General features: G+C 60.4%; 49 protein-coding genes and 2 pseudogenes (1 of these 51 running past the window's edge). 25 read left to right on the top strand and 26 right to left on the bottom strand.

Going from position 1 to position 57,671, the window contains the following annotated elements; genetic code table 11:
- The 4 genes from GM668_RS31620 to serB all read left to right on the top strand — a co-directional run.
- Positions 1-1,625 carry the 3' portion of a methyl-accepting chemotaxis protein gene (locus tag GM668_RS31620; RefSeq protein WP_155441041.1) on the top strand. It extends 10 nt beyond the left edge of the window, so the window shows 1,625 of its 1,635 coding nt (coding positions 11-1,635); the start codon falls outside the window, past its left edge; its stop codon occupies positions 1,623-1,625.
- A gap of 106 nt (positions 1,626-1,731) precedes the next feature.
- Positions 1,732-2,448, top strand: coding sequence for a carbonic anhydrase (locus GM668_RS21670; protein ID WP_155441040.1), 717 nt, complete (start codon positions 1,732-1,734; stop codon positions 2,446-2,448).
- 150 nt (positions 2,449-2,598) lie between these two features.
- Positions 2,599-6,048 (top strand): transcription-repair coupling factor, encoded by a 3,450-nt coding sequence (gene mfd, locus GM668_RS21665; RefSeq protein WP_155441039.1) that lies wholly within the window; start codon positions 2,599-2,601, stop codon positions 6,046-6,048.
- A gap of 17 nt (positions 6,049-6,065) precedes the next feature.
- The gene (gene serB, locus GM668_RS21660; RefSeq protein ID WP_155441124.1) at positions 6,066-6,908 is read left to right on the top strand and encodes a phosphoserine phosphatase SerB; all 843 of its coding nucleotides are present in this window, start codon (positions 6,066-6,068) and stop codon (positions 6,906-6,908) included.
- Here the strand turns inward: serB and GM668_RS21655 are convergent, their stop codons facing one another.
- Positions 6,909-7,814 (bottom strand): lipase secretion chaperone, encoded by a 906-nt coding sequence (locus GM668_RS21655; RefSeq protein WP_155441038.1) that lies wholly within the window; start codon positions 7,812-7,814, stop codon positions 6,909-6,911.
- A gap of 3 nt (positions 7,815-7,817) precedes the next feature.
- Positions 7,818-8,726 carry a lipase family alpha/beta hydrolase gene (locus GM668_RS21650; RefSeq protein WP_155441037.1) on the bottom strand — a complete coding sequence of 303 codons (909 nt, stop codon included), beginning with the start codon at positions 8,724-8,726 and terminating at the stop codon, positions 7,818-7,820.
- A gap of 225 nt (positions 8,727-8,951) precedes the next feature.
- On the opposite strand from GM668_RS21650, the gene GM668_RS21645 reads away from it, so the two are divergent.
- The 3 genes from GM668_RS21645 to GM668_RS21635 all read left to right on the top strand — a co-directional run bounded on the left by GM668_RS21645 (position 8,952) and on the right by GM668_RS21635 (position 11,167).
- Positions 8,952-9,311 (top strand): DUF4870 family protein, encoded by a 360-nt coding sequence (locus GM668_RS21645; protein ID WP_155441036.1) that lies wholly within the window; start codon positions 8,952-8,954, stop codon positions 9,309-9,311.
- A 77-nt stretch (positions 9,312-9,388) separates the two neighbouring features.
- Positions 9,389-10,708, top strand: a complete 1,320-nt coding sequence (locus tag GM668_RS21640) for a DUF2252 domain-containing protein (protein WP_155441035.1) — start codon at positions 9,389-9,391, stop codon at positions 10,706-10,708.
- Between the two features lie 15 nt (positions 10,709-10,723).
- A complete protein-coding gene (locus tag GM668_RS21635) occupies positions 10,724-11,167 on the top strand; it encodes an STY0301 family protein (protein ID WP_155441034.1) in 444 nt (147 codons plus the stop codon).
- On the opposite strand, the gene GM668_RS21630 is transcribed toward GM668_RS21635, so the two are convergent.
- Positions 11,168-12,325, bottom strand: a complete 1,158-nt coding sequence (locus GM668_RS21630) for a cystathionine beta-lyase (protein WP_155441033.1) — start codon at positions 12,323-12,325, stop codon at positions 11,168-11,170.
- Positions 12,326-12,437: 112 nt separating this feature from the next.
- Positions 12,438-13,772: pseudogene (rimO, locus tag GM668_RS21625) on the bottom strand (30S ribosomal protein S12 methylthiotransferase RimO); the annotation flags it as partial.
- Between the two features lie 91 nt (positions 13,773-13,863).
- Here rimO and GM668_RS21620 point away from each other — a divergent pair.
- Together GM668_RS21620 and aqpZ are read left to right on the top strand one after the other, a co-directional pair.
- Positions 13,864-14,874 (top strand): LacI family DNA-binding transcriptional regulator, encoded by a 1,011-nt coding sequence (locus GM668_RS21620; RefSeq protein ID WP_170305751.1) that lies wholly within the window; start codon positions 13,864-13,866, stop codon positions 14,872-14,874.
- A gap of 123 nt (positions 14,875-14,997) precedes the next feature.
- A complete protein-coding gene (gene aqpZ, locus GM668_RS21615; RefSeq protein ID WP_170305765.1) occupies positions 14,998-15,696 on the top strand; it encodes an aquaporin Z in 699 nt (232 codons plus the stop codon).
- Positions 15,697-16,204: 508 nt separating this feature from the next.
- Here the strand turns inward: aqpZ and GM668_RS21610 are convergent.
- The 6 genes from GM668_RS21610 to GM668_RS21585 form a co-directional block, all read right to left on the bottom strand.
- Complete coding sequence (locus GM668_RS21610; RefSeq protein ID WP_155441029.1) at positions 16,205-18,667, bottom strand: TonB-dependent receptor; 2,463 nt, start codon at positions 18,665-18,667, stop codon at positions 16,205-16,207.
- Positions 18,668-18,842: 175 nt separating this feature from the next.
- On the bottom strand, positions 18,843-19,916 hold the full coding sequence (locus GM668_RS21605) for an ABC transporter ATP-binding protein (protein WP_155441028.1): 1,074 nt from the start codon (positions 19,914-19,916) through the stop codon (positions 18,843-18,845).
- Between the two features lie 4 nt (positions 19,917-19,920).
- The gene (locus GM668_RS21600) at positions 19,921-20,868 is read right to left on the bottom strand and encodes a carbohydrate ABC transporter permease (protein ID WP_155441123.1); all 948 of its coding nucleotides are present in this window, start codon (positions 20,866-20,868) and stop codon (positions 19,921-19,923) included.
- Positions 20,869-20,945: 77 nt separating this feature from the next.
- Positions 20,946-21,845, bottom strand: a complete 900-nt coding sequence (locus GM668_RS21595) for a carbohydrate ABC transporter permease (RefSeq protein WP_155441027.1) — start codon at positions 21,843-21,845, stop codon at positions 20,946-20,948.
- Between the two features lie 3 nt (positions 21,846-21,848).
- The gene (locus GM668_RS21590; protein WP_229499713.1) at positions 21,849-23,054 is read right to left on the bottom strand and encodes an ABC transporter substrate-binding protein; all 1,206 of its coding nucleotides are present in this window, start codon (positions 23,052-23,054) and stop codon (positions 21,849-21,851) included.
- 96 nt (positions 23,055-23,150) lie between these two features.
- Entirely contained in the window at positions 23,151-24,509 is a 1,359-nt protein-coding gene (locus GM668_RS21585) for a GH1 family beta-glucosidase (protein WP_371868752.1), read from the bottom strand.
- Between the two features lie 287 nt (positions 24,510-24,796).
- On the opposite strand from GM668_RS21585, the gene GM668_RS21580 reads away from it, so the two are divergent.
- A complete protein-coding gene (locus tag GM668_RS21580; RefSeq protein ID WP_229499711.1) occupies positions 24,797-25,693 on the top strand; it encodes a flagellin N-terminal helical domain-containing protein in 897 nt (298 codons plus the stop codon).
- Between the two features lie 34 nt (positions 25,694-25,727).
- Here the strand turns inward: GM668_RS21580 and phaR are convergent, their stop codons facing one another.
- Entirely contained in the window at positions 25,728-26,285 is a 558-nt protein-coding gene (phaR, locus tag GM668_RS21575) for a polyhydroxyalkanoate synthesis repressor PhaR (protein WP_155441024.1), read from the bottom strand.
- A 190-nt stretch (positions 26,286-26,475) separates the two neighbouring features.
- Complete coding sequence (gene phaC / locus GM668_RS21570; protein WP_155441023.1) at positions 26,476-28,212, bottom strand: class I poly(R)-hydroxyalkanoic acid synthase; 1,737 nt, start codon at positions 28,210-28,212, stop codon at positions 26,476-26,478.
- A gap of 39 nt (positions 28,213-28,251) precedes the next feature.
- On the opposite strand from phaC, the gene GM668_RS21565 reads away from it, so the two are divergent.
- The gene (locus GM668_RS21565) at positions 28,252-28,473 is read left to right on the top strand and encodes a hypothetical protein (protein WP_155441022.1); all 222 of its coding nucleotides are present in this window, start codon (positions 28,252-28,254) and stop codon (positions 28,471-28,473) included.
- 59 nt (positions 28,474-28,532) lie between these two features.
- On the opposite strand, the gene pgeF is transcribed toward GM668_RS21565, so the two are convergent.
- Both pgeF and GM668_RS21555 read right to left on the bottom strand, forming a co-directional pair.
- Entirely contained in the window at positions 28,533-29,264 is a 732-nt protein-coding gene (gene pgeF, locus GM668_RS21560; protein WP_229499709.1) for a peptidoglycan editing factor PgeF, read from the bottom strand.
- 67 nt (positions 29,265-29,331) lie between these two features.
- Positions 29,332-30,441 carry an RluA family pseudouridine synthase gene (locus GM668_RS21555; protein ID WP_371868751.1) on the bottom strand — a complete coding sequence of 370 codons (1,110 nt, stop codon included), beginning with the start codon at positions 30,439-30,441 and terminating at the stop codon, positions 29,332-29,334.
- A gap of 66 nt (positions 30,442-30,507) precedes the next feature.
- Here GM668_RS21555 and GM668_RS21550 point away from each other — a divergent pair, with 66 nt between their 5' ends.
- The gene (locus tag GM668_RS21550; RefSeq protein ID WP_155441020.1) at positions 30,508-31,308 is read left to right on the top strand and encodes an outer membrane protein assembly factor BamD; all 801 of its coding nucleotides are present in this window, start codon (positions 30,508-30,510) and stop codon (positions 31,306-31,308) included.
- A gap of 50 nt (positions 31,309-31,358) precedes the next feature.
- Here GM668_RS21550 and yaaA read toward each other — a convergent pair whose 3' ends face one another.
- Positions 31,359-32,132 carry a peroxide stress protein YaaA gene (gene yaaA / locus GM668_RS21545; RefSeq protein ID WP_155441019.1) on the bottom strand — a complete coding sequence of 258 codons (774 nt, stop codon included), beginning with the start codon at positions 32,130-32,132 and terminating at the stop codon, positions 31,359-31,361.
- Between the two features lie 33 nt (positions 32,133-32,165).
- Here yaaA and GM668_RS21540 point away from each other — a divergent pair, with 33 nt between their 5' ends.
- The 3 genes from GM668_RS21540 (at position 32,166) to GM668_RS21530 (ending at position 34,938) form a co-directional block, all read left to right on the top strand.
- Positions 32,166-32,621, top strand: a complete 456-nt coding sequence (locus tag GM668_RS21540; protein ID WP_155441018.1) for a putative toxin-antitoxin system toxin component, PIN family — start codon at positions 32,166-32,168, stop codon at positions 32,619-32,621.
- A gap of 86 nt (positions 32,622-32,707) precedes the next feature.
- The gene (locus GM668_RS21535) at positions 32,708-33,895 is read left to right on the top strand and encodes a pyridoxal phosphate-dependent aminotransferase (RefSeq protein WP_155441017.1); all 1,188 of its coding nucleotides are present in this window, start codon (positions 32,708-32,710) and stop codon (positions 33,893-33,895) included.
- A gap of 41 nt (positions 33,896-33,936) precedes the next feature.
- The gene (locus GM668_RS21530; RefSeq protein ID WP_229499656.1) at positions 33,937-34,938 is read left to right on the top strand and encodes an HD-GYP domain-containing protein; all 1,002 of its coding nucleotides are present in this window, start codon (positions 33,937-33,939) and stop codon (positions 34,936-34,938) included.
- Between the two features lie 56 nt (positions 34,939-34,994).
- Here GM668_RS21530 and GM668_RS21525 read toward each other — a convergent pair whose 3' ends face one another.
- Genes GM668_RS21525 through GM668_RS21495 form a run of 7 tightly spaced genes read right to left on the bottom strand, consistent with a single transcriptional unit; the run spans position 34,995 to position 41,675 of the window.
- Positions 34,995-36,212, bottom strand: coding sequence for a tetratricopeptide repeat protein (locus GM668_RS21525; RefSeq protein ID WP_155441016.1), 1,218 nt, complete (start codon positions 36,210-36,212; stop codon positions 34,995-34,997).
- A 10-nt stretch (positions 36,213-36,222) separates the two neighbouring features.
- Positions 36,223-37,128, bottom strand: coding sequence for an ExeA family protein (locus GM668_RS21520; RefSeq protein ID WP_155441015.1), 906 nt, complete (start codon positions 37,126-37,128; stop codon positions 36,223-36,225).
- 11 nt (positions 37,129-37,139) lie between these two features.
- The gene (gene mshL / locus GM668_RS21515; RefSeq protein ID WP_229499653.1) at positions 37,140-38,927 is read right to left on the bottom strand and encodes a pilus (MSHA type) biogenesis protein MshL; all 1,788 of its coding nucleotides are present in this window, start codon (positions 38,925-38,927) and stop codon (positions 37,140-37,142) included.
- A 21-nt stretch (positions 38,928-38,948) separates the two neighbouring features.
- Complete coding sequence (locus GM668_RS21510) at positions 38,949-39,323, bottom strand: MSHA biogenesis protein MshK (RefSeq protein WP_229499651.1); 375 nt, start codon at positions 39,321-39,323, stop codon at positions 38,949-38,951.
- Complete coding sequence (locus tag GM668_RS21505; protein ID WP_155441013.1) at positions 39,308-40,072, bottom strand: type II secretion system protein M; 765 nt, start codon at positions 40,070-40,072, stop codon at positions 39,308-39,310. The genes GM668_RS21510 and GM668_RS21505 overlap by 16 nt, the downstream gene beginning before the upstream one ends.
- Positions 40,069-40,734 (bottom strand): PilN family protein, encoded by a 666-nt coding sequence (locus tag GM668_RS21500; RefSeq protein WP_170305750.1) that lies wholly within the window; start codon positions 40,732-40,734, stop codon positions 40,069-40,071. The genes GM668_RS21505 and GM668_RS21500 overlap by 4 nt, the downstream gene beginning before the upstream one ends.
- Complete coding sequence (locus GM668_RS21495; protein WP_155441012.1) at positions 40,731-41,675, bottom strand: type IV pilus biogenesis protein PilM; 945 nt, start codon at positions 41,673-41,675, stop codon at positions 40,731-40,733. The genes GM668_RS21500 and GM668_RS21495 overlap by 4 nt, the downstream gene beginning before the upstream one ends.
- A gap of 254 nt (positions 41,676-41,929) precedes the next feature.
- Between GM668_RS21495 and GM668_RS21490 the strand changes: the two genes are divergently transcribed.
- From GM668_RS21490 to GM668_RS21470, 5 genes are read left to right on the top strand one after another with little or no spacing between them, the layout of a single operon-like run.
- Positions 41,930-44,899, top strand: coding sequence for a DUF6701 domain-containing protein (locus GM668_RS21490; RefSeq protein WP_155441011.1), 2,970 nt, complete (start codon positions 41,930-41,932; stop codon positions 44,897-44,899).
- Entirely contained in the window at positions 44,896-45,360 is a 465-nt protein-coding gene (locus tag GM668_RS21485; protein WP_155441010.1) for a pilus assembly FimT family protein, read from the top strand. Before GM668_RS21490 ends, GM668_RS21485 begins: the two co-directional genes overlap by 4 nt.
- Positions 45,350-45,823: a prepilin-type N-terminal cleavage/methylation domain-containing protein gene (locus tag GM668_RS21480; protein ID WP_170305748.1), complete on the top strand. Its 474-nt coding sequence runs from the start codon at positions 45,350-45,352 to the stop codon at positions 45,821-45,823. Before GM668_RS21485 ends, GM668_RS21480 begins: the two co-directional genes overlap by 11 nt.
- The gene (locus GM668_RS21475) at positions 45,820-46,704 is read left to right on the top strand and encodes a prepilin-type N-terminal cleavage/methylation domain-containing protein (RefSeq protein ID WP_211923433.1); all 885 of its coding nucleotides are present in this window, start codon (positions 45,820-45,822) and stop codon (positions 46,702-46,704) included. Before GM668_RS21480 ends, GM668_RS21475 begins: the two co-directional genes overlap by 4 nt.
- The gene (locus GM668_RS21470; protein ID WP_155441007.1) at positions 46,701-47,171 is read left to right on the top strand and encodes an MSHA biogenesis protein MshP; all 471 of its coding nucleotides are present in this window, start codon (positions 46,701-46,703) and stop codon (positions 47,169-47,171) included. Before GM668_RS21475 ends, GM668_RS21470 begins: the two co-directional genes overlap by 4 nt.
- 36 nt (positions 47,172-47,207) lie before the next feature.
- Here the strand turns inward: GM668_RS21470 and GM668_RS31615 are convergent, their stop codons facing one another.
- From GM668_RS31615 to GM668_RS21450, 4 genes are all read right to left on the bottom strand, one after another.
- Positions 47,208-47,687 (bottom strand): type II secretion system protein, encoded by a 480-nt coding sequence (locus GM668_RS31615; RefSeq protein WP_155441006.1) that lies wholly within the window; start codon positions 47,685-47,687, stop codon positions 47,208-47,210.
- 65 nt (positions 47,688-47,752) lie between these two features.
- Complete coding sequence (locus GM668_RS21460; protein ID WP_155441005.1) at positions 47,753-48,289, bottom strand: prepilin-type N-terminal cleavage/methylation domain-containing protein; 537 nt, start codon at positions 48,287-48,289, stop codon at positions 47,753-47,755.
- Positions 48,289-49,524 (bottom strand): type II secretion system F family protein, encoded by a 1,236-nt coding sequence (locus GM668_RS21455; RefSeq protein WP_170305761.1) that lies wholly within the window; start codon positions 49,522-49,524, stop codon positions 48,289-48,291. The genes GM668_RS21460 and GM668_RS21455 overlap by 1 nt, the downstream gene beginning before the upstream one ends.
- Before the next feature lie 4 nt (positions 49,525-49,528).
- Positions 49,529-51,232: a GspE/PulE family protein gene (locus GM668_RS21450; protein ID WP_155441003.1), complete on the bottom strand. Its 1,704-nt coding sequence runs from the start codon at positions 51,230-51,232 to the stop codon at positions 49,529-49,531.
- A 144-nt stretch (positions 51,233-51,376) separates the two neighbouring features.
- On the opposite strand from GM668_RS21450, the gene GM668_RS21445 reads away from it, so the two are divergent.
- From GM668_RS21445 to GM668_RS21425, 5 genes and pseudogenes are all read left to right on the top strand, one after another.
- On the top strand, positions 51,377-52,102 hold the full coding sequence (locus tag GM668_RS21445; protein ID WP_155441002.1) for an ABC transporter ATP-binding protein: 726 nt from the start codon (positions 51,377-51,379) through the stop codon (positions 52,100-52,102).
- Positions 52,103-52,104: 2 nt separating this feature from the next.
- Positions 52,105-53,868 (top strand): ExeA family protein, encoded by a 1,764-nt coding sequence (locus GM668_RS21440; RefSeq protein ID WP_170305747.1) that lies wholly within the window; start codon positions 52,105-52,107, stop codon positions 53,866-53,868.
- An 86-nt stretch (positions 53,869-53,954) separates the two neighbouring features.
- Positions 53,955-54,359 (top strand): hypothetical protein, encoded by a 405-nt coding sequence (locus GM668_RS21435; protein ID WP_155441000.1) that lies wholly within the window; start codon positions 53,955-53,957, stop codon positions 54,357-54,359.
- A gap of 164 nt (positions 54,360-54,523) precedes the next feature.
- Positions 54,524-56,386 (top strand): type II secretion system protein GspD, encoded by a 1,863-nt coding sequence (locus GM668_RS21430; protein ID WP_155440999.1) that lies wholly within the window; start codon positions 54,524-54,526, stop codon positions 56,384-56,386.
- Positions 56,383-57,671, top strand: a pseudogene (locus GM668_RS21425) (hypothetical protein); the annotation flags it as partial. The gene GM668_RS21430 and the pseudogene GM668_RS21425, both read left to right, overlap by 4 nt.

The raw sequence follows: 57,671 nt of genomic DNA, 5'->3' as shown, positions 1-57,671 counted from the left end.
ATCATTGGAAGATCGGCACACGGCTGGCAGCCGGCAATGCCATCTTGCTGGCCCTGATCGTCGCCGTCGCGATGGTCGGACTCAATGGCATGGCGCGCGGCAGCGCCGCGTTGTCGCACATCACGCACGTCAATGTCGCCAAACTGGCGCTGCTGGAAGACATGGCGTCATCCGTGCACATCGTCAGCCGGGTGATCCGCACAATGGCGCTGATTGACGATCCCGCCGAGGCGCAGCGCGAATACGTGAAAATCACGGCCGCGCGCGAAAAATACGATGCCGCGATGAGCAAACTTGAAACCATGCCGCTCGATGACGCGGGCAAGGCCACTGTCGCCAGGCTCAAAGAGCATCAGGCGGCCGCGCGGCCCCTGAACAACAAATTCCTCGAATTGATCCGTACCGACCGCGAAGCCGCCATCAAATTGCTGCGCACGGACGGCGCCGCCGCCAACAACCGCTGGCAAGATGAATTGCACGGCTTCTCGGAACTGCAGCGCCGCAAAAACGCGCAGGACGAAGCCGGCGCCTCACAAGCGTATACCGGTGCCCGCATGTGGATGTTCCTCGCCATGGGCCTGGCGCTGACAGCCGGCGCCGGCTTGGCGTGGGTGCAGAGCCGCTCCATCGTGCAGCCGCTGCAATCGGCGGTAAACGTGGCGCGCACGGTGGCGTCAGGCGACTTGTCCGCCCACATTGCCACGCAGGCGCGCGACGAAACGGGCGACCTGCTGCGCGCACTGGCTGACATGAATGGCAAGTTGCGCGACATGGTCACGCAAGTGCGCAGCGGCGCAGAGTCCGTCGCCACGGCCTCGGCGCAGATCGCGGGCGGCAACCACGATTTATCGGCGCGCACGGAACAGCAGGCCGGCACGCTGGAAGAAACCGCCGCATCCATGGAGGAAATCAGCAGCACTGTGGCGCAAAGCCTGGACCACGCGCTGTCGGCCCAGCAACTGGCGCAACAGGCGGCAGGCGAAGCGCAGCAAGGCGGCGCAGTGGTCGCGCAAGTGATTGCCACGATGAGTGAAATCGACGCATCGTCACGCAAGATTTCCGATATCACCAGCGTGATCGATGGCATCGCTTTCCAGACCAATATTCTCGCCCTGAATGCCGCCGTGGAAGCGGCGCGCGCCGGCGAGCAGGGCCGCGGCTTTGCCGTGGTGGCCGGTGAAGTGCGCAGCCTGGCGCAGCGCTGCGCCACGGCTGCCAGGGAAATCAAGACGCTGATCACGGATTCCAATACGCGGGTGGAAGAAGGCACGCGCCAGGTGCACCTGGCCGGCACGGCCATCGGCCAGGTGGTGGAACGCGTGCAGCAGGTGAGCCAGGTCGTCGATGACATCAGCCGCGCCAGCCGCGAACAAAATTCAGGCATCGTCCAGATCAATGAAGCGCTGACGCAAATGGATACCGTCACCCAGCAAAATGCCGCTCTGGTGGAGGAAGCGGCATCCGCTGCGGAAGCCTTGCAAGACCAGGCCACCGCGCTGGAGAAGCTGGTGCGGGCCTTTAATACCGGCCGCGGCGACGCCACTGTCCATCCATTGCCCCGCCGCCGCGACGCTACTGCCAGCGCCGAAGCCGGCTCCATAGCAGCATTGCATTATAGGCAATAGTGACAATTCGTGCATATTCGCGCACATTGCCTCCCTAAAATGGCATCATTCCCCGCACAGGGGCAACTCAAGGGAGGTAAGCGTGAAAAAACAACTGGTACTCGCAATGACCGGATTTTTGATGGCAGGCGCCGGCACGGCCATGGCTGGCGATGGCGCCGCATGGACGTATGCCGGGGACACGGGCCCGGAACAGTGGGCCAAACTGACACCGGACAACTTTGCCTGTGCCGGCAAGAACCAGTCCCCGGTCGACATCAAAGGCGCAGTCCATGCAGGATTAAAGCCGCTGAAAATGTCGTACCAGGCCGCCGGCAATGAAGTGGTGAACAATGGCCACACGCTGCAAGTGAATTTCGCACCAGGCAGCACGCTGCAACTCGATGGCGCCCAGTTCGAGCTGAAGCAATACCACTTCCACGCGCCCAGCGAAAACCACGTCAATGGCCAATCCTATCCGCTGGAAGTGCACCTGGTGCACGCCGATAAAGACGGCAACCTGGCCGTGGTTGGCGTGATGTTCAAAGAAGGTGCGGAAAACAAGGCGCTCAAAGCCCTGTGGCCGCAATTGCCGAAAGAAGCCAACACGAAAAATGCCCTGGCCGCGCCATTGTCGGCCGCCAGCCTGCTGCCGGCCAAACATGCGTATTTCCGCTTCTCCGGCTCGCTGACGACGCCGCCATGCTCGGAAGGCGTGCGCTGGCTGGTGATGAAAGACCCGGTCACGGTATCAAAAGAACAAGTTGCCGCATTTGAAAGCATCTTGCACCATGCGAACAACCGTCCGGTACAGGCATTGAATGGCCGTGTGATCGTCGACTAACGTGTTTGCGTTGCCTGCTCCGGCCTTTGCCGTGGCAGGCCCCTCCTGCCTCCGCCATCCCCTGCTCCGCGATCTGTTGCCGCATCGTCTATAATGCACGATGCACACGGCCCCTGCTGCCGCGCGCCCAACCGTTCACTGATGTCATCGATGTCCTTTGAATTAAACAAAGTCTTACCGAAACCCGGCAACCGCTTCGTGTTGCCTGCTTTGTATGGCTCCGCGGACGCCTTTGCGCTGGCGCGGGCTGCAACCGAACTCAAAGCCAACGGCAAAATGCTGGCCGTGATCGTGGCGCAAGCGTCCGATGGCCAGCGCTTGCTGGATGAAATCCCCTGGTTCGCCAACGGCAAGCTGCGCTGCCACTTGCTGCCGGACTGGGAAACCCTGCCGTATGACGCGTTTTCACCGCACCAGGACCTGGTGTCGGAACGCCTGGCGACCCTGCATGAAATCCAGACCGGCCAGTGCGACGTCATGATCGTGCCGGCAACGACGGCACTGGTGCGCATGGCGCCGCCGTCATTCCTGGCCGCTTACACGTTCTTTTTCAAAAAAGGCGAATCGCTGGACGAAGCCCGGCTGAAATCGCAATTGACGCTGGCCGGCTACACGCACGTCACGCAAGTGATGTCGCCCGGCGAATACTCGGTGCGCGGCGGCCTGATCGACTTGTTCCCCATGGGCTCAAGCCTGCCATACCGCCTGGACTTGTTCGGCGATACGATTGAAACCATCCGCACCTTTGACGCCGATACGCAGCGTTCGCTTTACCCCGTCAATGAAGTGCGCCTGCTGCCGGGCCGTGAATTCCCCATGGATGAGGCGGCGCGTACGACGTTCCGCTCGCGCTGGCGCGAACAGTTCGAAGGCGATCCATCGCGCGCCGTCGTCTATAAAGACGTGGGCAGCGGCATTGCATCGGCCGGTATCGAATATTACCTGCCACTGTTTTTCGAAGAAACGGCGACCCTGTTCGACTACCTGCCGGAAGGCAGCACGCTGGCCATGGTGGGCGACATCGATGGCGCCATCAAGCGCTTCTGGCTCGATACGGAATCGCGCTACCGCTTCCTGAAAGCGGACCGCGAACGGCCGCTGCTGCCGCCGGACATGCTGTTCCTGTCGGACGAACAATTCTTCACGCTGGCCAAGCCGCATCCGCGCCTGGGTATCGCAACGGTGGCCGACAAGGCAGGCGCCCCGTCGGAAATTTCCGGCCCGTTGCCGGATGTCGCCGTCAACCGCCACCTGGACGATCCGCTGACGAACTTGCGCGCGTGGCTGATGAAAACGCCGCGCCGCGTGATGATCTGCGCGGAATCGAACGGCCGCCGCGAAACACTGCAACAGTATTTCAATGAATTCGATTTGCATCCGGCGCTGATTGAAGGCGCCGATGGCTTCCTCGCGTCCGACGCAAAAGTCGTGCTGGGCGTGTCGCCGCTGCAGGCCGGTTTTGAATTGATGGCCGACGGCCTCAATGTCGCGTTTGTCACGGAAACGGAACTGTACGCGGGTTCCGGCCGCCGCGTGGGCAAAAAGAAACAGGAAGCCGTCAGCCAGGTTGAGTCGATGGTGCGCGACTTGTCGGAGCTGAAGATTGGCGACCCGGTCGTGCACATCAACCATGGCATCGGCCGCTACCTCGGCCTGGTCAGCATGGACATGGGCGAAGGCGAAACGGAATTCTTGCACCTGGAATATGCCAAGGAATCCAAGCTGTACGTGCCGGTGTCGCAATTGCACGTGATTTCCCGCTATTCCGGCGCGTCGCAGGACGACGCGCCGCTGCACACGCTGGGTTCCGGCCAGTGGGAAAAAGCCAAGCGCAAGGCAGCCGAACAGGTACGCGATACGGCTGCCGAACTGCTGAACCTGTATGCGCGCCGCGCCGCGCGCCAGGCCCACGCGTTCGAATATTCGTCGCATGATTACGAGCGCTTTGCGGAAAGCTTCGGCTTCGATGAAACGCCGGACCAGGCGGCCGCCATCATGAACGTCATCAAGGATATGACGTCCGGCAAGCCCATGGACCGCCTCGTGTGCGGCGACGTCGGCTTCGGCAAGACCGAAGTGGCGCTGCGCGCGGCCTTCATTGCCGTCATGGGTGGCAAGCAGGTGGCTATCCTTGCGCCGACCACGCTGCTGGCCGAGCAGCATGCGCAAACGTTTGCCGACCGCTTTGCCGACTGGCCCGTGCGCATTGCGGAAATGTCCCGCTTCCGCACCGGCAAGGAAATCGCGAACGCCATCAAGGGCATGCAGGATGGCACGCTCGATATCGTCATCGGCACGCATAAACTGCTGTCGGACGACGTGAAATTCACGCGCCTGGGCCTGGTCATCATCGACGAAGAACACCGTTTCGGCGTGCGCCAGAAAGAAGCGCTGAAGTCGCTGCGCGCCGAAGTCGACGTATTGACGCTGACGGCCACGCCGATCCCCCGCACGCTGGGCATGGCGCTGGAAGGTTTGCGGGACTTTTCCGTGATTGCCACGGCGCCGCAAAAGCGCCTGGCCATTAAAACCTTTGTGCGCAGCGAAGCGGACTCCATCATCCGCGAAGCGTGCCTGCGTGAGTTGAAGCGCGGCGGCCAGGTGTACTTCCTGCACAATGAAGTGGAAACCATCCAGAACCGGCTGGCCAAGCTGGAAGAATTGCTGCCGGAAGCGCGTATCGCCGTGGCGCACGGCCAGATGCACGAGCGCGACCTGGAAAAAGTCATGCGCGACTTCGTGGCGCAGCGCTACAACATCCTGCTGTGCACGACGATTATTGAAACCGGTATCGACGTGCCGACGGCGAACACCATCATCATGCACCGCGCCGACAAATTCGGCCTCGCGCAGCTGCACCAGTTGCGGGGCCGCGTGGGCCGCTCGCACCACCAGGCATATGCTTATTTGCTCGTCAACGATGTGCAAGGCTTGACCAAACAGGCGCAGCGCCGCCTCGATGCGATCCAGGCCATGGAAGAACTGGGCAGCGGCTTCTACCTGGCCATGCATGACCTGGAAATCCGCGGCGCCGGCGAAGTGCTGGGCGAAAACCAGTCCGGCGAAATGCTGGAAGTGGGCTTCCAGCTGTACACGGATATGCTCAATGAAGCCGTGCGCGCGCTGAAAGCAGGCAAAGAGCCAGACCTGGCCGCGCCGTTGTCATCGACCACGGAAATCAACCTGCATGTACCAGCCCTGCTGCCCAACGAGTTCTGCGGCGACGTGCACGAACGCCTGTCGATCTACAAGCGCCTGGCCAATTGCACGAAACAAGACCAGATCGACGACTTGCAGGAAGAGTTGATCGACCGCTTTGGCAAGCTGCCCGATGCCGCAAAAGCCCTGATTGAAACGCACCGCCTGCGCATCCTCGCCGCCACGGTCGGCATCGTGAAAATCGATGCCCACAGCGAAGCCGCCAATTTGCAGTTTATGCCCAAGCCGCCTATCGACCCGATGCGCATCATTACGCTGATCCAAAAGAACAAGCAAATCAAATTGAATGGGCAAGACAAACTCAAGATCGCTGCCAGCATGCCTGACTTGCCAGCCCGCGTTGCGCAAATCAAGAACGCCATTAAACAATTAACCCAATGAACACGAACGATTACACGATGAACCTGGTGCTGCAAGGACTGGGTTCCTGCATGCCTGCCCTGGAACGTATTGCCGCGCTGACGGCGCCGCAGCGTATTGTCCGCCTTTCCGGCAGCGCCATCCGCTGCGAAGGCATCACGTATTCCGTGGCGCTGCGCCATACCATTGAAGTGGCGGCCCACGCTGCCCAGCTGGACGCCACCTACATGATGGGCGTGCACAAGCTCGATGAATTCCGCCTGGTGGCCATGGACATGGATTCCACCCTGATCACCATCGAGTGCATTGATGAAATCGCGGACATGCAGGGTTTGAAACCGCAAGTGGCGGAAATCACGGAAGCGGCCATGCGCGGCGAACTGGATTTCTCCGCCAGCTTGCGCAAGCGCGTGGCGTTACTGAAGGGCCTGGATGCGTCGGCGCTGGAGCGTGTCTACAACGAGCGCCTGCAACTGTCGCCTGGCGCGGAAAACATGCTGGCTGCCGTCAAGGCTGCCGGCCTGAAAACCCTGCTGGTGTCTGGCGGCTTCACGTTCTTCACGGCGCGCCTCAAAGAGCGCCTGGGCCTGGACTTCACGCTGGCCAATGAACTGGAAATCATCGACGGCAAGCTGACGGGCAACGTGCTGGGTGAAATCGTCGACGCCGACGTCAAGAAGCGCACGGTGGAACATGTGTGTGCATCGCTGGGTATCGCAGCGTCGCAAGCCATCGTCATGGGCGACGGCGCCAATGACCTCAAAATGATGAGCGTGGCCGGCATGTCCGTGGCGTTCCGCGCCAAGCCGGTCGTGCGTGAACAAGCCAGCGTGGCGCTCAATTTCGTGGGCCTGGACGGCATCTTCAACCTGCTGTGCTGATCATTCATACGCAGGCAGCCGCTTTTGCTCCAGCGCGGTGAAACCCGCATCGCGCAACCGCTGCAGCGCCACGGTATCGCCCGGCGGCAGCTGGCGGCGCTGCTGCAGATACGCGGCAATCCGCGATTGCCACTGGGCCCGCTCCCGGTCCAGTTCCGCCAGCCGGGCCGCTGCTTCCGGCGTGAAGGCGGCGGAGCGGGCGCGGTACACTTCATTGTCCCCGGCGCCCTGCTCCCGCATTTGCGCGACCGCGTTTTCCACTTTCATGATGGCCACTGGCGCTTCGCGCTGTGCACGCTGGTCCGGGCTCAGCGCCGCATCGAGCTGGGCCAGCTTCGCCTGCCGCTGCGCGGCTGACACGGATTTGTCCAGCGTGGTTTCCAGCCGCGCCAGCGCATCCGCGTCATACGCATCGGTTTCGGCAAACAGGCCAGTGATTTCCCGCTCCGTAAAATAATCCTTGCGCAGTTTCAGCATGGCGTCGCGGCGCGCGCGTGCCCCCGCGAGCAAATCCCGGCCTGGCTTCAGCGTGGTTTCCAAGGTTGCCAGCGCCTGCTTGTAGGCCAGGTATTTCCCCAGCAAGATTTTCGCTTCGCGCGCCGCCGGCGGCGCCAGCCGGCGCTCCAGTTCCCGTTCGATTTCCGCGCGGATCGCATCGAGCCCGCGCTCGCCCAACCCGGCAAGGTAATAGTCAAACAGGTAGCCCAGTTCCGCGTCCACCACCAGCTGCTGCGCAGCGTCCTGGCGCACATTGCCATCGGGCCGCGTGCCTTCCATCGAACGCACGAATGGCGCACCGGCGGCAGGGCTCGCCGCCACCGGCAGCGGCGCAGGTTCCGTATGCTGGGCCAGCCACAGGGCGGCAGCCAGCACGGCGCCGCCCATCACGACATATTTGCCGCTCATCGCTTACAACCCCAGTCCCTGCAGCCGGTTCGCATGCTGGCGGTACAAGGTCAGCGGATTGGTTTCAAAGATATTGGTCAGGCCGAACATCTGGTTGACTTCGTCGAGGTGGTTCAACTTGTAATTGTCACGAATGACCTTGCCCAGGTGCGAAGAACAGGTGGCCACCAGCCCGTCGTTCGGCTCGCCATTGAAGGCCAGCGTCGTCAGCAGGAAATGCAAGTCCACCACATCCAGCGGATTGGTGAGGATTTTTGCGCCGCTCCACGAGAAATAGTAAATGCCGCCTTCCTGGTATGCGCCCTCGCCGCAGGGAGTCGCGGGCACGCCTTGGGGGTGGCGCTCATTGAACGCCAGCGATCCCGCCGTGCTCAGCGACTGGACCGCGCCATGCGCATCTTGCGGCAGCGTGGGGTCGCCGCCGAGCGTACTCATTAATGCGGAAAACGCTTCCGCCACCGTATAGGCGCTTTCCGGCGCATAGCCCATCAGCACGTCCGCCACTTTCGACCCTTTATTGACGCCGCCCACGCTGGTGACGGACGCGACCAGGTCCGGCCGCACGGAAGCCACGTAGCGGGACGTCGGGCTGCCATGGCTGTGGCCGATCAAATTCACCTTGGCCGCGCCCGTGACAGCAAGGATTTGCTGGACTTGCGTCAGCAATTGTTCGCCCCGCACTTCCGTGGAATTCGCCGCCGACACTTGCACGAGGTAGACATGCGCGCCGCCGCTGCGCAGCGCATTGGCGACGCCATAAAAATAATCGTACGGGCCGATGCTGTCATAGCCAAACAAGCCATGCACGAGGACGATGGGATATTTCGTTTGCGTATAGCCCACCGCCTGGGCCGCCAATGAAAACCACGATAAAGCCAGCACAGCACACAGCCTCAGTACGAACTTTTTCATTGCCACTCTCCCGGTTACGCTATCCGGCCCCGCGCCGGTAATGCGCTAAATAAAATATAACATTAGCTTTTCAACATCATGGCCCGCACGATACGGCCGCGTCCATCTGTTGTATTTGCAGCCATCGGCATGCTGACCAGGACAACACCTTTGCAAACGCAAGCAAACCACAGGAAATATTGTTAAAATCTACACATCAAGCAACTTTTGCAGCGGGAGATGGAAATGGCTTCGGATCTGGTTTTGGATGGGCAAGTGGCGTCGGCAAAGAACACGGCATGGTGGCTGTACATCGTGCACGGCGTAAGCTTCGTGTTTTCGCTGGGCATGTTTTCCTTCATCCCCCTGATCCTGAACTACATCAAGCGCCCTGAAACCGCTGGAACGTTCGTGCACAGCCACCACAGCTGGCAAATCCGCTCATTCTGGTGGTATGTGCTGTGGATGTTTATTGCCGGCGTGCTGTGGATTACCATCATTGGCATTCCACTGGCGATCGTCGTCGGGGCGGGCGCATGGCTGTGGAAAGCTTACCGCTTGATCAAAGGCTTGGTCGACTTGAATGAAAACCGCCCGATGCCATAAGGCTTGATCGCGGACAGCATTTCCGAACGGAAATGGCATACGCTGGACTTCCAGCACGTTGCCAAGGAGGAGAGAACATGATCCATCCTATCCCGAATTTCGTGGCCAGATCGCGCCCCAGCTGGGTCGCTGGCCAGCTCTATGCCCACCATCACCAGTTTGCCGCGCATAACCGCGCCGACTTGAAAATCCGCATGGAAAAAATGGCGAATGCGTCGTCCGCATTCCCGTTTTTCCGCGCCACCGCCCACCTGTTTTACCTCGACATGGCCACGCACCCGTCCGCATTCACGACGGAGCACACAGCTTATACGTGGCTGACGGGCGACGCCCATCTCGGCAATTTTGGCGCCCGCCGCGACAGCAGCGGCACGGCCGTGTTTGGCATTGCGGATTTTGACGAAGGCTACTTCGGCCAATACATCTGGGATTTGCGCCGTCTGGCTGCCAGCATGGTGCTGCTGGGACGGCAAAATCACATTGCCGACGGCGGCATTACCAATGCCATCCAGTCGCTGGCGGGCGCGTATGAAAACCGCCTGGCCACATTCCGGGGCGACCGCAGTGAACTGCGTTTCCGCCTGACGGAAGACAATACCAGTGGCGTTGTCCAGGACACGATACGCCGCGCCGCACAGGCAAGCAGCACGCGGCTGCTGGATAAATATACGGAACGCAATCCCGGCGGCTTGCGCCGCTTTGTCGATGCGCATGAAGACCTGGCGCCGGTGACGGCGGGCACGCGGGGAGCGCTGCTGGCGGCGATGGATAATTACGCGGCATCGATTCCTCCGGCGCTGCGCCAGGGTCCCGCGTTTTACAACGTACTGGACGTGCGCCAGCGCCTGGGGGCCGGCATGGGCAGCCTGGGTAAAATGCGCTGGTATTTGCTATTGCAAGGCAATGACGACCAGGTTTTGCTGGAAGCCAAACAGGCGATACCCAGCGCCGTGTGCGGTGCCGGCGGGCCGGTGATGCTGCCGGAAACCTATGGCGGCCACGAGGGCTGCCGCCAGGCGCGCACGCAGCGGGCGCACCAGGTTGATCCCGACCCCATGAATGGCTGGACCATGGTGGAAGGCATGCATTGCTACGTGCATCAAAAGTCCGGCAGCGAGCGCGACTTCGATCCACAGGATTTGACGACGGCCGGCAAGCTGGAAACAGCGGCCCGCTATCTCGGCATGGCGCTGGCTTCCGCCCATGCGCTGGCCGACCAGGATGCCGACAGTGAAAGCCCCCGCTACAACATTATTAAACATATTACAGAGTTACTGGGTAGTAGTAGCAGCTTCCAGCAAGAACTAGTATCCTTTGCATACGGCTACTCTGTGCAGGTGGAGCTGGACTGGCAGGCATTCCGCGACGCCAGACGGGCAGGAACAGCACTTTATTGAAGGATGGACGGCACCATGGGCGCCTCATTCAAACTCACACTTTTGGCAGCATGCATCGCTGCCGCCAATCATGCCATCGCAGCCGGGGCAGACGATATCGTGTGCCCCGCCACCATACTCGCATCGACCGCCGTCACCACGGCGGAAGGCTGGGAGCCGCAAGGCGGCGCAGCCGAATACCGGCTGGACCAGGCACAGCTTTACATGGGCAATCCCGCGGACGACCGCCCGCTGCCGCCGGAATCCGGCGCCGGTGAAGACCCGCGCTGGCGCTTGCCCGACAGCAAAGCCGGCGATGTGTGGGTGGGCTGCACGTACAGCAATACCACCGTGGTATTGGCGCGCAAACTCGATCCGCGCCTGACGCAGTGCATGGTCAAGCGGGAAACCGTTGAACGGCAAGGCAAAGGCGCGGACAGCCACGCAGTGGAAGCCACGCCTGCCATCACCTGCAATTGATTACAGCTTGGCCAGTGCCTGCGCGATATCGGCAATCAAATCGTCCGGCTCTTCCAGCCCGATATTGAAACGCACCAGCACACCGCCATGCTGCCAATTGCGGCGCATGGCCTGGATACGGTAAGGCACGGCCAAACTGTTGGCGCCGCCCCAGCTATAGCCTATCCCAAACAATTTCAACTCATCGACAAAGCGGTCGGTCTGTTCTTCCGTATAGCGCGGATCGAACAGCACGGAAAACAGGCCGCCCGCACCGGTAAAGTCGCGCTTCCAATTTTCATGGCCCGGGCAATCTTCCAATGCCGGGTGCAGCACCTTGCTGATTTCCGGACGGGACTTCAGCCAGGCGGCGACTTTGCGCGCGCCCCGGTCATGGGCTTCAAAGCGCAGCTTCATCGTCGGCAAGCCGCGCAGCACCAGGTACGCATCGTCCGCCCCCACGCCCAGCCCCAGGCGCATGTGGGCCATGGCGATGCGGTCCTGGATCGCGCGGTCGCGCGTAATGACGGCGCCCATCAACACGTCCGAGCCGCCTGACTGGTATTTGGTCAGCGCCTGCATGGAAATATCCACACCCATGTCAAAGGCGCGCAGCGCCAGCCCTGCCGACCACGTGTTATCCAGCGCCACCAGCGCGCCCTTCGCATGGGCTGCCGCGCAAATGGCCCGCAAGTCCGGCACTTCCATCGACACGGAGCCCGGCGCTTCCGTCCACACCAGCTTGGTATTTGGCTGCATCAATTCCGCGATGCCCGCACCGGCCAGCGGATCATAATAGCGCGCCGTGACACCGAAGTCCGCCAGCCAGCGTCCCAGTTCGCGGTTCGGGTTATACACGTTATCCGGCAGCAGCACGTCGTCACCGCTTTTCAGCAGCGCGAAGTCGATCATGGCAATCGCAGCCAGGCCGCTGGGCGCCAGCAGGCAATACAAGCCCCCTTCGATCCCGGCCAGCCGCGCTTCCAGCGTGAACGTGGTGGGCGTGCCGTGCAAGCCGTAGGTATAAGCGTTCTTTTCCTTCCATTCGCCCGAACGCAGCGCCGCCACGTTCTTGAACAGCACAGTCGACGCGTGGTGGATCGCGGTGGGGAAGGCATCGAAGCCGGACGGGGCTTCGTAGTCGGTGTGGATCAGGGAAGTTTGCAGGGATTTGGTCATAGCTGGCTATAAAAAAAGCGGAAGCGCATGATGCGGTTCCGCCTTGATTTTACGCTTCGCCCCAGAGGTCGTGGGCATCAGCGCGCGTAATTTCCACATCAACAAACTGGCCCACAGCCAGTTTCTTGTGCGGTTCAAACGGCTTCTTGACGTACACGATACCGTCGATTTCCGGGGCATCGGCAGCGGAACGGCCTTTGGCGCCGCTTGGCGTCAATTCGTCGATCAGCACGCGGATGGTTTTGCCGACCTTGGCCTGCAAACGCTTGCGGGAAATTTCTTCCTGCAGCAGCATGACGCGGCCACGGCGTTCTTCACGCACTTCGTCCGGTACCGGGTTGTCCAGTTCATTGGCGGTCGCGCCTTCAACCGGCGAATACGCGAAGCAGCCGAGGCGGTCGATTTGCGCTTCCTTCAGGAAGTCCAGCAGGTATTCGAATTCCGCTTCCGTCTCGCCCGGGAAGCCGGCGATAAAGGTCGAACGGATCGTCAAATCCGGATTCATGGCGCGCCACGCCTGGATACGGTCCAGGTTTTTCTCGCCGCTGGCCGGACGCTTCATGCGCTTCAACACGTCAGGGTGCGCGTGCTGCAACGGGATGTCCAGGTAAGGCAGCAGGTTTTCGCCCATCATCGGAATCACCTGGTCCACGTGCGGGTAGGGATACACGTAGTGCGCCCGCACCCACGCGCCGTACTGCTTGGCCAGTTGGCCCAGCGCTTCCAGCAGCTGCGTCATATGGGTCTTGATCGGGCGGCCGTTCCAGAAGCCGGAACGGAACTTCACGTCCACGCCGTAGGCCGATGTATCCTGCGAAATCACCAGCAATTCCTTGACGCCCGACTTGAACAGGTTTTCCGCTTCCAGCATCAATTCACCGATCGGGCGGGACACCAGGTCGCCGCGCATCGACGGGATGATGCAGAAGCTGCAGCGGTGGTTGCAGCCTTCGGAAATCTTCAGGTAAGCGTAATGCTTGGGCGTCAGCTTGACGCCCTGCGGCGGCACCAGGTCAATAAATGGCTCGTGCGGCTTCGGCAAGTGGTGATGGACTTCCTGCATCACTTCGCCCAGCGCATGCGGGCCGGTGACGGCCAGCACTTTCGGGTGAATCGACTTGATCAAGTCATTGCCGTCGCCATCTTTCTTCGCGCCCAGGCAGCCGGTCACGATGACTTTGCCGTTTTCCGCCAGTGCTTCACCAATCGCATCCAGCGATTCCTGCACGGCCGCGTCAATGAAACCGCACGTGTTGACGATCACGAGGTCGGCGCCGTCATACGATTTGGCCGTGTCGTAGCCTTCAGCGCGCAGCTGGGTCAGGATTTGTTCGGAGTCGACCAGCGCTTTAGGGCAACCGAGCGAGACGAAACCGACTTTTGGCGCCGCGCCGGTTGGCGTCGTGGCGGCCTGTTGATCCTTTGGAATGCGGGAAATTTCGTGCATGGTAAATACTATCGAAAATTGGAGCGAATCGGTCATTATAACGCATAGCCCCGTGTTACCATGGAGGAATGCTCATAGAGAAGGAGAAGGTGTGGCAACACTGAAAGATGTCGCGCAACTGGCAGGAGTAGGATTGGCCACCGCATCACGCGCGATTTCCGGGTCGGGCCCCGTATCGGAAGACGCCCAGCGCCGCGTGCAGGCGGCTATTGAACAGTTGAAGTTCCGTCCGTCGTCGCTGGGGCGCTCACTGTCGAAGCAGTCGCTGGGCATGATCGGCATCTTTGCCCCGTCTTATTTCGGTGCGTACTACGGCACCATCTTGAATCAAACGGATCACGAACTACGCGCAGTCGGCAAGCATGTCGTCATTACGACAGGGATCGGCGACGGCACGCCGCGTGAAAAAGCCATCGAAGGCGTCAAATACCTGATTGGCCGCGACTGCGACGGCATCCTCGTGCTGGGCCATGACCTGCACGAAGAAGACATGGTGAAATTGCAGCGCCTGCACCCTCACCTCGCCTACCTGAACCGCTACAATCCGCACGCGCCGGATGCGTCATTCTGCACGGACCACGTGGAAGGCGGACGGCTGGCGGCCAGCGTGCTGCTGGAAGCCGGGCATCGATCGCTGGCGGTGATTTCCGGTCCGTCTGGCGCGAAAGACAATATCGACCGTTTGCAAGGGTTCTTTGATGCACTGGCCGGCGCCGGCATTGCGCGCGATGACGTCGTCATGGTGGAGTCGGATTTTTCGCGCGAAGGGGGCTTTGCCGCCACGGGGGAATTGCTGGCCAAGGGCGACACGTTCACGGGCCTGTTTTGCGCCAATGATGAAATGGCCGTCGGCGCCCTGTCCCGCCTGCACCGCGCCGGCGTGCGCGTGCCGGAACAGGTGTCGATTGTTGGTTACGACGATGACTATTCGGCAGCGTTTACTGCGCCGGAACTCACCACCATCCACATCCCCATTAAAGAAATGGCGCGGAGCGCGGCGCGCTGGTTGCTGAATCAATGTTATGGGACGGCGCTGGAGATCTGCCGCGAATTTCCGGTGGAAGTGATGGCGCGCGAATCGGTGTCGGGCCCGGCGACATAGCAAAAGCAGGTAGAGGCAAGGCACTTGTAATTTAATATTGCAAACATTGCACCTCGTAAAAGTTATGTGATATATAACCGAAGTAATATATTTTCGGTTACGTAACACACTTTGAAAGAGTCAATAATGAGCAATGTAAAAAAATGGTCGGCCGAGTTCCTCGGTACGTTCTGGCTGACCTTGGGCGGCTGTGGTAGCGCCGTGCTGGCCGCCGCGTTTCCAGGAGTCGGTATCGGCCTGCTGGGTGTTTCGCTGGCATTTGGCCTGACGGTGCTGACCGGCGCCTACGCTCTGGGCCCGATTTCCGGCGGCCACTTCAACCCTGCTGTTTCCGTCGGCCTCGTGGTCGGTGGCCGCTTCAAGGCTGCAGAACTGCCGGGCTACATTGTGTCGCAAGTGTTGGGCGCCATTGCCGCCGCGGCAGTCCTGTTCCTGATCGTATCCGGCAAAACCGGCTTCAGCGGCGTGGGCGGCTTTGCCTCCAACGGTTATGGCGCAAACTCGCCAGGCGGCTATAGCATGGTGTCCGTACTGGTGTGCGAAGTGGTCATGACGGCCATCTTCCTGATGGTCATCCTGGGCGCAACCTCCAAGCGCGCCGCCGGCGGTTTCGGCGGCCTGGCCATCGGCCTGTGCCTGACCTTGATTCACCTGGTGTCGATCCCGGTTTCGAACACGTCGGTGAACCCGGCCCGCAGCACCGGCCCTGCCCTGTTCGCACAAACCGGCGCACTGGGGGACCTGTGGCTGTTCTGGGCGGCCCCTATCATTGGCGCCATCCTGGGTGCCGTGATCTACAACGTGTTGCTCGATAACGAGTAATAGTGCTAAAGCGCCCGCTCACCGCTAGCGGGCGCTTCCTGGAATCCATCCGTCAAAGTACATTCAATCTTCAAACATCGTATCGCCCAGGCACTTGCAATTTTTCCGCCTGCTATTCATCACCCATTCCGGCATGTCAGCCAAAGGCGACCTCGGCTGCTTGCAAGGCGGAGGGAGTAATTCCGCGTTAGTTCGACGCTTATAATCCTTTTCCGTCTGTTCAGTGCGCGCTTCCTTGGCAGCATGGCGTATGGCTGGACGGCCCCCATGTACTCTCCGCAAAATGAAGTCTGGAATATACGTCTTCATGCTTAAACTCCTGTCTTAAACTCGCGGAAAGGCCGGTGAATTTGTCTTCAATCCCCGGAACAGGCGCCGTATCGATGACGCCTGTAATTTCGACAAAATAAGACAACGGAAGTTCCGTTTCCGGCGGTTTAAGACATTGATTTAAGGCGAAAGACGTATACGGGGCGTGGAAAGGTCCCCTCCCTCTCCTGCATAAACTTCAGAACTTGAACGACACCCGCCCGCCAAAGCTGCGCGGCTGGTTGTAATACGCCGCCCAGATCTGCTGGTTGGGCTGGCATGGCGCGCCCACCTGCGTGCACACTTCGATCGCATCGTATTTGACTTCCTTGTCCGTCGCGTTATTGATGAACAGTTCCGCCGTGTACGCCTTGTTCAGCGGCTCGTAGCGCACGCTCAAGTCCAGCGTCGAATACGCAGCCTGCTCTTTCACGCCCGCGTGGCCAGGCACGTCACGGGCAAAGGCGCCGGCGCCGATAAACGACTTGGTCTCATGGTGCAGCGCGATGCGCGGCGTCAGCTTGCCTTTACCCGCATTGAAGTCGTGCTCATACATCAGCGTGGTGGCGAACGCCGGCGCGTGTTTAAGCACATTGCCGCCCACGTTTTCCGTCGGCGCCGTCGTGCCGCAAGACTGGCCATTGGCGCGCGCCGCATCCACGTCGCACGACAGGAAATCGTCATAGCGCGCCTTCAGCCACGTGGCATTGCCGCTGAAACGGTCGGCGCCGGTCGGACGCCATGCGAATTCCGCTTCAAGTCCGCGCACCGTCGCCCCGGCAGCATTAAAGTTTTGCAGTGTATTGTTGACCACCTGCGATTCCAGCTTGTCCTTGTACTTCATCAGGAACGCGTCCAGGTTCAAGGTCAGCGCCTTGTTCAGCAAGTCCGACTTGAAGCCGATTTCATAGCTGGTCAGCTTTTCCGGTTTCGTCGTGGCGCCGCCGTCGCCAATCGCGGGCGAGTGGAAGCCCGTCGTTACCGATGCAAACGCCAGTACGTCTTTCATCGGCTTGTATTCCACGCGGCCCAGATACGTGGCCTGGCTGTATTCCAGCGACGCCGTGTTGTCGCCCGGCGTATTGCCGCAATTGGCCACCGACACGATGCCGCCCGGCCCGATATTGTGCGTATTGATCATGCCCGTGCCCGGCGTCACCAGCTGTTTAATCTGGTTCGGCGTCAGCACCGTGGCGCCGCGCGGGACATTGTCCGGCCAGTTCGGGCAGGCCCAGTTCTGGCCGCCCGTGTCGGACTTGCGGTCCTTCGTATAACGGGCGCCCGCCGTCAGCTTGGTCTGGTCGTTGACGTCGTAGCTGCCTTGCGCAAAGGCGGCCTTGGAACTCAACTCACGACGGCCCTGGATAAACGACATGGCCGACGCATACTGCCCGACAGTCGGCTGCACGAAAATCACGTTGCCGGCAGCGATGTCTTGCTGCAGCTGGGCTTCGGAAATCTGGCTACGGTCAATGTCGAAGCGGATGCGGTTGTTTTCATCAAATTTGAACAGGCCGCCCACCCATTGCACCGGGCCTTGCGCAGTCGAACGCAATTGCAGTTCATGCGACGTGCTGTCAAAGCGGCTCCACTCGGTACGGTTTTCCGATTTAAAGCCGGGATACAGGCCCGCATCCGCATCGCTGGCGTTGGTCCGCTTCAAGCGGCTCCAGCTGCCCATGTATTGCGCTTCCAGCGACTCCGTGGCGTTCCAAACCAGCTTGCCTTTGTACGTCGTGATCGACTGGTCCAGCGCACCCGGCGTGTCGATCAGCGCGGCGCGGCGGTCCTGGCCCGGCTTGATTTCAATCGGCAGGTAGATATTGCCCGCACCCTTGTCGCTGTAATAGTCGGCAATCACCGTCCCCTTCAAGTCCGGCGAGATCTTCCACAGGAACGAAGCGCGCATGCCCGTCTGGTCGGTCGCGCCGTATTTTTTCGCGCCCGGCAGCACGTTCGAGCCGCGCAGGAAGTCCACCGTGCCGTCCGCGCTATCCTTGATGCCGGCAAAGCGCAGCGCCATGTCTTCCGACAGCGGGATGTTGATCATGCCCTGCGTCTGCACGTGATGGCGGTCGCCGAACGTCAGGCTGCCGGAACCCATCAGTTTTTGCGTGTTCGGCGCGCTGGACACGAGGTTCACGGCGCCCGCAGTCGAGTTGCGGCCATTGAGCGTGCCTTGCGGCCCGCGCGCCACTTCCACGTGCGACATGTCATACATCAGCGCCGTGGCGGCTTGCGGGCGCGGCAGGTATATGCCGTCCACGTAAAACGCCACTGCCGGATCACCCAGTTCCGTATGGTTGGCCGAACCCACGCCGCGCATGTACACGTGGACACCGCCGGAATCGCTGTGCGGCTCCACCACCAGGCTGGGCACCAGGGCCGTCAGCGTCCCGAGATCCTTGACCTGGTTGTTGGCCAGCGTGTCTTGCGTAAACGCCGTCACGGCCAGCGGCGTATCCTGCACAAACGATGCGCGGCGGTTGGCCGTCACCACGATGCGTTCCGGTTCGCCGGCCGCTGGCGCCGGCGCGCCTTCCGCCGGTGCTTGCTGCGCCATGGCGGCGCCGCTGGCCAGCAGCGTGAGCTGGGCAATGGCCAGCGCCATCTGCGTTTTCGCCAGGCTGGTTTTCTTCAGGGTGGTTTTATTCACTTGCATGTCTTTCCTCGCTTCGTTCCAGTGGATTGGTAAGGGTCGCGGCTCTGCGGCCGCTGCAAACGGGACACCATCAACGTCAGTTATCTGTACTTCATTGAACCTCCTCAAATCGCAGGCATGCAGGGGCCCCTGGCGTGCCGCGCACGCCAAAAATCAAGGAATCGGGGAATGCCGCTTAGAGGCGCTGTTCGCTGGCCTCGTCGAACAAATGCAGCCGTTCAGTATTGAGGCGGAACGCCACCGTGGCTTCCGCCGCCGGCGCATCCTGCCCATTCAAAATGCACGCCACCTGGCTGCCATGGAAGTCCAGCCACAGCACATGGTGATTGCCCATTTCTTCCACCAGCGTCAACCGCCCCGCCAGTGCGCCATCGTTAATGGCGCTGACATCTTCCGGCCGGACGCCCAGCACACACGCCTGGCCGGACACCGGCGCATCGGCAAAGGGATACGCCGACACATCGAACTGCATGTGCTCATTGGCGAACATGACGCTGGCGCCATGCACCGCCAACCTGCCCCGGAACAGGTTCATGCCGGGCGAACCTAGGAACGTCGCCACGAACAGGTTGGCCGGCGTGTGATAGACGTTGGCCGGCGTGTCATATTGCTGGATCACGCCGCCCCGCATGACAGCCATGCGCCCCGCCAGCGTCATGGCTTCAACCTGGTCGTGCGTCACGTAAATCATGGTGGCGCCCAGCTGGCGGTGCAGCTGCTTCAATTCGCGCCGCAATTCCGTGCGCAGCTTGGCGTCCAGGTTCGACAGCGGTTCGTCAAACAGGAACACATCCGCTTCCCGCACGATGGCGCGGCCAATTGCCACGCGCTGCCGCTGCCCGCCCGACAAGTTGGCAGGCTTGCGCTTCAACAGCGGCTGCAAATGCAGCATGTCAGCGGCGCGCTGCACGCGGCGGGCAATTTCCGCTTTCGGCGTGCCATTGATGCGCAGGCCAAACGACATATTTTTTTCCACGTCCATGGTCGGATACAGTGCATACGACTGGAACACCAGTGAAATGCCGCGGTCTTTCGGGTCCGCCCACGTCATGTCGCGGCCGCCGATTTCAATGCTGCCGTCCGACACGTCGTTCAAGCCCGCAATCGTGTGCAGCAAGGTCGACTTGCCGCAGCCCGATGGCCCCAGCAGCACGACAAATTCCCCTGCCTGCACATCAAGATTCAGCTGGTCGATCACGCGGTTGCCGCCCAGCGTAATTTGCAAATTACGGATCGCTACATTTGCCATGGTCTTATCCTTTCACTGCGCCAGAGGCGATGCCGCGCACAAACCAGCGGCCGGAAACAAAGTACAGGGTCAGCGGCACCAGCGACGTCAAGATCGTGGCCGCCATATTCACGTTGTAGAGGCGCTCACCCGTGGTGGTGTTGATGATGTTGTTCAACTGGACCGTCATCGGCAGGTTTTCCGTCCCTGCAAACACGAGGCCAAGCAGGAAGTCATTCCAGATCCCCGTCACCTGCATGATCAGCGCCACGACAACCACCGGCACCGACATCGGCAGCATCAGTTCAAAGAAAATGCGCCAGAAGCCGCCCCCATCGATGCGGGCTGCCTTGAACAATTCCTGCGGCAGCGCCGCGTAATAATTGCGGAACAACAGCGTCATCACCGGCATGCCAAACACCGTGTGCACCAGCACGACGCCAGGCAAGGTGCCGAACAGGTCCGCCGCCGCCAGCATGCGCACCATCGGATACAGCATCACTTGCGCGGGGATGAACGCCCCAGCCATCAGCACGCCAAACAGCACGCTGGCACCACGGATGCGCCAGAATGACAGCGCATAACCATTCACGGCCCCCACTAAAATCGACAGCACGGCGCTGGGCACGACGATGCGCACGGAATTCCAGAAGCCGCCCTGGATACCGCTGCATTCCAGGCCCGTGCAGGCCGACTGCCATGCCGCCCGCCACGGCTCGAACGTGGGCGCCACCGGCAGTGCAAACAGTGCGCCAAGGCGGATTTCTTCCATCGGCTTCACCGACGTTGCCACCATCACGTACAGCGGCAACAGGAAAAACAGCGCCGCCATCATGAGGAAACCGTACACGCCAAGCCGGGCCGGCGTGAAGGCGCGCGCCCACCCGCTGCGAGGCGGCCGTGCAGGTGACGGCGGCTGCTTGCCGGACTGCGCCAGCGCCGCTTCACCCGGTGCGCCGCCAGCACCGCGCATTGGCGCGGCGCCCACCCGCGCCGCGACAGGCTCACTGCCGGCTACCGCAAGCGCGGGAATTGACAGGGATTTATCCATCACGCCTCCATGCGCCGGCCGGCGCGGTTCTTCGCGTAATACACGGGCGCCACAATCGCCAGCACCGTCAACAGCAGCACGATGGATGCCGCTGAAGCCAGCCCCAGGTTCGCGCGGCCAAACAAATAGTCCATGATGAACTTGGCCGGCACTTCCGACGCCGTGCCGGGCCCGCCTTGCGTCATGGCCACGACGGCGTCGAACAGCTTGACCACCATGACGAACAGCAGCACGAACGCCGTCGACAGCGATGGACCCAGCATCGGCAGCACGATGCTGACGTAGACGCGCCAGCGGGGAATGCCGTCGATACGGGCCGCTTTCCAGATTTCTTCATCAATGCCGCGCAAGCCCGACAACAGCAGCGCCATCACCAGACCGGCCGCCTGCCATACAGTGGCAATGACCACTGTATAGATCACCATGTCCTGGTCCACGATCCAGTCGAACCGGGCGCCGCTAAAGCCCCATTGCTGCAATACCGCCTGCAAGCCCAGTTCAGGATTGAGCATCCACTGCCACACCAGGCCCGTGGCCACGAACGACATCGCATACGGATACAGGAACACCGTGCGCAGCACGCCTTCGGCCATCACCTTCTGATCGATAAACACGGCCAGCAAAAAGCCGGCCACGAGGCTGGCCGCAATAAACAGCCCGCCGTAAATACCGATGTTGTGCAGCGACACCAGCCAGCGGTCGTTATCGAACAGCTTGACGTATTGCGCCAGCCCGACAAAATCATCGGCGGGGAACGTCCGTGCGCTGGTCGTCGATACGCGCGCAGTCCACACCATCGTTCCCAGGTAGCACAGCAGTACGGTCACCGCCATCGGCGCCAGCGCCGCATACGCGGCAACCGACGTGGCGGCGCCGCTTCGCCTGATCATGGACGCCATGGCTTACCCTTTCAGTGCGGCGGCAAACGCTTTTTGTGCGTCTTCCGCTGCCTGGTTGCGGTTCCAGAAATTCGTCAGCACGTCTTGCAGCGCGCCATTCTGGTCTGGCGGCACCAGCATTTCCGGATTCGGCAACTGGCGCGACTTATCTTTAATGATGGACAGCCCCAGTTGCGCGCACTGGTCCAGGCCCGCGCCGTCGATATCGAGACGCGCGGGGATCGAACCCTTGCGGGCGCTGAACGCCACTTGCGAAGCCGGCGCGGTGACAACGGACGCCAGCAGCTTTTGCGCCTTCACCACGTCCGCCTTGTTCGACTTCGGGAACACAAATGCATCGCCCGCCACCATGTACGGCGACTTCGGGCCGAAGCCTGGGAAGCAGCCGTAATCCTTGCCAGCCACCAGGTTCGCGGCCGCGAATTCACCCTTGGCCCAGTCGCCCATGATTTGCACGCCTGCTTTACCGGACACCACCATCGCCGTCGCGTCATTCCAGTTGCGGCCAGGCGAACCCGCGTCGACAAAGCCGCGCAAGCGCTTGAATTGCACCAGCACCTGCTTAAAGGCGTCGGATTTGATGGCAGCCTGGTCGTGGTCGCGGTATACCTTCAGGTACAAATCCCGCCCCCCCACCACGGCGAATACTGCATCGAAGGTGATCTTCTCTTGCCACACCTGGCCGCCAAAGGCCAGCGGCACCAGCCCGGCGCTTTTCAGTTTGCCCAGCGCCGCAATGAACTCTTCCCAGTTTTGCGGTTCCGCCGCAATACCCGCCTTTTTAAAGGCCGGCTTCGAATAAAAGAACCAGCCCGGCATGTGGATGTTGACGGGCGCGGCATAGTAATGGCCGTTGATGCGGATCGCGTCCAGTATCGGCTGCGGCAGCACCTGGTCCCATTTGCCTTGCGCCGCCACGTCATCGACGTTGTTCAGCATGCCCTGTTCTACGATGTCGCGGAATTGTTTGGACGTATTGAATTGCGCCGCCACAGGCGCCGTGCCGCCGACGATGCGGTTGATGGTGGTGGCGCGGGCCTGGTCCGCGCCGGCAATCGCGTTATCGACCCACAGCCCGCCGGCCTTGTTGTACGCGTCGGCAAACTGGCGCACGGCGGCCGACTCGCCGCCAGACGTCCACCAGTGGATCACATTGGCTTTCAACGGCTGCTGGGCCAGTACATTGGCAGGTATCGCCAGCGCCAGCATGGCGGCCAGCCCGATATTGTTGTGCATTGTAGTCTCCGGTGTCGCGCGATGTTTGCGCAATCATATTATTGGGAACGCTATCATAACCGTGGCGGCTTACTCGCGCCTTGCGCGGTCGGCGAGGAAGCGTTTCACCAGCTGCGCACTGCGCTTGGGCGTCCTTGCCTGCGTCGCGTAGTCCACATGCACGATGCCGAAGCGGCGCTCGTAGCCAAAGGCCCATTCAAAGTTGTCCATCAGCGACCAGATAAAGTAGCCGCGGATATCGACGCCCTCCTTCACCGCACTGTCGACTGCCGTCCAATGCCGGCTCAGGAATGCAATGCGCTGGGGGTCCTCCACGGCGCCGTCCACCACCTTGTCATCCGACGCCGTGCCGTTTTCCGTGATGTAGATGGGCGGCAGCTGCGGATAGTTGCGCTTGAAGCCCGTCAGCAAGTCATACAGCCCTTGCGGATAGACTTCCCACCCCATTTGCGTGCGCTCCACGCCGGCCAAAGGCACTTCCGTGAAGCCATGCGCGCCATCGCTGACGACGTTGGTGCGGAAGTAGTAATTGATGCCCAGGTAATCGAGCGGCGCACCGATGATGTCCATGTCGCCATCGAGCGCCATCGGCTGTGCGCCGGGCCACAATTCCCACAGCGCGGCGGGGTACTGTTTTTTCAGCAGCGGGTCGAGCACCCAGTTGTTATGCTGGATTTCAAACAGTTCCGCTGCACGGCGGTCCGCCGCGCTGCCGCCATTGGTCGTGCCCCGCCCCACATTGGCCACGATGCCCACTTGCGCACCCGGGTCATTGGCGCGCAGCTTGCGCACGGCCAGGCCGTGCCCCAGCAGCAAATGGTGCATGGCCTGCGTGGCAAACACGATGTCTTGCTTGCCTGGCGCATGGTGGCCATTCGCATAGCCCAGGTATGCGGAGCACCACGGTTCGTTCAAGGTCGCCCACGCATCGACCAGGCCGGCCAGTTCACGGCTGACCAGATCCGCGTAGTCGGCAAAGCGCAGCGCCGTATCGCGGTTGACCCAGCCGCCCGCATCTTCCAGGTGCTGCGGCAAATCCCAGTGGTACAAGGTGACGAACGTCTTCAAGCCGCGTTCACGCAGCGCTTTCAGCAAGCGCTTGTAAAACGCCAAGCCTTTGCGGTTCGGATTGCCCTCCGCATCCATCACGCGCGGCCACGAAATCGACAGGCGGTAGGCATCGACATGCAGGCTGGCGATCAAATCCACATCCTGTTCCCACCGATGGTAATGGTCGCAGGCCACGTCGCCCGTATCGCCGTGCAGCACCTTGCCTGGCGTCGCGGAAAAGGTATCCCAGATCGACGGCAGGCGGCCATCGGCAGTGGCCGCGCCTTCAATCTGATACGCCGCCGTCGCCACACCCAGCAAAAAATCCTTGTTCCACAACACAGAACCGGATGGCAGATCGAACTCAATATTTACCACAGGGAAACTCCTCAAAAACGGTCGAAGGGATCGGTCAACTGCTGAGTGGAAGCGCTTCCACCGATGTCCAGATACTAACAGTGAAGAAAATCTCCCGTCAACAGAAATGTTGGAAAACTACTTTTTCGCGGCAACATCCCGCTACGACACGACATCGCGCATGCAAGTCACTGAAAATCCGCTACTGATGCGAAAATGCGTCAAGCTGCAAGCGTGGTGTGTAGTACAATTAACCCAGATAAAGATTTTCCTCGTGGAAAAACCAAGGAAAAAATATCTTGCTTAGCATGCACACCAACCACGCCTCGCTTGCCGCGATCAATGCGGCGGGCCGCTCTCAGCGTTCGCTGAGCGTGTCCAACGAGCGGCTGGCGACGGGTTACCGGATCAACTCAGGCCAGGACGATGCCGCCGGCCTGCAAATTGCCACGCGCCTGCACGCGCAAAATGCAGGCATGAAGACGGCAATGCGCAATACGCAAAACAGTATTTCCAAATTGCAAACCATGGATTCCGTGCTGGAAAGCCTGAACCGCTCCATGTCGCGCATGCAGGAATTGGCCACGCAGGCAGCCGATGGCAGTTATACCGACGCCGACCGCCAGGCCATGCAAACGGAATACGATGAGCTGGGCCGGCAAAATGAGCGACAAGTCAAGGAAGATTTACTGTACGGTGAAAATGGCTTGTTGACGGGAAAACCCGCCAATGATTTCCTGACGCGTTTCCAGTTTGGCGCTTCCGCCGAAGAAAGCACGCAATACCAATTTGAAACGCTGTACAACAATGCGCTGGACGCCACCCGCAACACATCAGGCGTCAATGTGCCCTACCAGGTGGTCTTGCCGGACCATACGATTGAAACCCGCGTGACCGATACCGGTGCGGAATTGCTCACCAGCGGCGGCGCCAATGCCGTAATCGGGCGCATCAACACCGCCATCAACCTGGTGGCGCAATCGCGTTCAGAACTGGGGGCGCTGATCAACCGCCTCGACCACACGTTCAATAACTTGCAGACTGCCGTGGAAAATGGCCAGTCGGCGGAAGGCCGCTACATGGATGCGGACTTTGCCGATGAAACCGCGAATGCGACCGTGCAGCTGATGCTGCTGCAGTCGAGCACGGCGATGATGCGCAAGAGTAACGTGACCCCTGCGCTGGTGATTTCACTGCTCCAGTAACTAAAAAACCGGGCTCCAGGCCCGGTTTTGCATTTTATTTCTTGTCCGTCGGCGGCACCACCGGATTCATGAACGGAAATGCGCTGAACAGCGACTTGCTCTGGTTTTGCATTTGCTCTTGCATTTGCACGAACAGGGTTTTGCTCTGGTCGATGTAATTGTTCATCATGCCCTGCATGATCGGGCCTTGCACATTCATGAATTGCGACCACATTTCCGGGCTAAATGGCTTGCCGTCAAGCGTGGCGCTGGTGAATTTGCGCTGGATATCCGTGAAGGCTTCGACATTCTTTTCCAGATAAGAACCCATCATGCCCTGCATCGCGTGGCCATAATAGCGGATGATTTGCGCCAGCACGCCGGTGGAAAACATCGGCACGCCGCTGGCTTCTTCTTCCAGAATGATTTGCAGCAGGATACTGCGGGTCAAATCCTCGTTGGATTTCGCGTCGACCACCGTGAATTCTTCATTGTCGAGCACGAGCTGCTTCACATCGGTCAACGTGATGTAGGAACTGGTTTGCGTGTCGTATAAACGGCGATTAGGGTATTTCTTGATCAAGCGTTCCGCGTTTTTCTTTGCACCAGTCATCACAAGTTCCATTTTTTGCGCCGCAGCGCTTTCACGGTTATTTTGAAAAAAAAGCGGACCAAGGTCCGCTTTTTTACGTGTACCTCTGGCGCCTATTATAGAGTGAAAAAAACGCCGGTGGCACAGGTTTTCGCGTTGCAACACGATAGGGACCGCATTGCAACAGCTGAGTTCCTGCTCGGTTCCTGAATTAATCCGCCTTGGCTTTCACATAACGGCCTGGCGCCGCTTCAATTGGCAAATACTTTTTGCTGCCGTGCATTTTCGGCGCCGGCACATCCTTGCCGCCGTGTTCCGCCAGGAATGCCGCCCACTCCGGCCACCAGCTGCCTTTATGTTCGGTGGCGCCGTCAAACCATGCATTCGCATCCAGGCGCTTGGCGCCTTTCTTCGGCGCCGCATCGTTAGTCCAATAGCTGCGCTTGTTTTTCGACGCAGGATTGATCACCCCTGCAATGTGGCCGGACGCGCCCAAAATAAAGCGGTTATTCTTCGGCTTTTTCGGGTTCAGGATGTCATTCGATTCATAAGCGGACGTCCATGGCACGATATGGTCTTCACGCGATGCGTAAATAAATGCCGGCGCATCAATGGCGGACAAGTCGACTTTCTCGCCAGCCACCGTCAATTTACCCGGATGCTTCAAATTGTTTTCCAGGTAAGTATTGCGCAGATACCAGCAGAACATCGGACCGGGCAAATTCGTGCTGTCCGAATTCCAGTACAGCAAATCGAATGGCGGCGGTTCATTGCCCTTCAGGTAATTCGACTGCACGTAATTCCACACCAGGTCATTGGGACGCAGGCTGGAGAACGTCGTCGCCAGGTCGCGGCCCGGCATCAAGCCGCCGGATTTCAGCGTTTGTTCGCGCAGCTGCACTTGCGCTTCGTCGACAAACACGCTGAGCACGCCCGTATCGCTGAAGTCCAGGAACGTGGTCAGCAGGGTGACGCTGGACGCCGGGTTTTCACCGCGCGCCGCCATCACGGCCAGCGACGTGCTCAGCAGGGTGCCGCCCACGCAAAAGCCCAAGGTGTTCAGCTTGTCCTGGCCCGTGATTTCCTGCACCAGATGGATGGCATTGATGACGCCATCGTCCACGTAATCATCCCACGTAGTCTTTGCCAACGACTGGTCGGGATTGCGCCACGACACGAGGAACACCGTATTGCCCTGCTCTACCGCATAACGCACGACGGAATTCTCAGGCTGCAAGTCCAGGATGTAGAACTTGTTGATGCAAGGCGGCACCAGCAGCAATGGACGCTCGTGCACGGTTTCCGTCGTCGGCGTGTATTGGATCAGCTGGAACAAGTCATTTTCATACACCACCTGGCCTGGCGTATTGGCCAGGTTTTTACCCACTTCGAAAGCCGATTCATCGGACAGCGAAATGTGGCCCTTATTCATGTCGGCCAGCATATTGGCCAAACCTTTGGTCAAGCTTTCGCCTTTGGTTTCCACCAGCTTTTGCTGGGCTTCCGGATTCGTGGCGAGGAAATTGGCCGGCGACATCGCGTCCACCACTTGCTGGACGGCGAAGCGGATGCGCTGCTGCTGTTGCGGCGCCGCTTCAATGGATTCCGCCATGGCGGTCAGGAATTTTGCATTCAGCAGGTAGGATGCGGCATTGAATGCCGTCACCGGATTGCTTTGCCATGCTGCCGACGAAAAGCGGCGGTCGGTGACTTCCGGCGATTTGCCGCCGATAAAATCTTGCCACAGTGTGGAAAACTGCGCGATATAGTCGTTTTTCAGTTGCTCGATCACGTCAGGCTTGATGGCGGCTCCCGCATCGCGCAGGATGGCCGTCACAGGGTGCGACTGCACTTCCGGCACCATGTTGAACCAGGATTGCCACTGGTTAGGGTCGCTGAACTGCGACATCCAGGCGTTGGCAAAGGCTTGAGGATCAGGCAATTTCATGTTTAAGTCCATTTTGAAAGTTTTTAACCGGGACTGCTTATGCTGCTGATTGCTGTTGCTTGGATCTACGTGGTAGCGCTGATGGCGCTGACCGAACCGTCGTTTGTTGCCGGCATTATGACGTTTTTAATGTACTGCGTGTTGCCATTAGGAATACTGATTTATATAACAGGCGGCGGACGGCGGCGCCGCAAAGCTGCCATGATACAGGAAAATGCTGCAGCGCAGCATGCCAGCAAAGAGGAAAATTCACCTGATTAAATGGTCGTACCGTCATCCTCGCGCAGGCGGGAATGACGTATGTACTGCCGGCCTCAGGATCAAACAATGTCTTTAATCCAGATCAGGCTGGCCTGGCGGCCAGTGACGCCATCACGGCGGTAAGAATAAAAACGCCCCGAATTTAACACGGTGCAATATTCACCTCCGGCTATTTTCGTCACGCCGATGGCGTTCAGCAGGCACCGGGCCAACTGGTAAATGTCGGCCAGGTATTTGCCGGATTTACCGGCAATGGGATGGAAGGCGGCGCGGATGGCGTTGTCCATGGACTCATTCGTTGCACGCGCAACAAACGCTTGCAGTACTTCCGGCCCCACTTCGAATTTCTCGGGACCGATAGCTGCGCCCAGCCACGCAAGGATTTCACCGGCGCCATCGTCGCGCATGGTTTGCACAGTCTGTTCCAGCACGCCATTGGCCAACCCGCGCCAGCCCGCATGGGCGGCGCCAACGATTTGACCTTGCGCATCGCAAAACAGCACAGGCAGGCAATCGGCTGTCATCACGGCGCAGACCGCACCCGGGCGGCGCGCCACTGCCGCATCGGCTTCCGGCACGTCGCCGGGACGCACGGTATCGGCATTGGCGACGGCGACGCCGTGCACCTGGTTCAGCCAGACAGGCTCCTCCGGCAATACGGACGTCAGCGCCGCGCGATTTGCCGCCACGTGGTGGGGCGCGTCGCCCACGTGGGTGCCGAGGTTCAAGCCGCCGCCGCCCTGCCCGTCATCGTAAGGCGCGGCGCTGACACCGCCGCGGCGCATCGTCATCAATGCGCCAACGTTGGGCGGCAAATCCGGCCAGTCGGCGGGCGCCCAGCCGGGCACGTTGAGGGCATCAAACACGGATGATTTCAACTTCGTGCTCGTCGTCATCTTCATCGTCGTCATCGACACCGAAGTCGTAGTCATATTCGACTTCTTCATCTTCCGCGCCCACGTCGCTCAGGCCCGGGTTTTCAATGCCGCACTGTTCCAGCAAGTCCGCGAAATCGTCGGCCAGCGGCACGCGCCATTCGACCGCCTCGCCCGTGGCCGGGTGGATCAGGCCCAGGCGGCGCGCCTGCAATGCCTGGCGCGGGAAGAAGTGCGTCAAGTGCGCTTTGCCATAAACCTGGTCGCCAATCAGCGGGAAGCCCACGTGCGACATGTGCACGCGGATCTGGTGGGTACGGCCTGTTTCTAGCCGGCACTGCACCAGGCTGACCGGGCGGTCTTCCAGCTTGCCCGATTCAATCCGCTCATAGCGCGTAATGGCCGGTTTGGATCCCATCGTGTTCGACACGGCCATTTTTACGCGGTCGCGCGGGTGGCGGCCCATCGACAGGTTAATCGTGCACGTGGTCTGCGGCGTGCCCCACACGAGGCACCAGTATTCGCGTTTGACGGTACGGGCTTGCAGCTGGCGCACCAGTTCCGTCTGGGCGGCCAAGGTCTTGCCGACCACCATCAGGCCGGACGTATCCTTGTCCAGGCGGTGCACGATGCCGGCGCGCGGCACGCCGCGCAATTGCGGGCAGTGGTGCAGCAGGCCGTTCAGCAAGGTGCCGGACCAGTTGCCGGAACCCGGATGCACGACCAGCCCAGCCGGTTTGTTAATGACGATCAAATGGTCATCTTCAAACACGATGTCCAGGTCCATTTCTTCCGCCTTGAAGGCTTCCGCCTCCTGGTCCGGCTGCGGCAAAATCAGTACTTTTTCATCGCCGTACACGGTGGCGCGGGTTTTCGTGGTCTTGCCATCGACGGTGACAAAGCCTTCTTCGATCCACATTTGCAGGCGGCCGCGCGAAAATTGCGGCACCAGTTTCGAGATGACTTTGTCCAGGCGTTCGCCGCATACTTCCGGGCTCAGTTGCAGCTCGATGGGCGCCAGCGGATCGCCGGCCTCTTCATCGGCCAGGAAGTCATCGGTGTCGGCGTCAAATTCATTATTGTTTAAAGTCACAGCATTCCCATCGGCTATAATCAGCCAGTTGTATCAAATTTGGTTAAAACGTTCTTGCGAAACAACATGCAAAAAAAATTATCGGTAATTGCAGCAACCGTCGTACTGCTTGGCTTATCCGCGTGTAGTTTGCTGCCTGAAAAGGCAGATGAAACCAAAGGCTGGTCCGCGACGAAATTATACTCGGAGGCCATGGAGGAATTGAACGGCGGCCACTACGAGCGTGCCGTCCAATTGTTCGAAAAGCTGGAATCGAGCTATCCATTCGGTACGTATGCGCAGCAGGCACAGATGAATATCGCCTATGCACAGTATAAAGCGCAAGACCAGGCACAGGCGCTGGCCGCCGTCGAACGCTTCATCAAGCTGCACCCGAACCACGCAAACGTCGACTACATGTATTACTTGCGGGGCTTGATCAATTTTAACGACCAGATCAGCTTCCTGAACTTTATTTACGAGCAAGACCCGACCGAGCGTGACCCAAAAGCCACGCGCGAAGCGTATGCCGCGTTCAAGGCGCTGGTGGAAAAGTTCCCCAACAGCCAATACACGCCAGACGCGATCGACCGCATGAAGTACCTGATCAATGCAATGGCGTCGTACGAAGTGCACGTGGCCCGCTACTACTACCGCCGCGGCGCCTATCTGGCCGCCATCAACCGCGCCCAGGGCGTGATTGCCGATTACCGCGATTCGCCGTCGATTGAAGAAGCGCTGTACATCATGATCCGCGGCTACGACAAGATGGGCAACAAAGCCCTGCACGACGATGCGCTGCGCGTCTTCAAGCAAAACTACCCGGAAAGCAAGTTCCTGAAAGGCGATGCCGACAAGGATAAAGCCTGGTGGAAATTCTGGGGTTAATGCCCGCCTGATTCAATGAAACGGACCGGCATGCCGGTCCGTTTGGCGTTTCAGGCATCTGCCAGTTTGCGGCGGAAAATCCAGTGACGCTCATCCGACGCATCCGGCACGAATGCATACCCATCCGTGTCGAACGCCTTCAGCTTTTGCGGATCGTGAATATGATGGACCGCCGCATAGCGCGCCAGCAAACCCCGCGCGCGTTTCGCATAAAACGAAATGATCTTGTATTTGCCGTTTTTCCAGTCTTCAAACACTGGCGTAATCACTGGCACTTTTAATTTCGCTTTGCGCACGGATTTAAAATATTCTTCCGATGCCAGGTTCACCAGCACTTCCGCGCCCTGCTCTTCCGCCGTGCGGTTCAGCGCTTCGGTAATGGTGTCGCCCCAAAACGCATACAAATCCTTGCCGCGCGGGTTGGACAGCCGGGTCCCCATTTCCAGGCGGTGCGGGTGGATCACATCCAGCGGGCGCAGCATGCCATACAGGCCGGACAAAATGCGCACGCGCGATTGCGTGTAGTCGAGCTGTTTCGGCGTCAGCGTCCGGGCAGCCAGGCCATCGTACACGTCGCCATTAAAGGTCATGACTGCGGGACGGGCTTCCGACGTATCTTGGGTCCACGACGCATAGCGCGCCACGTTCAGCGCCGACAACGCGTCGGAAATATCCATTAATTCACCGATTTCCGCTGGCGCGAATTCACGCAGGCGGTTAATCAGCTGGGAAGAATGGTCGAGAAACTGGGGTTCGGTGCGAAGCCTGGTGGTGGGCGGTGTTTCCAGGTCCAGGCTCTTTGCGGGCGACAGTACTATCAGCATACAATCCAAAAAACTTACTTAAAATCAAGCGACATGATAACTGATTCACCAAATCCCCCCAAATCAGCCAAACGCCTGGTGCTGGACACCAATGTTTGCCTGGACTTGTTTGTGTTTAACGATCCGCGCCGTGCGGAATTGCTGGCGGCGATGGAATCGGGCGCCGTGGAAGCCATTACCCGCTCTGATTGCCGCAATGAATACCTGGTGGTGCTGCACTACCCGCATTTGCCGCTGACGGATGACACCCGCCCCGCCTGCGCAGCCCGTTTCGACGCCTTGATTAAAGTCGTGGCGCCGCCCGCATCCGGCACCCGCCTGCCGGTCTGTTCCGACCGCGATGACCAGAAATTCCTGGAACTGGCGCGCGATGCCCATGCCGATACGCTGATCACGAAAGACAAAGCCCTGCTGAAACTGGCCCGCAAACTGGCTAAAGCCGGCATGTTCCAGATTGTCCAGCCTGACGCATGGCGGCTGGAAGCTTGATCGCCTGGAAAAATAGGTATAAGAGCAACACTGCATGGTGGGCGCTGCGTTAGAATAAGCTTTACCGCATCTTTCGCTATCCACCTATGAACAGCCGCCAAATTCCGCCAGCCAGCCCTGCAACGCCCACCCTGACCAGCCGCCTGCCGGCAGTCGGCACCACGGTCTTTACCCGCATGTCGGCGCTGGCACAGGAACATGGCGCAGTGAACCTGGGCCAGGGTTTCCCGGATTTCGCGTGCGACCCGGCGCTGCCGGACATGGTGGCCGACGCCATGCGCCATGGCTTCAACCAGTACCCGATGATGAGCGGCGCGCCGGTGTTGCGCCACGCGATTGCCAATAAAGTCGCCGCGATTTATGGCCACCAGTACCACCCCGACACGGAAATCACCGTCACGTGCGGCGCCACGCAGGCGCTGACCACGGCCATCCTGTGCGCGATCCACCCGGGCGATGAAGTCATCGTCATCGAACCTGCCTATGACTCTTACCAGCCTGCCATCGAACTGGCCGGCGGCATCCCCGTCACGGTGGCGATGACCTTGGGCGGCAATGGCTACAGCGTGCCGTGGGACCAGGTGCAGGCCGCCGTCACGGCGAAAACCCGCATGATCCTGATCAATACGCCGCACAATCCGACCGGCGCCGTCTTGCGCGAAGCGGATATGCAGGCGCTGGCCGATATTGTTCGTGGCACGGACGTGCTGATTTTGTCCGATGAAGTGTATGAACACATGGTGTATGACGGCGTGCGCCACGAATCCGTGTGCCGCCACCCGGAACTGGCGGCCCGCGCCTTCGTCGTGTCGAGTTTCGGCAAGACGTATCACGTGACGGGCTGGAAAATAGGCTACGTGGCGGCGCCGGCCCCGCTGATGGTGGAATTCCGTAAAGTCCACCAATACAACGTTTTCTCGATCAATACGCCGATGCAGCACGGGATTGCATCGTATATGGCTGATCCGAAGCCGTATCTGGAATTGCCCGCCTTTTACCAGCGCAAGCGTGACCTTTTCCGCAACGGTTTACAGGGCAGCCGCTTCACGTTGTTACCGGCGGACGGGACTTATTTCCAGTGCGTGCGTTATGATGGGATATCGGACATGCGCGAAGCGGAATTCGCCGAATGGCTGACTACGGAAGTTAAAGTGGCGGCCATCCCCGTGTCCGCGTTTTACCGGCAAGGCAAGGAATCGGGCATCGTCCGTTTCTGCTTTGCAAAGAAAGATGACACGCTGGCGCTTGCACTGGAACGCCTGGCGCGCATATAAAAAGCGGCCGCCACGAGCAGGCCGCGGTGGTGGGGATGATCATGAATCAATACATCAGTAGCCTGAAAGACCTTGTCATGGGCGACATGCCCGCGCCGCAAGCGGCGGCGCCTTCGGTGCTGCATGAATTGAATGCAGCAAACCGCCGGCTGGAAAAATTGCTGGTGGACTTGCGCGCCGAGCGCAATGCGGAAAGCGAATTGCGCGCCGTGGCGCGCGACGTGATCCGTGCCGTCGAATTAAATCCCGACATTGCGCTGGCCTGCATTTTCCTGAACCAGATTAACGGCACCTACGCCGTGCGCCACTGCATCGAAACGGCGATTGTCGCCATCATAGTCGCCCATGGCTTGCGCAAGGCGGACAGTGAAATCCTCACCATCACGGCGGCCGCCCTGACGATGAACGTCGGCATGTTGCGCTACCAGAACACGTTCCATAAATCGTCCGCGCTGACCAGCGAGGAAATGTCCATCGTGCGCCGCCACCCGCTGGAAAGCGTGGACCTGCTGCGCGATGCCGGTGTCAGCGATGAAGACTGGATTGCCTGCGTGCTGCAGCACCATGAAAACGATGACGGCAGCGGCTACCCGGTTGGCTGTTCCGGCGTGGAAATCCAGCAAAACGCCCGTTTGATCAGCCTGGCCGACCGCTATTGCGCGCAAGTATCCGCCCGCAATTACCGCAGTTCCGTGCTGCCCGATACGGCGCTGGCCAGCATACTCAGCGATGAAGCGAAATTCGGCGACCATGCGCTGTGCACGCAGTTTGCCGCCAAACTTGGCAAATTCCCGCCCGGTACGCTGGTGCGCCTGCAAAATGCGGAAGTCGGCGTCGTCACGCAGCGCGACGGCAATGGCGCAGTACAAGTGCAATGCCTGCGCGATGCGGCAGGCAAGCCGCTGCGCGATGCATCCGGCATCATCCAGATCGTGCGCCGCTCCGACGACCCGGAATGCGCGATCAGCGAAGCGCTCAGTGAAGACCAGGCCGACGTGCGGTTTTCCATGAAACAGATCTGGGGTGAGCAAGCCAGCCTGTGACAGGCCACAACGCAACCTTAAGAGACGCCAATATAGCGGCGCTCACGGGTTGAGTGCTAGCGTGCGATCTGCGCCAGCTTGCGCTCCACAAACGACGCCAGTTCCGGCGACAGACTGCCGCTGGCCTTGGCATGGTTGTACGCTTCCACCGCTTCCGCATTGCGCTTGTCGGCCTGCAGCGAAATCCCCATGCCCATCCACCACACGCCGTTTTGCGGCATCAGCCGCAGCGCGGCCTGGTATTGCTCGACAGCTTCCCGATGCCGCTGGACCTTTTGCAGCGCGCCGGCCAGGAACGCCACGTAATCCGGGTTGTTACCCGCATATGGCAACGTGCGCATCAGTGTTTCCACGGCCGGGCCGCCGCGCTCGATTTGCAAACGCGCCAGCAGCATGGCCATTTGCTGCTGCTTGGGATCCAAGCCCAGCCCCAGCTGCAAATGGCGCATGGCTTCATCGTTGCGCCGCGCTTCCAGCAATAAGCCCACCAATGCCTGGCGCGCGGCGTCATGGCGCGGATAGGCAAACACCGCCTGTTCCAGGCCCGCCATTGCATCTTGCACACGGCCATCCTGCAGCATGGCCAATGCACGCTTGTAAGCGTTATCCGCCTGCTGCTCCGACGTCATGGTCACGCCACTGCCGTCGGCCTGGCGCTGCAGTGGCACCGCCTTGGCTTCAACGCGGGGCTGCGGGCGGGCGGCAGCCGCTTTTGCAGCCTGCGCATGGGACGCGGCCAGCGCTTGCGCTTCCGCCCGTGCCTGTTTGGCCTTGCGCTTCGCATCGGCCAGTTGCGCCGCCAGGTCGCCCTGCTGCGCTTCTTCCTGCTTGCGGCGCGCTTCGATGCGTTCCGCCCGCGCCGCGCGGCTGGCTTCCCGCGCCGCATTGACAGGCGCAGCGACGCTTGCCGCAGCGGCGGCAACCCCGCCGGACGCTGGTACAGATGCCGGCACTGGTGCAGGTGCGGGCGCTGATACCGATGCCGGCGCCGGTGCAGGTGCTGGCGCCGGTGCAGCGGCCGGCGCGGCTTTGCCATTGACCTCCGCTGCGCCAACCACTTTCGGCGCCTTGAATGGCGGCGGCTTGTGCATCTGCGTCCAGCCGTACCACACGGCCAGCGCCAGCGCCGTCAATGCCACGCCAGTGCGCACCGCCAGCATGGTAGGCGAGCGCATGCCCGTTGGCGCCACCGAACGCACGGCGTCGCCTCCCGCCTTCGCGCCGGCTCCGCCGCGCGCGTCGAGGTCTTGCAGCATTTTGTTAATCAAGCTCATAGGCCGCCGCTCATTTCGTCAGGGCCCACGCCAGGCCGCCGCCTGCCGCCAGCAATCCAGCGGCAGCCGCCGCAATCCATGGCCATGGCGGCATGACGCGCTGCCGCGCGCCACCCACTGTATCCGACGCCGCGGCCTCCACGTGCTTCTTGTCCACTTGCTGGCGCCCTTCGCCATAGGCCAGCATCAGCGACTTGTGCGCCATGATGTTGACCAGACGGGGAATGCCGCCCGTGGCGGCAAACAGCTTGCGCACGGCGGCAGCGGAAAACAGCCGCCCGCCCGAATAGCCGGCCACCCGCAAACGGTGCGCCAGATAGTAATCGAGGTCGTCGCGCGACAATGCACCGAGGTGGTAGTGGAACGTAATGCGCTGCGCCAGCTGGCGGATGACGGGGCTCTGCAGGTGCGCATTCAATTCCGGCTGGCCAAACAGGACGATTTGCAGCAGCTTGCGTTTTTCAGTTTCCAGGTTCGTCAATAAGCGCAGCGCTTCCAGGCTTTCAATCGGGATGGCCTGCGCTTCGTCCAGGCACAGCAAGACTTGCTTGCCCTGCGACGCCAGTTCCAGCAAGCGGAACGTGATCGACTTCAGCATCTGGTGCTGGTCGACGTCGCGCGCCAGCGTCAATTCCAGTTCATCGGCCAGCGCCAGCATCAAGGTGCGCGGTTCCAGGTAAGGATTGGGAATATACGCGGTAACGAATTCCTCGCCCAAGGTGGACAGGAATTTACGGCACAGCAGCGTCTTGCCAGTGCCGACTTCGCCGGTGATCTTAATGAAGCCTTCACCCGTGCGGGCCGCCACCAGCAAGGTATTCAACGCCTCTTGCGAATGGGGGCTGGTGAAGAAGTAGCTGGTGTCCGGCGTGATGGAAAATGGCACTTCACGCAAGCCGAAATGGGATTCATACATGGCGGCAATCCTTAATTGCGTGCTCCGCTGCGCCCCGGAGCCAGCTGCTCAATGCGGCGCGCCGCATCTTCCGTATCCTGGCTCCATGCGCCGGGACCATCAACGATGGTCGGCTTGATCAAGACCACCAGTTCGCGCTTTTGCGTCTTCTGGTCGGTATTGCGGAACAAGTTGCCCAGCACGGGCACTTTATCCGCGCCCGGCACTTGCGAAGCATCGTCCGTCGTGGACTGGCGCATCAAGCCGCCAATGGCAACGATCTGGCCATCCTGGCCCCGCACCATGCTGTCCATTTCCGACGTGGAGGATGCGGCCAGCGGCAAGTTCAGCGAACCGGCGCTGCCCAGGTTAACTGTCTTGTTGACCGTCGTAACTTGGCTGACGGATGGGTGCACGTGCAGCATGATGCCGCCTTCGTCATCGATTTGCGGCGTCACGTCCAGCACCACGCCGGAAAAGAAGGGCTGCAGCGTCACGTTCGGGCTGGTGGTATTGCCCGCCGCCGTGTTGTTCTGCGTGGTGGAGACGCCCGTCACATAAAATTCATCGGTTCCGATCTTCAGCACGGCTTTCTGGTTGTTGATGGCCGTGATGCGGGGGCTGGACAGCACGTGCACCGAACCTTGCGATTCCAGGAACGAAATCATGGCGGCGAAATTACTGGTCTGGAACGCCAGGCCGAACAGCGAGCCCGCATTGGTGGCGGCATTGGCGATATTAAAGCCCGTGCTGGCGGAAATGCCGGCGGCGCCGCCACTGGTCATGGTGGGCGGCTGCCCGCCGGCAAACGGCAGCGGCGCCAGCGACGTGCCCGGCGCCAGGAAACCGGACGAGGCGCGGTTGTCATGGCCCGTCTTGAACGATGCGAACGAAGCCCAGTTGATGCCGGTCTGGTAGCCGGTGTTCAACTGCACTTCGAGGATTTTCGCTTCCAGGATGACTTGGCGCTCCACCGCCAAGCGAGTGGCCTTCAGATACTGGTCGATCGAGCGCAGCTGGTCCGGCATGGCGCGCACAACGATGACGCCCGATTGCGGAGAAATCACCACGCTGCGCCCTTCGCCCTGGCCGCCCACCAGGGCTTCCAGCGCGGCTTTTAAATCTTTCCAGAAGTCCGATTCCATGGCCGTGGTGACGTTGCTGGCATCTAGGCCCTGCTGGCCCGACTGGCCTGGCTGGCCCGGCAAATTGCCGCCCTGCTGCTGGTTATTGTTATTGCCGCCGCCATTGCCGCTGCCGCCCGACGTTTGCGGGCCCACCGAGCCGACCGACGTCGACGACACGCGCACGTTCGACGTGCCCTTGCGGGTCGCCGTCAGGTAATTGACCTTGAACATGCGCGTCTGCATCGTCAGCGGGCGGATATAAATGCGCGTGCCTTCCACCTTGTAGTCATAGCCATACAATTCGCGGATAGCGTCCAGCGCTTCCATCAACGTCACATCCTTCAAGTGCGCGGTGATGTTGCCCGTCACTTCGGGATGGATCAGCATGTTGTAGCGGGTGCCCGCCACGATGGAATTAAAGAATTGCTGAACCGGGACGTTATTGAACGACACATTGAAGCGCTCATCGAGCACGGGACGGGCTTTCGGCAATTGAGATGCCAGTGCGGGCAATGGCGGCAGCAGCGCTGCTTCGACGGCATCGGGAGCTGCTGCGGCGGCGGGCGCCTTGGACGTGGCCGCCCGCATTTCCTTGCCGATCGCATCGTATGTATCGCGCGAAGAAGGCGTCTGGCAACCTGCCAGCACCACCATGGCGCCCAGCACACAGGCAGCCTTCGTCAGTTTGTGCATGTTCTTATCGTTTCGCATCATTTATTGTCTCGCCGTCTTGCCGGCTGCAGCTGGAAACAGCCGCAGGGTTTCCTTGGATTTCCCCCGCCGGACCACCACCGTGTTTTCACCCACTGCCTCCACCACGGCATCGCCAACTTTGGCGCCGGGGCGCACCACTTCGCCATTGATGACAGCGACGCGGCGCCCGCCCGCTTCCCGCGACACAAGGATCGACTGCAATTGCAATGCTGCCGGCTCTGCCGGATCGGGCGCTGCCACGGCGCCCGGCGTAGCCAGCACGGCGGGCGGCTGCGTGGGGTCGCCCAGCGACTGGGCTGCGGCGCCGCCCATCAGCGCCACCGGCAGCGCCAACGCAAATAACAAGCGCGATGCGCACATTACAAAGCTATCCATTTCTGGTCCAGGCTCAGCGTATATAAGGTCAACGACAGCGTGGCTTTCGGGTATTGCTTGGCGTTCAAGGTGGCCTTACCCCAGAACAGCTGTTCCGGCATGGCTTCCAGCGCCTGCATATAGGCCACCATATCCAGGTAGCTGCCCTCCACCACGATTTGCACTCCATGCCGGTAAAGCAATTCTTCCTGCTTGGCGGCCGGTACCGCGGGCTTGGCGGCCTGGCCGGCCGGCGGGGCCAGCGGCAACACCGGCGCGGGCGCCATAGCCGCAGGTCCGGCAAGTGCCTGGGTCTGGACCGGCTCAGGCTCGGCGAATTTCCCGTCGCTCATGCCGCGCGGCGGCAAAGTTTTCAGCGATACCAGTTTCAGCCGGCTGTTGCCCAACAATTGCTGTAACAGCGCGCCCATGCGCTCCGGCACCACCAAGCCTTTTTGCATCGTACGCAGCGCGTCGCGCATGCGCTGATTCTCCTGCGTCAGCTGGGCCAGGCGCTGCCTGGCTTCCTTGTCAGGATCATTCGATGCGGCCAGTTCGCGCTGCGCCACATCCATATAGATCGTGGCGACGGCATTGCGCTGCTGCACGGTGGTGTCTTTCAACATCTTTTCCCGCTTCAGCGCCGGCTCGATCACCAGCGTATTGATGATAAATACCATCCCCGCCAAGACCGCGGCGCTCACCATCAGCCGCTCGCGCATGCTGATCGCTTCGAATTTCGCCGACCATTGTTTCCAGCGCTGCTTCATCGCGCCTCCGCTTTCACTACCGCGCTGCTTTCCTGGTGCGCCTGCAAGCTGAATTCCACAAACGCCGGAGCAGACGGCGCAGGGGCCGATGCCACGGCGGCGGCCGGCGACGGCTGGGCCGCCTGGTTCATTTCCAGCTGACCGAACGACTTGCCCTTCAATACTGGTTCATGCGCCAAGCCATTCAAGTACCCGGGCAATAACGCCGCCTGCAAGGTGCGCCCCTGCAAACCGATTTCATTGCCCGCCCCGACGATTTGTACGCCGGTCAGCCATAAGCCTTGCACCCGCGACCGGGCAAAGGCGCTGAAGTAAGCCGAATAGCCGTGCGTATTGCCCAGTTCGCCCTTTTCAAGAATGCCGGACACTTCCTGCAGCGCGCGGTTGTCAGACTCCGCCTGCGCCAATTGTTCGGCCACTTGCGGGTCCTTTTGCCGGGGCGCTTTGCCGGCGGATTCTTTCTGGCGCCGTTCCGCGTCCGCCATTTGGCGCTGCACCTTGTCCGCCTCGGCCTGGGCCACAGCAACGCGCTGCTGGGCCGACAAGCCGAACGCCAGCGCCACGGCCAGCGTGACACCCGACAGGGCCGCCAGCGTATTCAGGGTGACATAATTGGTCTTCTTGCGGAAGCGCGGGTTGTACAGGTTGATTTGCTGGCTCACGAAGCGCGCTCCTCGTCGCGCAACGCCGCGCCCAGGGTCATGAAATAGCGTGCCTGCTGCGCCGGATCTTTCAATTCCGGCACTTTATCAAGATCCAGGACGGCTTCCAAATCCAGCATTTCCACCGGCAAGTACAGATTGCTTTTTAAATAGCTGAACAAATTACTGCCGCCGGTCGGCGCGAGAATCAGCTTGGACACGGCGACAAAATGGAATTGCCGCTCGAAGTGGTCCAGCGAGCGCTGTAATTCCAGCGTAATGCGGTCGTAGTACTGCTGCTTTTTATCGTCATCGTCGCCCAGCAATTGGGTCAGCGTGACGTCCATGCGCCGCGCCAGATACAGTTCGCCACCAAACGACACGGTCAGCAAGCCGCCATCCAGATCAAACGACAGCATGGCAACACCGCGGCCCTCCGGTTCCAGCATGGCCGAGATGTTACGTTGCGCCATTTCAGGGATGTCAATGGCAGACAATTTGACTTTCCCGGCCGTGAACAAATTCTGGTGAGGCTCGATGACAGAATTGCGGGCAGCCACGGCAAATACTTGCTTGTTGTGGGCTGGTGCGTTCTGCGCCGGCGGGATCGGCACGACATCGACCGTGGCTTCCGCGACGGGAAAGTCAATCATGTCCTTCAAGCGCCAGCTCACAGCGGTTTTCAACTCGTCAGCAGGAACATTGGGCGCTTCGATCATCAGCAACTGATATTCGCCCATGCCCAAGAGGCTGGAACAGCGGTACTGGTCCGTTTGCATATCCTTGTGCACCCGGGCAAGAATGGGGCCGGCCAACTGTTTTTCGCCGGGGTAGAACAGCGCCGCCAACACGACCGGCTTGGCGTCGCGGCGGCGCTGCACCACCGTGGCCAGCACGCCATCGGCATACAGCGCAATGGCCAGCCAGCCATCTTTCTTTTTAGTTTTTCCCCAAAAACCCATGCACCTTGTCTCATTGATAGCGCAGCACGTTCAGAAAGACGTGCAGCCGCTTGATTATATTCAAGAATCAGTGCCTTTCAGGAGCAAATTCGCCAGCAAATGGGAAAAACACCGGGTTTTTTATCCATAGCGAGACAAAAACTAATGGCACCCGCGATTTCAGCGGCGGCGCGGGCACGATTCCCCCTGTCAACTTGACATATTCCTCCTCAGCATGATTTGATGGCATGCATCCAGTCCGTACCATCTAACCCATGAATCAATCTTTGCAGGTCGGGTCCGGCCCTTGCCGCCTGTTGACGACCCTGCAGGCGTTACTGTTGTGCGCGCTCATCAGCTTGTTGCCTGCATCGGCCAGCCAGGCCGCTTCCGTCAGCTACACAACGTATTCGCTGCCCTCCGCCCTGACATCGTCGCCGTTTAATTGCACGCTCAGCAGCGGCACCTATGTCTGCGGCTCCGTCAATCTCGACAAGGACAGTATCCTCAGCCTGACATCAAACGTTTCGCTGTGGGTGAAAAATGGCAGCTTTACATCGCAGAAAAACCTGACCACCGCGAACCATGGGTACACGTTCAACCTGGCGGTGGATAACGCCGTGTCGATGCAAAAAGACACCGATATCGATATGAATATCACGGCCAGCGGCGCCGTCTCGTTTGCGAAAAACGCAGTCATCGACGGCAATATCACGTCCAGCAGCAACGTCAGTTTTTCCAAAGACTCGACAGTCAACGGCAACCTGGTTGTCAGCGGCAACCTGACCGGCGCAAAAAATGTCGTCATCAACGGCACGTGCCAGGTAGCAGGCACCAAGAGCAATATCATTTGCACCGGCGGCAGTGTGTCGCTGCACCATGTCCGGGTGACTTTCTCGACACCGACCAGCACCTGCGGCACCACACCCGTCACCATCACTGCATGCGCCTCGGCCGACAGCAACGGCAGCTGTACCGCCTATACGGGAGGCATCAGCGGCACGCTGGTGGCGGACGGTGAAGACGACGTCACCGAAGTGGCCAGGCTATCGTTCAACATCCCATCCGGCAGCAGTTCTGTCAGCGGCAGCCTGCCGGCCATCACCACAGCACAAACCGCGTCGCTGTCCTTCGAAAACGTCAGCAAAACCACCACCACCTCGGGCACGTGCTGGAATGGTACTGACAGCAGCTGCGACCTGGTGGTCGCTTCCTGCGGCGCCCACCATGTACGCCTCGACCACTCCGGCAGCGGCGTGACCTGCATTCCCGCCACCGTCACCATCAACGCTTGCAGCGGCGCCGACAGCAGCGGCACCTGCACCGCCAGCACCACCGGCATGACCGGCACACTGGTCACCACCTTGGCCAACGGCACCCAGCAAACCGACAGTTTTACGATTCCATCCGGCGCCAGTTCCGTCACCAAGAGTGTCTCCGTCACGTCATCACAAACCGTCACCTTCAGCACGACCGGCCTGTCTCCGGGCACGTCGTCATCCACCACCTGCTGGAATGGATCGTCCGCCAGCTGCAGCTATTTCTACGACACGGCGGCGCTGGAGTTGGCGGCGCCGGACCATGTCGCGGCCATTCAGCAAACCGCCACCATCAAGGCGGTCAAGCAGGTAGGCAGCACGACGACCTGCACATCGGCGCTGGCCAACGGCAGCTACACCATCGAGTTCGGCTGCACTTATTCGAACCCCACTACCGGTACGCAAAGTCCGGTCATCAGCAACGGGTCTAGCAATGTCACAATGGCCTGCAACGGCAGCACCAGTTCATCCAATTCGCTGAGCCTGGCGTTCAGCAGCGGCCAGGCATCGTTCTCTCTGACTTATCCGGATGCGGGAAAGGTCACCTTGCTGGCCAAGTACTCGGGCGGCGGACTGACGCTGACGGGGAGCGATGCATTTGTTGCGGCGCCCGCGAAATTCACCATCTCCACCAGCACTTCGCCACTAAAGGCCGATGCCGCTTTTGACGCAACAGTCAAGGCCGTAAATGCCTTGGGCGCCACCATGCCTAACTTCGGCAAAGAATCATTTGGGACTGGGGCAACTGGCCATCGCGCATCGTTGGCCTTCTCCAAATGCGGCGGCGCGACCACCGGCGTGTTCGGTGGCAACCTCAGTGCGGGTGTGGTGAGTATGCCGCAGTTTTCAAGCGGCGCCAGCACTGTCACTGGCCTGCAATACAGTGAAGTCGGTACGTTGGATGCGACCGCAACGCTGACCAGCAATACGTACACCACTCCCAGCTATTACCTGGACCTGGGTTCCAGCTTTGCCGTTACGGGCACGACCAACACTGCATCCGGCGGCAATTGCTCGGGCAGTTTCGGCACTTTCATCCCATCCCGTCTGGTCACTACGCTGGAGCCCACCAGCACCAAATTCGCCTATTCGGGCATACCGTTCAAGGTCCGCGTCACTGCAAAGAATGCCAATGGCGTCACGACCGTAAATTACACAAAGGATTATGCCAAGGACATCACGCTGTCCGCCGTCACCGACCAGGGCACTGCGGTCGCAAGCACAGTCGGAACGCTAAGCAACACGACGCTACTGGCGTCTGCATTTGGCAGCGCGGCGGGCGGCTACGCCGATGCCACGCCGACATTCACCTTCCCTGCCGTGACCGGCGGCGTCAACGGCGCCAAGCTGGCCCCGCAAACCATTTATATCCGCGCGGCGGAGTCTGGCTCCGGAGCGACGTCGGCGTCCACCGGCACGCCGCCGCCATACGAGACTAGCGTCCCCGTGCGATATGGCCGGCTGCGCCTGTTCAATGCCTATGGCAGTTCGCTGTCAACCGTGAAAATGCCTGTACAGGCCGAATATTGGAACGGCACGGTGTGGGTGATCAATGGCGACGATTCCACCACCAAGATACCGGCCAGCGCGATCGGCTTCCCCAGCGGCGGCACGGCTACGCTGAGCGGCCCGGGCGCCGATCTCACGCTAACGGCCGGAAAAGGCACGCTGACGCTCAGTAATAGTGGCAATGCCAAGGGATGGGGCTATGTCACGGCGAAACTTGGCGCCAGCGTCAGTGGCAATTCGGGCGATTCATGCCCCGGGACCGCGACCGGCGTCACGGCGGCCAGTCTGGGCGGGCTGCGGTCGTATCACGGGTGTGGCGACGGCGGCTACACCTATGACCCGGCTGCGCGCGCCAACTTCGGCATCCAGTCGCAGGAAACCAAAGGCGTCGTGCATGTGCGCGAGGTGTTCAATTGAAGCGGTGCAGTAACGGCTACACGATGGTAGAGTTAATCACCGTGATGGTGGTGCTGGGGATAATTTCTGCGATAGCGATCCCCCGCCTGATGGGTAACGACATGGCCGGCCCCGCGTTCCGCGCAGAAGTGGTCAGCGCCCTGCGTTATGCGCAAAAGACCGCAGTCAGCCACCGCCGGCTGGTGTGCACCACGCTGACTAGCAATTCGGTCACTCTGGCGATAGCCAGCGGCCCCAACCTCAGCGTATGCGCTTCCGCACTTTCTTTGCCGGATGGCAGCAGCAGTTACAGCAGCACGGACAGCGCCGTCACCATGTCTGCCACTGCCAGCGCGCTGTACTTCCAGCCCGGCGGTACAATCACCAGCGATGGCAGTGGCAGCACAACGACAACAGCAAGCATTACCGTCACCGGACAAACGGCCATCGCCGTCCAGGGAGCAACAGGCTATGTGGAATAAGCGCCAGGCCGGTGTGACCCTGGTGGAATTGATCATTGCCATTGTGATCATCGGCATCGCCGTGGCTGGCGTGATGCAGGTGTTTCGCGTGACAGTAGTCGGCAGTGCCGATCCTATCCTGCAAAAGCAGTTGCGCGCCGTGGCTGAGGGCATGATGGACGAAATCCAGCGCCAGCCGTTTGCCGCCACTGCCAATAATGCGGCGTCTGGCTGCGCTCGCGACACTTTTAATGACGTACTCGACTATAACAATTACGCCCCTGGAAAAATCTGCCTCGTCACGGGTGACGAAGTAACGGAATTGTCAGGCATGACAATTAGCGTGACAGTCGTTGCGGACTCGGCATTAGGCATCGCCACAGCGGGCGATGCGTATCTAATTACCGTGACCACAGCAAAAAACGGCAATGTGTTCAGCCTCAGGGGATGGCGCGCCAACTATGCCAAAGGAGTGTCGATATGAGGCGCGCCTATGGCTTTACGCTGGTGGAATTAATTGTCGTGATCGTCATCATTGGCATCATTGCCGGTACCGTGACCATTTATGTCGGCCCCGCGATTCAAAGCTATCTTGACGTGAAGCGCCGCGCCAACCTGACCGACCTTGCAGATGGTGCTGTGCGGGGCATGATGCGCGATATCCGTTCCGCAGTCGCCAACTCCATCAACGTGCCTAACGACCAATGCTTCGAGCTGGTGCCTGCCTCCATGGGTGGGCGCTATCGCACGGCGCCGAATACGACCTGGGACGCCGCCGCCAATGCCGCAAATAAAACTCAATGGGTTAACACCGCCGTGGACACGACAGTGTTTGACGTGATGGCGCTGACGCCGGCCAACACCGCACCTGTGGCGGGCGACTACGTGGTCATCAACAATCAAACTGCTACCGACGTCTATGCCGCCGCCAGCACATCGCGCTCAGCAATTACCAATGTTGAGGAATTGCCAGCTGCCAATAAGCTTGGTTTATACCGGCTGACCATCGGCGCATTAAAAATCGATACTGGTTATGACAATGCCCGTTTCGCCATCGTGCCCGCGTCGCAGCAAGCGGTGTTCTACGTGTGCTCGGGCGCCACTGGCGTTAATACCAGCGGCGATGGCAAAGGTACGCTATACCGATTCAGCAAATATGGATTTGCGCAAAACACGTCGTGCCCTACCCCCACCAGCAGCACGCCTATCGTTGCAACCAAAGTGGAAAAGTGCACGTTTGTATACGACCCGAATTCCGGCACTCCAACGTTATACACCGGCTACATGCAACTAAAAGTCAAGCTGACGGAAAATAACCAGTCCGTCCAAATTCTTGTCGGCACCCATACGGACAATACGCCATGAAGCTTAGACGCCGGCCCTCCGCCGGATTTGCCTACATTGCCGCTGTGATTTTGCTGGTGGCGCTGGCCACCATGGGCATTACCGTCAGCCGGCTGTCGAACACCCAGCAGATCACGGCGGCGGAAGATGCGATGCAAGCTTACGCGTTGCAGGCGGCACGCGCAGGAACGGAATGGGGGTTATACCAGGCCCTGCAATTCGAGTCGTGCGCGGGCAGCACGGACTTGACAGACATAAAGACGCTCAGCGGCGGATTTGCCGTGACAGTGGAGTGTTCCGTTCAGCAATTGGAAGAAGGCGTCAAATCCGACGGGGTGACTCCGCGAACCATCAATATTTATACGATTTCCGCCACCGGATGCAATGCAAACCACTGCCCGGACAATGCGGCTGCAGTCAAATCGGGGTATGTGGAAAGAAAGCGTGTGGTGACGCTGTGTGCGACCGGGGCGAAAGAGCCATGCTAGGAAAAAGCCCGGATGGAACCGGGCTGGAAGTGATTATTATTTGCAGCTCGACGCAAGGGGCAGATCAGACACAGAACCGGTCGATTCCGTATAAACAAAACTGCAGCTCGAGTGCGTGGAGTCGGTCGAGATGGTGGTGGTGCCATCGGTAGCATCATGCGCAATCACGAAATCGCCGCCCGTGCTACCAAGGCTTGCCGCCACCACAATGCCCGCGTTGGTTGCTTTAGGATAGCCAGCGGTAGACATGGCGATCGAATTGCCATCAAGCGTAACAGCTGTCCCGCCCGCAGTTCCATCAACCAGCCATTTCGCGTGGGCCATCGATGCAGCGCTCAGCACTGCACCGCGCACGCCTTTTACTTTTGAGTAACGTGCGTCGCCGCCCAAATCTGCAAACTTCGGCAATGCCGTCGCAGCCAGAATACCCAAAATCACGATCACAACGATCAATTCAATCAAGGTAAAGCCGGTTTGGGCACTACGACGCAGCGAACCCGTTTGTTTCATTTGCATTGTTAAATTCTCCGAGGTGTCAGAAAGGGGTATGTGACGAGCAGGATGCAAGTATCAAGAAACATTTATCCTGAGTCAACTTGGACCAAGGTGACGCCCGGCTCAGCCTGGGACGGGTCAACCTGCTTGGCGTTGTTCGTGGGCAAGCGGTTGAATTCTACCTTGAAAATCCAGCGCTCAAATGAGTCTCCTAGAAAACTTTTTTTACTGCTGAACATATATACAAGTTTATGTTCCGAAACGTCAAAGTACCAGCAACCAGGGGCAAGATCCGCGCTTGCGGAATTGGTAATTTCCCCCCGATAATTCTCTGGCAGGGTTTGCAACAATGTCAGCGGATTTTCTTTCGTCAGTGCTTTTGCATCAAACTTGCGTCCAGCCACAATCGCCTCATACTGCCTGCTGTTTAAGGCAATTCGCATGTTGGCGACGAGCCGCTGCACTGCAGCCTCTTCCGCTTTACCTTGATAGTAATAAATACTTTCCAGTACCGAGCCCAACAATACGCAGAAAATAATGATCACAATCACCACTTCCAGCAGGGTAATTCCTGTCTGGCGCCGATGTTGCAGGTGAACCACACCCGTTTTACATGGATTCATCAATGCATGGCCGCTTTACCCAGATTCCAGATCGGAAGGAAAATGCCAAGCGCTAGCACCAGCACCATCGCGCCGAGGAATGTAATCATGATCGGCTCAATTTGCGCCGACAAAGTCTTCAACTCGTAATCTACTTCGCGCTCATACATAGCGGCGATCTCATCCATCAAATCGTCCAGAGAACCGGATTCTTCGCCCACTGCGATCATTTGCAACACGATGGGGGTGAAAATCCCGGCTGCCACCGACGTGCGCAAAATGCTGTCTCCCCGCTCCACGTTGTCACGCATGACTTCGATTCGTTTGCTCAAATGCGCGTTATCGACAGTCTGTGACACCACTGTCAGCGCATGGACGATCGGAACGCCGCTACGGCTGGACAACGCGAAACTGCGGGCAAAGCGCGCCATCGTGGCCTTATGAATGATCTTGCCTGCGATGGGAAATTTCAGCTTATAGCGGTCCCATTTCAGCAAACCATCCGGTGTTTTTGTCCACGCCTTAAAGCCAAAGAATCCCCCCAAGGCGGCGGCCGTCAACATATACCAGTAATCGATGGTAAAACGTGAGCTGGCGATCAGAATCCGCGTCATCAGCGGTAATTCCGCCTTAAAGCTCTCAAACACCTTAACGAATTGCGGAATCACAAATACATTGACGACAATCATTGCCAGTACCATGGCGATAATGACAAATGTCGGATAACGGGTGGCGCTCTTTACCCGGTTTTTCATTTCGCGCTCAAACTCCAAATGATCAAACAGGCGCAACATCACTTCATCAAGGCGGCCCGTCATTTCTCCCACGCGCACCATTGACAAATAAAAGTTATCAAACACGGCAGGATGCTTCGTCATCGCGGCGGACAATTCACGGCCCGCGTCCAGCGATTCGCGTAAGTCCGCAATCACGCGGCCAAATGCTTTGTTAATCGCCGATTCCTGCAAACCCGCCAGCCCTTTCATGATGGGCACACCGGACTTAAGCAACGTATACAATTGCCGGCTGAACAACTGCACGTCGATTGACGTTGGTTTTTTTTCCGTCAGTTTGGCAATCCAGCCCTCGCTGTCGCCTTGGCCCGCCACTTTTGTGGCACGTGTCACGGTAATCGACACCGGCGTCACCCCAGTCCCCATCAACTGGTTCGCCACCGCATTCTCATCGGCCGCTTCCAGCACGCCCTGCATCAATTCCCCGCCGCTGTTGCGGCCTTTATAGGCATAAAACGGCACCGCGTTATTCCTCGATCTGGTTACTGATGCGCATTGCTTCGGCAATCGTCGTGCGGCCCTGGATCACCAGGTGCACGGCATGGCGGCGCAAGGTTTCCCCCCGCATCGTCGCGTGCGCGACCTTCAGGAAATGGTTCGGATCCGGATCGTTGGACGCATCGACCACCGCCTGCGTCACTTCCAGCAATTCATACACACCGGTACGGCCCCGGTACCCCATGCCATTGCAATGCGAACAGCCCTTGCCATGGAAGTAGCGCGCCATATTGACCTTGTCTTTCAGCTCCAGTTTCAGCCACTCGCTTTCGGTCGGCGTCGGCGTGTACGGCGTGGTGCAGCTCTCGCAAATCACGCGCACCAGACGCTGCGCCAGCACGGCTTGCAGCGCGCTGCCCACCATGTAGCGCGGCACGCCCATGTCCATCAGGCGCAGCGGCGTGCTGGCCGCATCGTTGGTGTGCAGGGTCGACAGCACCAAGTGGCCCGTCATGGCGGCGCGCAAGCCGATTTGCGCGGTTTCCTGGTCGCGCATCTCGCCCACCAGCACGATGTCCGGGTCTTGCCGCAGCGCGGCGCGCAGCACGCGGGCAAAATTCAAATCGATCTTGTCGTTGACCTGCACCTGGTTGATGCCGGGCAGCCGGTATTCAACCGGGTCTTCCACCGTGATGAGTTTCTTTTCCACGGAGTTCAATTCAGCCAGCGCGCTATACAAGGTCGTGGTCTTGCCGGAACCGGTCGGCCCCGTCACCAGCACCAGGCCATTCGGACGCTGCACGATGGCGCGGAAGCGTTCCACCAGGCCGCGCGGCATGCCGATCGCGTCCAGCTTCAAGTTCGTATTGGACTGGTTCAGCAAACGCATGACCACCGATTCGCCATATTGCGTCGGCATGGTGGAAATACGGACGTCGATGCGCTGGTTTTTCACGCGCACGACAAAGCGGCCGTCCTGCGGCAAGCGCTTTTCTGAGATATCGAGGTCCGACATCAGTTTTAAGCGCAGCGCCAGTGCAGGCGCAATCTTGATGTCGGCTTCCGTTTGCAGGTGCAGCACGCCGTCAATACGGAAGCGGATTTGCAGCCGGGTTTCCTGCGGCTCGATGTGGATGTCCGATGCGCGCACCTGCGTCGCGTCGTCAAACACCGATTGCAGCAGCTTGACGATGGGCGCTTCTTCCAGGCCCGGATTGGCCGCCAGCGCACCGAAGTCGACCGACACGTCGCCCAAATCCTGTTCCAGCTCGCGCGCCAGGTCGGAAATGTCTTCCGTGCGGCGGTACGTGCGGTCAATAACGCCCAGCACTTCCGTTTCATTGACAACGGCCAGCTCGATGTTTTGTTTGACCAGCCGGGCGATTTCATCGTACGCAAACAGGTCGGTCGGGTCGGAAATGCCCACCAGGTACGAGCCGCGCCGGTCTTCCAGCACGATGGCCCGGAAGCGGCGCGCCTGCGTTTCCGGCAATAGCCGTACCAGTTCGGGATTGATGTTGTAGAACTTGAGGTTGATGTACGGGATGTTCAACTGCCGCGCCAGCGCGCCGGAAATCTGTTCTTCCGTCACGAAGCCGCTGTCGATGAACACCCGGCCCAGCTTGCGGCCACTACGCTTTTGCTCGGCCAGCGCCTGCCCCAGTTGCTCTTCCGTCAGCAGCTTTTGCTGCACGAGGATTTCGCCTAATCGGACCTTCTCCGGCCTGGCCATAAAGTCTCCATCATTTCTACACAATTCAACGCGGCCATTGTATGCCAGAAGGCATCATTTCTTCGAATAAAGTTACCCGGACTGGCCCTGGCAGTCCGATATTTGCTACAGTGATGGCCATTGTTGCCGCCTTGTGTATTCACCTTGTCTACCGTCCTGCCACCTGCCATCCGTTTTAACCATGTCGCCAAGCGCCACGGCGGCAGCGAAGTGCTGCGCGGCGTGTCGCTGGACGTGCAGCCTGGCGAGCTGTTTGGGCTGGTGGGCGTCAATGGCGCCGGCAAAACCACGTTGCTGCGCTGCCTGCTGGATTTTTGTGCGGCCGACAGCGGCGACATTACTTTGTTTGGCATTGACAGCCGCAACAGCCGCGCCCGCGCGCCGCTGGCCTTCCTGCCTGAACGATTTGAACCGCCGCCATTCCTGACCGGCGCGGAATTCCTCGCCTATGTGCTGCAACTGCAAGGCCAGCGCTACGACGCGCAACGGGCGGCAGCCATTGTGGCCGCGCTGGACCTGGAACACGCTGCGCTGGCGCGCCGGGTGCGCGGCTATTCGAAAGGCATGACGCAAAAACTGGGACTGGCCGCCGCATTAATTTCCGATAAGCAACTTGCCATCCTCGATGAACCGTGCAGCGGTCTGGACCCGAAGGCGCACGTGCTGTTCAAGCGGCTGCTGCAAGACATGCGCGAACGGGGCCGCACGGTCTTGCTGACGTCCCATGCGCTGGCCGATGTGGATGCGCTGTGCGACCGGCTCGCCATCTTGCACGGCGGCCAATTGCAATTTGTCGGCACGCCGGATGAATGCAGGACCCGCTTCGGCGCCGCGACATTGGAAGACGCGTTTATGACATGCGTGCAATAACCATGGACCAGCCAGACTACCTCAGCCATTTCCGCCTGCAGCGTGCGCCATTTGACGCTGTGCCCGACGCGGCCCTGTTTTATGCGGAAGCCGCGCGCCGTGAATTGCTGGGTGCGCTGGCCTATGCCGTCACGCACGGCGATGGCATCGTGAAAATCACCGGCGAGCCGGGCAGCGGCATGACCATGCTGTGCCACGCGCTGTCCAGCGAGTTGGCGGGACAGGCCGTCATCATCCATATGCAGCCGGACAGCGTCGGACCATTGGGCGTCATTCACGCCACTGCGCTGGCGCTGGGCCTGAATCCGGACGGCAAACGCAGCGATGAAGTGCTGCGTAACTTGCAAAGCCACTTGCAGGCCATGCGCGCAGGCGGCCGCCATGCCGTGCTGATGGCTGACCATGCGGACTTGCTGCCGCCCGATGCGCTGGAAGAAATCCGCCTGCTGACCAATCTCGATGATGCGCAGGGCAAGCTGATGCAAATCGTGCTGCTGGGCCAGCACGCGCTGAACAACAGCTTGCGGCAAAGCGCCATGCGCCAGTTCCGCGAGCGCATCACGCTGAGCTTTGTCATGCCACATTTATCGGCGGACGATGTGCCGGCGCTGCTGGCGCACCGCTTGCGCGCCGCGGGCTATGAAGGGCTCGACATGTTTGCGCCGGATGCGGCGCGCATGCTGGCGTCGCACGCGAAAGGCGATGTGCGGATGGTGATGCATCTTGCCCACCACACGCTGGCGGCAGCGGCCAGCGAGGGCGCCGTGTCGGCCGCTAAGCGCCACGTGCAGGCCGCCATTCGCGGACGGCTGCCAGCCCTGAAGCCGCGCGGCAAATTGCAGCCCGTGTTGGCAGGAACGGCGCTGGCCATGGCAGCCGTGGGCATCGGCGCCGCCGTGATGTGGAAACAGCACATGCAGCGCCCGGCCGTGGCGGCAACCCCGATGTACGCCGGCGTCATCAAGACTGCGGCGCCGATGGCCGTTGCGGCAGCCAAGGTTGCAGCCGATGCCGGAGATGGCGCAGCGCCATCAACATCCGCCGCAGGGCCGGAACATTTGGCAGCGGCCACAGGCAGCGCTGCAGGAACGGCCCATCCTGTTTCGGCAACAGCCACTGAGCCCGCCCAGCCCATGGCGGCTGCGGTGAAAAGCGGCAGCACGGCTGCAGAACCATCTCAGACACTAACCGCTGCGGGAAATCCTGGCGGCGCCGGCGCGAAGGCTGTCCAGCAGGCAGCCGCGGCCCCTCCCCCGGCCATGGCGCAAATCACTACGTCCGCAGCAGCCAAGGCCCCGCCAGCGCCGCCAGTGCAGGCAGCAGCTTCAGCATCCACCTCCCTGGCCAAGCCTGCCGGTTCCGGCGATGCGGCAGCCGCCTACGCGGCCGGCCTGTCCACCAGCCAGGCCAGCCTGCTGCAACAAACCCTAAAAGCCGGCCAATCGTGGCTGCGCGATGAGCCCGACAGCCATTTCAGCGTCAAGATCGAAGATTTCCCCGCCAGCCAGCACGCCCGCGCGGAAGCCTTCCTCCATGAAGTGCGCAGCACGCTGGGCCTGGGCGACGTGCACGCCTATCCCACGCTGAACCATGGCGAACAGCGCATCGGCATCGCGTATGGCAGTTTCAGCAGCGAACAGCAGGCGCGCAACGCCATGGGCAAACTGAAAGGCCGCTGGACCTATGCGCCGAAAATCCGCAACATCGGCGCCATTCGCGCCGCTGTTGCGCGCGCCACACGTGCTCAGCCGCGCGCTCTGCCATAGCGAATTCCGCTACGCTATCCCAACTCGTGAACCACTGCAGTTCACGTTCGATGTTCCTCGTTGCTCACCATCGAAAGGGATTGCCGATGAACACATTTCCTATTTTGAATTCCGACTGCGCGCACATCCTCGCGTTTGAAATCGAACATCCTTACATCACCATGCACGCCATCACACGGTTGCTGGCGACGACCGAGGGCGTCACCGATGTCCGCCTCCGGCGCCTGGAACGCGACTTCAAAATTGAATTCAAGTTCCGTTCACTACCCTACGTGGTCTGGGAGCCGCACGGCGCCGATGGCCGCTACTGGATCGGGCCGGACGCGGAAACGCCGCGGGGCGCCGATGTCGCCGCGCTGCGCACCACATTTGAACGCTATCGTCCGTCCGCACTGCGCATGCTGTATGGCAGCCTGGTCTCCAGCCTGCAATTCACCGGCCTTTCCAAAAAACGCCATAACACCCGCCGCACGCCGCTGCGCGTTAGCTGATTGCAACGGCTCCGCTCGCTTGGCAACAGCAAATCCATCACGCAAGGTTGCGATAAAACAATGTCAAAAAGAAATCGTGCGCCACAGTTGCCATTTTTAATAGATGATGTGCGAATAATTTCATAATCACAACATTTCTTGAGCTTGCCAGCTGGGGCGCCGCCATGAAGATACAATTTGCCGCACCCTTGATACCCGTGGCATGCGCACTGCTATCCGGTTGCGCTGCACCACAATTTCCCCTGTCGTCCGCCCATGTCGGCGCTGAAGCGCCGGTTGCCGGCGCCATTCCCGAGCCAGTGCGCCAGAGCGCGCAATTGCCGCCGCCCCGGCCCACTCCCAAAGTGGAAACGTACAGCGTCACCGTGCATAAGGTCGGTGTGCAATCGCTGCTGTTTGCTCTGGCGCGCGACGCGGGGCTCAACGTCGATATCCACCCCGGCATTGAAGGCACCGTGACGCTCAATGCGCTGGACCAGACCTTGCCCCAGCTGTTGCACCGCATTGCCCGCCAGGTGGACATGCGCTATGAAATTGCCGGCAACACGCTGATCGTGCAGCCCGACGCGCCCGAGTGGCGCAACTACAAGATCGATTACGTGAATATCGCGCGCAGCACCAGCAGCAGCGTGAATATCGCCACACAAATTTCCACCACGGGCGGCGGCGCCAATGCCAACAGCAGCAATCCCGTGGCGGCCGCCATTGCGCAGCCCGGCGGTACTCAGCTACAAGGGCCGGGTAGCGGCAACGGCAACAACAATTCCACCACATCGGTATCGAACCGCTCGGACAACAACTTTTGGTACAGCATCGAGAAAAACATCCGCGATATGCTGCGCGCGTCGACGTTGCAAGACACGCCGCAAGATCCACTGGCGGCACTGAACCAGCCGCAGCCGGTTGGCCAAGGGTTAAGCCAGCCATCCGGCCAGCAGCCGCCGCTACCCGGCGGCGCCGCCCTGCCCATGGCTGGGCCGCCGATGCTGCAGGATGCAGCGCTGCCAGTCCAGCCGCTGACCACCAGCCGCAGCCGCAACCGCTATGACCCGTCGATCGTCGTCAATGCGGAAGGCGGCCTGATTGCCGTGCGGGCCACGGCGCGCCAGCATGAAAAAATCCAGGAATTCCTTGACCTGGTGCTGGCCAGCGTAAAGCGGCAAGTGCTGATTGAAGCCACCATCATTGAAGTGCGGCTGGGCGACCAGTACCAGCAAGGCATCAACTGGTCGCGCCTGGGCAGCCGGCTCAATGTCACGCAGGGCAAGCTCGGCACCGAACCATTGCCGTCCGGCGTATTGCCCAACACGTCGCCCGGCATGTTCCTCTTAAATTACGTCAATCCGGGCAACCTGACCGCCACCATTCAATTGCTGGAATCGTTCGGCAAAGTGAAAGTGCTGTCCAGCCCGAAGATCAGCGTCTTGAATAACCAGACCGCCATGCTGAAAGTCGTCGATAACAATGTCTTTTTCACGATCAAGGTCACGCCTGCCGTCCTCAATGCCACCGGGACCGTCACGGCCCCGGCCACGTATGAATCCAGCCTGCAAACCGTGCCGGTGGGCTTTGTCATGAGCGTCACGCCGCAAATTGCCGACAGCGATGAAGTCACGCTCAACGTCCGCCCTACCATTACCCGCATTGTCGGCTACGTGCAAGACCCGAATCCCGCGCTGGCCGCAGGCAATGTCGTGTCGCGCGTCCCCGTCATCCAGGCGCGCGAACTGGAATCCGTCATGAAGGTCAACAGCGGCCAGATCGCCGTCATGGGCGGCTTGATGCAGGATTCCGTCGACAACAACAAGGATGGGGTGCCGCTGCTCAGTTCCCTGCCGGTTGTCGGCAACCTGTTCTCGTACCGGAATGAAAACGCCGTCAAAACCGAACTGGTGATCTTCATGCGGCCGGTGGTGGTCAAGGATGCCAGCATGAATGGCGACTACCGCGACTTCCGCTACCTGTTGCCGGAAACTGCCGCCGGTCCTGAAGCGCCGTACGGGGAAGTGGCAAGGAGGGGGCTATGAGTTTGCTGATGCAGGCGCTCAAAAAAGCCGAACGCAACAAACTCGATCCGCTGCCCGAAGACGACGGCCTGGAACTCTCCGATGAATCGTTTGACCGCGTGGTGGCGCTGACGCCGGATGACGTGCTGTCCGGCCGCGTGCCGCCGGCGCCGGATTTGCTCGCGCTTTCCCTGGAGCCGCTGGAAGAGCTGCAGCAGCCTGCCGGCAGCGTCAGCGAACAGGTCCCGGCGCTGGAACCTGCCATTCCGGCGCCGCACGATCCGACACCGCCGCAGTCGCGCCGCCATGGCGCGCAGCCGTCCCCCGCAGCAGGTCAAGCGCTCGAGGGGACTGGCAGTACCAGCGCGCCTGGCGTGGACTTGCCATTCTCGGTGCAGCCGCCGCCATTGCGCGAACTGGCGCTGGAAGACGTTGCGCCGCCGCCCGTGGAGCCATTTGTCGCGGAAATGCTGATGGCGCGCGAGACCGCCGCCGCGCTGGCCACGGAACCGATTGCGCCCCTGCCCGCACTGGAAACAGCTGCGCTGGCGCTGGACACGCCAGCCATAGCGGAACCTTATCGCGCCGTGCTGGACGCTTATGCCAGCGCCGACGCCATGCCGCCGGCCCCCGCGCAGACCGCTAAGCGCGCCGCCAGCGGCCAATTTACGCGCAGCCCGGCCCGTAAGGGCGTGCATACTGCGACGGCGGCGGAGACCGGCGGAAACCATGCAGGAACGCCGCTGCAGCCTCCGTTGGCGGCAGACACTGCAGACGGCAGCGGTCAAGGGGCGGCCCAGGCCAGCACACGCGGCGCAGCGCACGGCAACACCCAGGGCGCCGCACGGGGCACGGCTGCCCGCGCCCGTGCAGCCGCCCAGGCAGCTGCGGAACAAGACCAGCCGCGCCGCGACCCGGCCCGTGTGCGCCTTGCCGTGCTGGGCGGCGCGCTGGCGCTGGTGGCCGGCACGCTGGCCGGCGTGTACTGGTACGCGCTGACGTCCCCCGGCCCTGGCGCCAGCCTGCCGCCCGTGCCCATGCCCGCACCCGGCGCCGCCACGGGAGCAGCGCCCGTCACAGTGGTGCCGCCGGCAGGGGCCCTCCCTGCTGCTGACGGCACGCAGCCGGTCCCATCGGGCCCGGAAACACCGCAACTGACGCCGGATGCGTCGCCGGACACGCTGCATCCCGCCACCGGCTATACCGGCTTGCCGCAGGCGCGCCCGGCTCCGCCCGCGCCGCCGGCGCAACATGGCGGCGGCAGCCGTATGCCATCCGACGACGATTTGCAGCACGCGCTGCAGCA

Origin of the sequence: Pseudoduganella ginsengisoli (genome assembly GCF_009720865.1) — a bacterium.
In the GTDB taxonomy this organism is placed as follows: Bacteria; Pseudomonadota; Gammaproteobacteria; order Burkholderiales; family Burkholderiaceae_D; genus Rugamonas; species Rugamonas ginsengisoli.
This window is presented reverse-complemented; position numbering and strand designations above follow the sequence as displayed.

Coding starts and splice junctions, on each gene's coding strand:
- GM668_RS21510 (WP_229499651.1), bottom strand. CDS start 39,323: ATGGATAGCTTTGTAATGTGCGCATCGCGCTTGTTATTTGCGTTGGCG.
- GM668_RS21635 (WP_155441034.1), top strand. CDS start 10,724: ATGGGCGCCTCATTCAAACTCACACTTTTGGCAGCATGCATCGCTGCC.
- GM668_RS21580 (WP_229499711.1), top strand. CDS start 24,797: ATGCACACCAACCACGCCTCGCTTGCCGCGATCAATGCGGCGGGCCGC.
- GM668_RS21440 (WP_170305747.1), top strand. CDS start 52,105: ATGGACCAGCCAGACTACCTCAGCCATTTCCGCCTGCAGCGTGCGCCA.
- GM668_RS21605 (WP_155441028.1), bottom strand. CDS start 19,916: ATGGCAAATGTAGCGATCCGTAATTTGCAAATTACGCTGGGCGGCAAC.
- GM668_RS21495 (WP_155441012.1), bottom strand. CDS start 41,675: ATGGGTTTTTGGGGAAAAACTAAAAAGAAAGATGGCTGGCTGGCCATT.
- GM668_RS21480 (WP_170305748.1), top strand. CDS start 45,350: ATGTGGAATAAGCGCCAGGCCGGTGTGACCCTGGTGGAATTGATCATT.
- GM668_RS21630 (WP_155441033.1), bottom strand. CDS start 12,325: ATGACCAAATCCCTGCAAACTTCCCTGATCCACACCGACTACGAAGCC.
- GM668_RS21460 (WP_155441005.1), bottom strand. CDS start 48,289: ATGAATCCATGTAAAACGGGTGTGGTTCACCTGCAACATCGGCGCCAG.
- GM668_RS21550 (WP_155441020.1), top strand. CDS start 30,508: ATGCAAAAAAAATTATCGGTAATTGCAGCAACCGTCGTACTGCTTGGC.
- GM668_RS31615 (WP_155441006.1), bottom strand. CDS start 47,687: ATGCAAATGAAACAAACGGGTTCGCTGCGTCGTAGTGCCCAAACCGGC.
- GM668_RS21590 (WP_229499713.1), bottom strand. CDS start 23,054: ATGCTGGCGCTGGCGATACCTGCCAATGTACTGGCCCAGCAGCCGTTG.
- GM668_RS21525 (WP_155441016.1), bottom strand. CDS start 36,212: ATGAGCTTGATTAACAAAATGCTGCAAGACCTCGACGCGCGCGGCGGA.
- serB (WP_155441124.1), top strand. CDS start 6,066: ATGAACCTGGTGCTGCAAGGACTGGGTTCCTGCATGCCTGCCCTGGAA.
- GM668_RS21655 (WP_155441038.1), bottom strand. CDS start 7,814: ATGAGCGGCAAATATGTCGTGATGGGCGGCGCCGTGCTGGCTGCCGCC.
- pgeF (WP_229499709.1), bottom strand. CDS start 29,264: ATGACGATGCGCCGCGGCGGTGTCAGCGCCGCGCCTTACGATGACGGG.
- mshL (WP_229499653.1), bottom strand. CDS start 38,927: ATGCACAAACTGACGAAGGCTGCCTGTGTGCTGGGCGCCATGGTGGTG.
- yaaA (WP_155441019.1), bottom strand. CDS start 32,132: ATGCTGATAGTACTGTCGCCCGCAAAGAGCCTGGACCTGGAAACACCG.
- phaR (WP_155441024.1), bottom strand. CDS start 26,285: ATGACTGGTGCAAAGAAAAACGCGGAACGCTTGATCAAGAAATACCCT.
- GM668_RS21490 (WP_155441011.1), top strand. CDS start 41,930: ATGAATCAATCTTTGCAGGTCGGGTCCGGCCCTTGCCGCCTGTTGACG.
- mfd (WP_155441039.1), top strand. CDS start 2,599: ATGTCCTTTGAATTAAACAAAGTCTTACCGAAACCCGGCAACCGCTTC.
- GM668_RS21430 (WP_155440999.1), top strand. CDS start 54,524: ATGAAGATACAATTTGCCGCACCCTTGATACCCGTGGCATGCGCACTG.
- GM668_RS21535 (WP_155441017.1), top strand. CDS start 32,708: ATGAACAGCCGCCAAATTCCGCCAGCCAGCCCTGCAACGCCCACCCTG.
- GM668_RS21650 (WP_155441037.1), bottom strand. CDS start 8,726: ATGAAAAAGTTCGTACTGAGGCTGTGTGCTGTGCTGGCTTTATCGTGG.
- GM668_RS21565 (WP_155441022.1), top strand. CDS start 28,252: ATGCTGCTGATTGCTGTTGCTTGGATCTACGTGGTAGCGCTGATGGCG.
- GM668_RS21540 (WP_155441018.1), top strand. CDS start 32,166: ATGATAACTGATTCACCAAATCCCCCCAAATCAGCCAAACGCCTGGTG.
- GM668_RS21505 (WP_155441013.1), bottom strand. CDS start 40,072: ATGAAGCAGCGCTGGAAACAATGGTCGGCGAAATTCGAAGCGATCAGC.
- GM668_RS21670 (WP_155441040.1), top strand. CDS start 1,732: ATGACCGGATTTTTGATGGCAGGCGCCGGCACGGCCATGGCTGGCGAT.
- GM668_RS21595 (WP_155441027.1), bottom strand. CDS start 21,845: ATGGCGTCCATGATCAGGCGAAGCGGCGCCGCCACGTCGGTTGCCGCG.
- GM668_RS21435 (WP_155441000.1), top strand. CDS start 53,955: ATGAACACATTTCCTATTTTGAATTCCGACTGCGCGCACATCCTCGCG.
- GM668_RS21470 (WP_155441007.1), top strand. CDS start 46,701: ATGAAGCTTAGACGCCGGCCCTCCGCCGGATTTGCCTACATTGCCGCT.
- GM668_RS21600 (WP_155441123.1), bottom strand. CDS start 20,868: ATGCGCGGTGCTGGCGGCGCACCGGGTGAAGCGGCGCTGGCGCAGTCC.
- GM668_RS21640 (WP_155441035.1), top strand. CDS start 9,389: ATGATCCATCCTATCCCGAATTTCGTGGCCAGATCGCGCCCCAGCTGG.
- GM668_RS21610 (WP_155441029.1), bottom strand. CDS start 18,667: ATGCAAGTGAATAAAACCACCCTGAAGAAAACCAGCCTGGCGAAAACG.
- GM668_RS21450 (WP_155441003.1), bottom strand. CDS start 51,232: ATGGCCAGGCCGGAGAAGGTCCGATTAGGCGAAATCCTCGTGCAGCAA.
- GM668_RS21530 (WP_229499656.1), top strand. CDS start 33,937: ATGAATCAATACATCAGTAGCCTGAAAGACCTTGTCATGGGCGACATG.
- GM668_RS21520 (WP_155441015.1), bottom strand. CDS start 37,128: ATGTATGAATCCCATTTCGGCTTGCGTGAAGTGCCATTTTCCATCACG.
- GM668_RS21475 (WP_211923433.1), top strand. CDS start 45,820: ATGAGGCGCGCCTATGGCTTTACGCTGGTGGAATTAATTGTCGTGATC.
- GM668_RS21645 (WP_155441036.1), top strand. CDS start 8,952: ATGGCTTCGGATCTGGTTTTGGATGGGCAAGTGGCGTCGGCAAAGAAC.
- phaC (WP_155441023.1), bottom strand. CDS start 28,212: ATGAAATTGCCTGATCCTCAAGCCTTTGCCAACGCCTGGATGTCGCAG.